Below are 57,671 nucleotides of genomic sequence, written 5' to 3' on the forward strand. Positions count from 1 at the left end.
TCGGTAACACTCTCGATATCAACACCGGCTTTGGCTTGCAGTTCCAGATAACCCAAACGTACATAACTTCCTTTACCACCGATGGAGCCGAACCCAGGGACCGGCGGTTCAAGGTCAAGCGGGTCGGCCGAACCAAAGAAGGCGTTGAAGTTGTCGACCGAGCCGTCGGCCCAGATGACAGGTTCACTACCTTCGCCCAGGGCCTTGCCAGGGGCGATAATGTCGATCACATTGACCAGGTCATCGCGGTAGTCCAGCCCCAGAATAGCAAGTCGGAACCCTTCAATCCAGGCGTTGCCGGCCTGAACGTCGTCTTCGCCAACCAGGGTGGTACCCCAGATTTCGACGAAGAAGGTTTGTTCGTCGGCGAAGCGATCGGTTGCCTGAGGCAGTCCGGCGGGGGCGACCCCGTCAAATCCCTGGGTGCTGTCCTGAGTAAGGTTGAGCACAGGAATGATCTGGAAGTCGACCGCCTTTTCGTTGGTGACCGAGATGTTCACCAAAAGCGGTGTGTCTGCGACCAAGGCGTCCAAGGTGTCTTCGGTGGCGACCAGTTCCACGTCGACAGGGGCACGATCTTGACCGACGCCGAAGTATTCAAACTCGACGACGAGTTGCCCTGCACCATTGTCGAACGACACGCTAACGATGTGACCGCCGGCGGTCACCGCCGCTTCGTTGTTCACCTCAAGCAAGACATTACTGCCTTCAGGGTCGGTGAAGAAGCTGGCAACGTCGATGTCGAAGCGTCGCACAAAGGTCGCACCGGGAACACCATCGGCAATCTCTTGCGCGGTCAGGTCCGATTCATCGACCGTTGCCAGGTCGAAGTCCATGCCGACCAGGACGGGAGCTTCGTTGACATCACCCACGTCGATGGTGAACGACTTTGAGTCGAACAGTTGGTTCATTCCAGGCGTTGGGCCGCCGTTGTCGGTCACTTTGATTTCGAGCGTATAAACCTCAGCGTTCTCGAAGTCGATCGTGGTGTTGTCCTCGATGGTGATGTTGCCGTTGCTATCGATGGCAAACACGCCGTTGGGATCACCACCGACAATTTGGAAGGTGAACGAATCGCCCGTATCGGGATCACTGACCGCGACGGTACCCACGGCGGTTCCATCCACGGCATCTTCGGCGATGCTGAATGGGCCAGGGTTGTTGTCAATGACAGGGGCTTCGTTGACGTCGTTGATGTTCACCGTGATCGTCATCGGCGTCATGTTCATCGCTTCATCGATGGCGAACACCGTGAAGACGATTTCGGAGTTGGACTCGAAGTTGAGGGCTGCGTTATTGTCGATGCGGATATCGCCTGTAATTTCGTCGATCACGAAAGTATTCGATGGATCGTCGATGTCATAGGTAACGTCTTCACCCTCATCGTCGCTTGCGGAAACGGACTGCACGATCGTGTTGTCGGCTACCGTGTTTTCATCGAGCGAGAAATCGTAGTCGACTTCGTCGAAGGTGGCCGGTGGGTTCTGGAAGACGCGGATCGTCAGCTCGAACGGATCGAACAAGAGGTCCCCATCCGATTCCAGACCTGGCTGATCGGCGTAATTAAACGTCAGCGTGAAGAAGCGTTCCTGATTCGAGAAACCTGCGTCGGGAACGTTCTGGATCAGCGAGATGGTGCCATCGGGGCTAAGCGAGAAGTAGTCAGAGCCGGTGCCACCCATGGCGACCTGCGAGTACACAATCGCGTCACCCTCTGGATCAACCGCGGTCAAGACTTCCGAGATGTTGCCCAGATCGATCGGTGTTGCAACATAATCGTCGTCGACATCCGCAAACGAGATCTCAAAGGGATCGGTCGGCGTGTCGTAGATCGGCAGTTCGTTGAGGGGGTTGATGGCGATCTCGATGTCGCCGGTGACAGTGCTGTTCGCTTCGCTTTGACCGTCATTGGCAGTGATCGTCAGCGTGATGCTGTCGGGATCGATGCCTTCGACGTCGAGTAGCTGAGCCATGTCTACGACGATTTCACCGTTGACGATGTCGAACGCACCGGTGACATCGACCGAAGTCCCGGATACGACAGCCGCATCGATCGTGTAGGTGAGATTTGACGCGGCATCGACATCTTCAAACGCCCCGCTAAGGTCATAAACCACGTCGCCGGATGAGGCACCAAGCGAGCCGGTTTTGGTTTCGACGAATTCATTGACATTCACACCGACCGGGGCAGTGAACGTCGGACTATTGTTTTCGTCGGTCACCGTGATGGTGATCGTTTTGGTGCTGAAACGTCCCTCGCTGTCGGTGACGACCAGGTCGATATCAAAGACACCGCCGGTCGCACCAAGTGCGTTCACATTGTCGAACGTGAGGCCCGCTGCATTGGCGACGACCAACTCGTAGACGTCGTCGTTCAGGTCGGCAGTGCCCATGTCATCGACCAGGGCCAACTCGAACAGGTCGACCAAATCCTGGCCCGAATTCGCGTCGCTTACTTCCAGCGAGAAAGTGAATTGGTCGTTTTCTACGTCGGTTGCTGTCAGAATGACTGCAGGCGTGAGGCTGGCCCCATCGATGATGCTGCCAGCGACGTTTTCTTCAATGGTGAATGCCGCGTCGGTTGGCGTTGTGAAGACAGGGGCTTCGTTGTCGGCCACGGTCAAATTAAGGGTGAAAGGTCCCTTGTTGAGCACGTCATCGGTAAGCAGCGTGTTATCGTCATCGAACGTGAACGTAATGGAAAACGTACCCTCGCCGTCTACGCCAAGATCTGACGAGGTAAGCTCTTTCAAAAGCGTAATCGTGCCATCGGCGTTCAACTGGAAGAAGTCCTCGTCATCCTGAGCAATGGAGTAGGTGAGCATGTCACCTTCCGGATCGATCAGGCCGATATCGAGACTGAATCCTGAGACATCGCTCGGGTCGTCGACATCCAGCAGCGAAATCGTGGGCAGCGAAACGGTACCGCCGGGAATCACTGGCAGTTCGTTCAGGTTGATAACTTCGATGTCGATGTCCTGCTGAGCAGACAACATCCCGGTGCCGTCGTCGGTAGCGACGATGGTCAGTGTGTAGCTATTGAGCGTAGGATCCTCGAAGTTCAGCTTCGTCGAGTCGGCAACGACGATGTTGTCTCCGTCGATGGCAAACGCCCCATTCCCATTTCCACCGTCGATGGTGAAAGTGAGCGTGTCCAAATCTTCGTCGGTGAAGTAGTCGGTCAGGTCGGCCACAATGGAACCATCGGTGGTTACGGCCGTCGCTGCGGAGGCGTTTTCATTGATCTGCAGCGTAGGAGCCACAACGACCACCGGGGCATCGTTCACGTCGGTGACGTTGATGGTCAGGGTAAAGCTGTCAGTCAACTGCGTACCGACTTCCCCCAGGCCGTTGCCGTCGAGGTTATCGGTAACTTGGATGTTCAGCTCGAAGGAAGTCGTGCCCCCTTCAAAGTTAAGTGCGGCCTGATCACTGACAGTGACTTCGCCGGTGGCACTATTAATTTCAAAGACAGTCTGGCCTGAACCACCGGTAATTTCAAACAAAAACGGAGGATCGTCTTCGTCCACGTCGGTTGCGGTTACCGTCGCAACGAGTGTTCCATTGGCAGTGTTTTCCGCGACATCAACCGTAGCATCACTGGTAATGACCGGTGCTTCATTGACATCGATCAAATTCACGGTGACCATCTGGGGCACCGAGTTTACGCCCCCGACTTCGCCGTTGCCATCACCGTCGAGTTTATCAGTGGCGGTGATTTCGAGGGTGTAGGAGCTCGTGGTTTCATAGTCAAGCAAGGCCCCTGCCTTAACGGTAACGATCCCGGAGGTGGCATCGATATCGAACAGCGCCGCGCCGTTGCCGCCGGTGATCGAGTAGGTCAGGTTCGTCCCTTGATCGTCGGCATCCTCATCGGTTGCAACAATCGGACCACCGGTTAGCTCTACGCCGTCCGCCGAGTTTTCTTCAATGGTTAGCGTGTACGAGTCTTCGTCGAAGACGGGCGCTTCGTTGACATCGCTCAGGTTGATCGTGATGTTCTGGGTGGTCACCAGTCCTGCACCACCGAGGCCATCTCCCTTGCTGTCGGTGACCTGAATTTCAACGGTGAAGGTACTCTTCGTTTCGAAGTCTAGATTCGAAGAATCGGCAACCGTGATCTTCCCGGTGCTGGCATCAATGGCGAACGTGCCTTCGTAGCCTGCGTCGATGCCGGTGATGGCATAGGTCAGGATATCGGTCGCGCCATCATTCGAATCAGCCGTTACGTCGCCAACATCAGCGTCCGTCGCTAAGTTTTCTTCGATTGTGAAGATGCTCTGCTCGATGCTCGGCGGGGTGTTGCGGAAGACGGTAAACGGAGTGGGCGTCGAGCTGTTGCCGGCCGCATCGGTCGCCACGAAGGTGAAATCATTTTCGCCGAGGTCCAACGCGATGTTGTCACCTACCTCGAAAGTGAAGTCGCCGGACCCGTCGGCGGTCGTCGTCCCAACGACGACCGAATTGTTATCGAGAATCTCTACGGTCGCCAAGCCTTCGGTCGTTCCGCTGAAGGTCGCTTGAACTTGATCGGTAAGATTGTTGTTTCCGGTCTTGTTATCTAATTCGACGGCTCCGACATCCGCCGGAGCGATGGTATCGATCACGATCGACAAGGCAGTCGATGCGACGCTGGTGTTGCCTGCGATATCGGTGGCCGTGGTGGTGATATCGTGCGCACCTTCGGACAGGCCGGTCGCCGGTGTGAGCGTAGCCACGCCAGAAGCATCGGCCACGACCGATCCTAAGACACCATCATTACTCGACGAGAAGGTCACGGTGGAACCAACTTCTGCCGTGACCGTGAAAGTTGGCGTGGTGACGTTGGTCAGATCGTCGACATCGGAATCGCCTGAGTCATCTGCGGCGGCCATATCAACGCCGGTTGGTGCGATCGGTGCTGTGTCGTCAAACTCGAAGACCAACTCAAACGGCGTCACGCTGACGTTACCCAGTTCGTCCTCGGTGGTGATTTCCAGCGTGTAGCTACCGGAATTAAGCACCGTGCCGGTACCGAGCAGGTCATCCAGGTCATCAATATCAAGTGTGAACGTGATCTCGCTGTCGGTCTGAGTCAGGCTCGAAATGCTAGGCGGGCTTACCGTGTTGGCCAGATCAATGCTGCCGCCGGTGCCATTTTGAATGGAAACTTGTGCCGAAACGATGGTGCTGAAATCGGTGATCGTCCCGCTGATGCCGGTCGTGTCGCTGGTAATATTGTCGCTCGTCGAGCTGCCGGTATCGACAACCACAGCCGCTTCGACCGCAGGAGCTTCATTGTCGCCGATCAAGTCGAGAATGACCGGAGCGTTGCCCATGTTCGATTCAACGTAACCAACCTCGTAACCATCGACCTGGCCGTTCAGGTTGGCGTCGTAGGCAACGTTGTACTGCGACTCGTTAAAGTTGATGCCGTAGACCGATTGGAAGTAGGCGGCTGTGTTATGATTGCCAGCACCGCGTGCTTGCAGCTCAGCGGCAACGGCTCGCATGTACTCGTTTTCAGAAACGCCACCGTCCGCATCCGTGGAGCCGAAGAGCATCACTTCGGCTAAGAATCCACCAGAGCCCGAAGTGCCCCCCACTTCGATCGTAAAGTTCGACCCGCCGGATACCTCAAACATTACGACACTGTCCAGGCTTCCATTGGCATCGGCCATGGTCTGCATCAGCGGCACATGATTGGCCGGATTGTTGCGGTCGGTGTCCTGAATGAACACGAGCGGAATCGCTGGGTCCAGGTTGCCGCCGGTGCCTTGGATTCGAAGGGCAACGATAGCAGTGCCGGAAGCAGGGTCGACTTCCAGCTGCAGATCTCGCTTTTCGCCCGGCGATCCGATTTCAAGGTTGTCTACGAAGTCGAGAGTGTTCGCAGCGAGCAGGTCGCGAATCTCAAGACTTTCCAGCCGCATGTTGCGAGAACCGCGAACAGCTTTACGCGGATTTTTGGAAGCGGAGGAGTGATTACGAACAAGAGTAGTGTTTTTCATACTTTGCACCAACGGCCAATCAAAGTTCCCGGGGAATGGTCGGTTTGCAGTCTAAGTGGAGAGTGGGGCATACGAAGACTAGGAAGAGGGGGGTAAGCCTAGCCTTGAAACTCCGTGTTCTGAACAGACAGTCCACCTGGATTAGAGAGGACTGCCCGGATCAGGTAGTTCCATTAAAATCAGGGGTTGTATCAATTTCAATCAATTACTAGGAATCTAATTGCCCATTCTTGGTATTTTACCTAGGCGGCGCATTATTTCTGACCTATGCGACCAACTAGCTTTCAGGCGAATCGCCTTCTGAACCGGTAAATTCTTCTGTAACCCACTATATAGCCAGTGGTTACGGCACAGAACTTCTAAGCCAAGCAGACTACAGACACAAACCAGGATACGTAAGAGGCCTGGGAGAAATGCACAGACAAGCGATTTTACAGGCTAATCACCATCCAAGAACGGCTTGATCGCTTTCGCTACACCCCTGCAGGCCCAACGGCTTAGACAGGTCGCATTAATTACGCGGTTTGCCTAACCAGCAAGGACGAGTATTCGCACCCCAAAAGAGCTGGCAACAAGATGGGTGATTTGCGTCGACTTTTCCAGCCCCAAAGAAGTAAACCTAGTGATATCCGGCACTTCCGTCAAACTTTTGATGGCCGGGAAACCGAATCCAATACAGACAACGCATCTGTTCGTTTCCGCACGGAAATTACGAACAACACAATCGATCGTTGCCAACGGAATTCACGAAACGTTGTACTTCACCCGATACCCAAGCGTTTTGTCTTGGGGAAATGAGTACAAGGAATGGGAAACATGCTCCGTCGCCTGACGACTGTCACACTGGCAATTGGAGGCCTGATTGCAGGCCTCAACACAACCCCGCTGCCAGCTCAGGATTTCCTCGACACCGAGGTCCAGCATTCCGAGCAAGACGTTGCCCCAACTCTCTTTGCGGAGTCGACCGCAAATGAAGAGGCTGCAACGCAGGCCGTGGAAATGCAACTTGCCAACTGCGACGCCTGCCAGTCAGACACCTGTGCAACGTGTTGCGATCCGTGTGGATCAGGCGGTTGGTTTGTCGACGGTTGGCTCGAGCAGGGCTATACCGCAAATACCGACCACCCCGGCGGTAATTTCAATGGCCCTATGGGTTTCAATGATCGAGCCGATGATTATCAGCTGAATCAGCTCTATCTGACGATGGGAAAGCAGATTAGCGAAGACTGCTGCAGCTGGGATTTTGGCGGCCGGGTCGACCTGCTATATGGTACGGACTACTTCTGGGTCGAATCAAACGGCCTGGAACGCGAACGAGATGGCTCCCGAAAATGGAATGGCCAAGGGCCACGCGATAACGATACGCGAGCGCTCAATGGCCTGGCATTACCGCAGGTCTATGCCGAAGCGTTCATCCCGGTTGGTTCCGGCGTGAAAGCCAAGTTCGGGCACTTTTACTCGCTGCTAGGTTACGAAGCGGTCCCGGCTCCTGAGAACTTCTTCTATTCGCATAGCTACAGCTTTGTTTACGGTAACCCCAAGACACACACTGGCTTTGTGACCTCGTACAGTCCTACGACCTGCTTCACAGTGCAAGCCGGTATGACCAATGGCTGGGACAACTTCGAGAACATCAACGGTTCGTATGGCTTTCTACTGGGCAGCAGTTGGTCCAATGGTGTTTCCGGCCTATCGTACGCAATGCATACCGGCAGCGAAGATCCCACCGGCAGCCAAAACCGTTATTCCCACACGATGGCTTACACTCGCAAGCTGAGCAACCGCTGGGACTATGCGTTGGTTCACGACTTTGGCGTGCAAAACGATGCGTTTCTCGATGCGGCATTTGATGCGGAAGACGCCTACTTCTATAGCTTCACCAACTACCTTTACTACCACTGGAGCGACCAGCTGTCGCTAGGTGCTCGTGCCGAGTGGTTCTGTGATGAAGACAACTGGCGTATTCAGCAGGTCCCTGTCGAGACGCTATTCACGGGCCATAACTATTACAACATCACCTTGGGTGCCAATTGGAAGCCATGCGAGCATGTCATGGTTCGCCCAGAAGCTCGGTACGACTGGTCCGATCTTAATCCGGCCGGTACGACGGGCGTGTTCAACGACTTCATGAAAGACGACATGTATACCTTCTCGGTCGACATCATTCTGTTCTTCTAAAAGGCCTAATACAAAGCACTGAGCAAAGGAGACTGGTTGCTATCAACGAGGGGACACCAGCACTGCTGGCACCATAATCGCGCAAATCGATTTAATTCCTATCAACTGGGTGGGTCGGAAATACCGATAGGACTGATACGATTTGCAAAATCGCCCCTCACAGGTTTGCGCGGCCTTAAAGCCGGCATTGGCAACCATGAAAAGCAATCAAATTACCAATATCGTCGCCAGTTCAATCTTGCTCGCAGCTGTTCTGGCTTCCCCAGTGCTTGCACAGTCCCGCACGATGGCGTCTGCGCCACGTGTAGCGGCAAACCAGGTTGAGCAAGTCTCGGCGCTGATGCCGGCATCCTCTGTCACCTTGGAAATGGACGACGCGATGGTAGCGTCTTCTAGCTCCTGCTGCGGCGACGCTGGCTGCGTGGAGTGTGCCGGGGTTTGCTCTGCACCATGCTGGAACGAGTGCGACCAGTGGTTCGTCAACGGATGGTTGGAACAAGGTTTCACTGGCAACCCCAACGCTGATGGCGGATTGATTGGCCCAGCGGGTACCAATGGCCCACTGATTTTCAACGATCAGGCCAACGAGTACATGCTCAATCAGCTGTATCTGTCTTTCGGACGAGAAGTAAGCCAGGATGCCTGCACGTGGGACATTGGCGGCCGTGTCGATGTGCTTTATGGTACCGACTACTACTTCATCCAATCGACCGGACTCGAAACCTACGACGATAACTCGCAGAAGTGGAACAGCGGCAACGGTCCCCGCGATGGGGGCGATGCAGCCTTGTATGGTCTCGCGCTTCCTCAATTTTATGTCGAAGCGAACGTCCCCTGGGGAAATGGTCTGAACCTAAAAGCGGGTCACTTCTATACGATCATGGGTTACGAGTCGGTCATGGCTCCTGAAAACTTCTTCTACTCGCACTCTTATATGATGCAGTACGGAGAACCTTTCACGCATACCGGCATTCTCGGTAGCTACCCCACCTCGTCTTGCATGACCTGGTACGGCGGTATCACTCGTGGCTGGAATACCTTTGAACAGCCCAACGGCCAAGTCGGGTTCCTGGGCGGATTCCGCTGGGAGAGCCCCAATGAAGCCACCAAGCTGAGCTTCACGCTGCATACCGGCAGCGAAGATCCGACCGGCGAAAACAACCGCACAACCTACAGCCTGGTCTTCCAACAGCGCATCAACCAGTGCTGGACTTACGTCATGGAACACAATCTGGGTACCGAAGAATACGCACGCCTGACCACCACCAGCGAATTGGCAACGGCGAATTGGTACGGGATATCCAACTATCTCTACTACACCGTGAATCCCTGTTTAGATCTGGGGGCCCGCTTAGAGTGGTTTGATGACCGCGACAATGCACGCGTCTTTGGCCTGGCCAACGACAACATCGCCAGCGGCGGCAACTACTATGAATTCACCTTGGGTGCCAATTACCATCCGGCATCCTGGTTCATCTTACGACCCGAAGCACGTTGGGATTACAGCGACCTGTCCGCTCCAGGCATCAACGGGGCCTACGACAACGGTACGTCTAAGAATCAATTCACGATCGGCTTCGACCTGATCACGATGTTCTAAACGAGATCGAACCCAACTTGCCGTGCCGCCATGCCAAGAGATGGGCGGCACGATGCTTGGATAGACGAAGAGCGACTCTCCGATGAGATTCTACCTAGTCGTCTTCGCTGCCGAAAAGCTGATCGACAGCCGATATATAGAAGTTCTCCTCAAACGTGTCCTGATCCCAGTCGATCAGACGCTCGCCAGGCTGAATGGTCGCACTCATCAGCCCTTCCTCAGAATGCCCGAAGCCGGCAACGTGTCCTAGCTCGTGCATCAGTACCGACAGCAAGTCGATTTTGCCTGCAGCCGCTGAGGTGCTGTTCGCAAGTAATTGGCCATTCTCGCTGTGAGCGCTAAACTCGGACGAATCGAGCGGGGTCGAATCGACGAACCAGCCCCAACCGGCCGCGTCATGATCGAGGTAAATCGAATTCCCGATCGTCGATGCCAACTGACTGCCTGGTAAGTCGACGATGCGAATGGTCACAACGTTCGTGTTGTTCCCGATACTGGTCGCCACAACCGCCGGCGGCAGGGCAGTGGTCACGGTGGCAATGTCTTCTCCGAGAAGAGAATCAACACTGCTTCCCACATGGACCTGGGAAGTGAGGATCGAGTCGCTCATCGCTGCTTTAAGCAATAACGGCGACCAATCGTACGTGCGACTCACACCATCGTGCGAACCGCCGACAGCACTGCGGAAGTAAGAGAATCCGCTTCCATGGGTATCGCCTGACAAATCGAAATCAATGAACACGTCGGAGTTGCTATGCTCCAGGGCTTTGAGATACGCACTGAAGTCGGCGATGCCGACGCGACCGTCGTCGTTCAAGTCGTAAACCATCGGCAGCAATCGGGCAGGAAGATTGATGTCGGTCGTCGGGCTATCGACCACGCCAACTCCATCAACAGTCAGCGAGGCATTGGTTATCGACGTCAGGAAGTCATTGAAGTCGGTACCCAGAGTCTCACCCAACTGCGGTGCATCCAGGCCATTGGCAACTGCCCCAAATCGAACTCGTCCCAAGCGAATACGCTCTCCTTCGTTCAAGCTCACCGAAGAGGATGTCACTTGGATCGTCGCGGTGCCGTTAGCGTTGTTCACGCCGGTCCCTGTGGACACAGTGAATGCGGAATCGATAACAATCGAGTTCGCCTGAAAGATCGACGAATCAAAATTCAGCGTGACAGAAGCCGCCGTGATTGCATCACCACCGGTTCCAACAGGGGTGACCCAAAGTTCCACCCAAAACGAATCCCACTCACCAATAATCTCGTCACTTTGCGGTCGGCTATCCACAACGCCGTTGCTGTCGGCATCGGTCAAATCCCGCACGGCGGTAATCATGATATTGGAAACATCGCGAACATCGACCGTTACCGTGGCGGTCGATTCCATACCTTCATCATCAATCGTGTAGGTGAACGTATCGGACCCCGTGAAGCCGGCCGCGGGCGTGTACTGCACGTTGTCACCCACCACCACAACGGTTCCCCCGGCAGCCGTAGCACTCGATGCCAGTGTGATTAGAACCGTAGAATCGGCTTCAGCAACGCCACCCTTGTCGTCGTTCTTAAGAACCGGCAGAAGCGTTGCCGTATCGCGATCGGCGATAAATATATCGTCGAATGCATCCGGCTCGTCATTAACCGGTGCAACGTTCAAGATCACCGTGGCGGATGTCCCGTAGAGACCTAGCTCATTCGCAATATCGTATTGAAACGAAACGGTTCCGCTGAAATCCGCCGGAGGTGTAAACTCGATTTCGCCTGTCGTGTGATTGACACTCAGTTCACCCACAGCCGGCTGCGACAACAAACGCAACGTGGATGGATCGAATGTGCTTCCTGAGCCCGAATCATTTGTCGACGGACTGAAGGTGACGGACTCGTCTTCGTTCAAATCAATGGAATCGGTGTTCAGTACTGGCTGAGTCCCCACGATGATTTTAATCGCTTCGTAGTCGATCGCGCTGGCAATGATTTCTCCATCCAAGTCATTGGATACCGCGACAACGATATTGTAGACACCCGGTGCAAGTCCCGAGCTTGTATTGATCTGAAGTAACCCGCTTGTGCTGTCCACCGAATAGACAAGGCCTGCCGGAGCTCGATAAGGAATGTACTCGCTGGACTTGCTTGGATCGAAATCGTCTTCGTCGTAGTAGACCAGCTCGTCCCCATCCAAGTTCGTGGCGCTTAGCTGAAACGTATAGCTACCTTCCGGTGTCATCGTGACATCGGGAATGAACGACAGGTAGGGGTTGGTCGTGCTGCTATCGGGAGCATACGTGACGTCGAACGAACGGTTGAGCGTGTTGCCTTGCCCGTCGGATACCGTGACGGTAATAGTTTCGGTTCCGGACGCCCCTTCGGGAATCTTCAACCGCAGGACGCCATTTTCCAAATCGACAAAGGTCGATACTTCGTCCATCACGACTTGCCAGTACGGTGTGGTGCCACCATTGGTATGCGTTCCGCTGATTGACTCGCGGACAACCTCGCCTTCGGTCAGAAAACCAAAAACGGTGTGCTGAAAATCTAAGTGCGGGGCCAGCCCTTCCATGATGAAGAACTGCGAATTGTTGGTATCGTCAAACGATTTGGCGAACGACAAAATCCCTGTGCCGTTGTGCCGTAGATTAGTGTTGTACTCGTCGTCAAAGTTGGGCAATGACGATCCGCCGGTACCGTTTCCATTGGGGTCGCCACCTTGAATCACAAAACTTTCATAAACCCGATGGAACGTGAGACCGTCGTAGAAGCCGCTCTCGGCCAGGTCAATGATCCGAGAGGTGGCGAGTCTCGCTTCCTCTTCGAACAAGTAGAACTCCATTGTCCCGTATCGGCTCGAATAAATCCGCAGGCTTTTGTTCCCTTGCATGACCGAAGCGATGACCGTGCCGGACGAGGAAGTCACGGTGTACGTTAATGGGTCACCGGTGGGGGAGTAACCATCCAAGGGGATATGATACGACTGACCTGCGATCAGGTCGGTTTGATCTGGGATCTCTTCCAAATAAAGGGGCTCGCCCTGCGGGATCGTCACGCCGGTGTAGCTGAGAAGTTCTTCGATTTCGAGCACACCGACAACACGCGTTCCGTCTCCAAAGACCCACGTGGGCAACTGCGAAATGTTGTTATCGACCCCGACTTGATTGAGGGTATGATTCGGATTGGTGACTTCGACGAACGGCAAGTTGAGGTAGCCTTCGCCAAACAAGGCTTTCTGCTGGGTACAGTGAGGACACCAATCGGCGCCAAAGAAGATCGCCCCGCTATCGGCAATCGCTTTGGCCAAAGCTTTGAAATCGACGTTTTCGTAGGTGACATCACCGATGGTGAGTGATTCGCCCTCAAGGGCCAACGCTTCGTTGCCCATCCCCGCATCGAGAAGCTGGCGAGCCTCTAAATGTTGCCCCTGGACTTTCCACTGGCCCCCGGGGCGTTTAGCTGCATAGCATGGCTTTGGCCGGAGAATACGCGTCAGGACCACTGCCAAAACCGAAACAGCCAGCAACATTCCGAGCACGATGGCAACAGCTGCAAAGGTAGTGGGATCGACGATGGCCATGGAATCTAAGTTAGGCATGAGGAAATTAAGAGGGGAAAGCACTTAGTCCGACGGGTGTTTGGACGGCTAAGATAGTCAAAACAGGGAAAAACAACCCCGAACCTATATGGTACATACGGGGTTATCCCATTTCCAATGAAGTTCCGTTGATAACCCCCTAAAATAGACATTCCCTTAACCCCTTGGACGCTAAGCAGGCGTCTTTCGTTCCAGGATAGCGCATAAAAAACGCAGAACAGCCAAGCCGTTCCGCGTTTGTCTTTGATGTTAAGCGAGACTATTCACCAGCGGGACGCTGTGCCGATGGAATCACTCGCTTTTGAATGTCCGTTTCGAGCGCTCCGAAGGCGGCTTCGTGACGCTGTACGGCCATGTGCAGAGCCCCCAGCATTCGCTTGGCGGTGTAATAGTTGAGAATGATTCGCTGCTGGACTTTGATCTTTTCCTGCGACTGAACCATCGGCTGAGTATTCAAACCGAAGTCAATGATCAGTTCCTCTGGCGTACCGGTCACACGGCAGAAATTGGCGTAACAGGCAATCGCACCTGATTCGTCCAATTCGACTTGCTTCGGAGCTGGTGGGGTAGCTTGACCTTGGTTTTCAGGGGCGTCCGACATGTAGATTGTCTCCTTAGAATTTAGTGTAGACCTTAGCGGTATTGGGCTAGTTTAGTCATGGCCCCCGGTTCTACGAGATGGCCTCTGCATAGTTTGTCACATCAAAGAGTGGCTTCAACCTACCCTAACCATCAAAACCGAAACAACTGGAAGAAAGGCCGATACTTTACACAGGTTAGCGATTACAGGTAGAAATGGAACGTTCGCGAAACGTATCTCCACAGGCGACTTCCCATCGGTTCCCATTGAACCCAGACTTTCGCCCGGCCCCGCATCCCCAGTTTCAATTCTTCCTCGACACCGGCCAAAGGAACTTGGGCAGGGAAGGTCGCGTTTTGAGCACGCATCCGTCCTGTCTCTTGGTCGGTGACGGCCGGCAGATCGCCTCCTTGCTGCGTGCTAAGAGCCGGCGGAATGAACTCGACCTCTTTGCTTCCCATCACGACGATGCGTCCTTTGAACGTGCGCCCAGGAAACGCATCCAGCTTGATCGCGACTTCCTGGTCCGGATTCACTAGCTCGATCTGATCCTGGTCGATATAGAGCACGGCTTCCATTTCGTCCGCGTTTCCAATTTGGCAAACGACGTCGCTCATGGAAAGACTCGCCCCTTGGTTCCGCGCATCGAAGATCGAACCGGACCATTCCGCGAGCATGCCGTTGTCACTACCGCGACTTTTCTTGTCCGGCACTGGGAACACAGTCCCATCAATCGGGGCTGGCACGTCAATTAATGCAACCTGCTGACGCTTCTTTTCGAGTTGCTCGTGGATCGACTTTAACTGCTGAATGACTTCGAGATAGGTTTGCTCCACCTCGCCACCTTGCTCGGCCCGCAATCGCTGATTGTTAAGAGCATCGGAAAGCAATTGCAGCCGTTCTTCTTCGTTTTCTAGCTCGGAAAGCTCTAAGAGCAAATCGAGGTTCGTGACCCGTGCCAACTTGGTACCGCGGGTAACCTGTTGACCAGGCTTCACCAGCATGTTTTCCAATTGACCTGGCACCACCACGAAAACGCTCTCAGCGTTTTTCGGCTGTACTTCTACCGGGCACTTTACCCACTGGGGGACGGGAATATAGACGATCCCCGCGATCACCGTCGCCACGACCGAGGCGGTAATCAAAACATTTTTCCGCTTCACCTGTGACATTCTCCCAGGGACATACAAGAACTTGCACAACTGGTATATGGGCATCACCACCAAACCGTAAACACCCGCCAAGGCGATCATCTGCCCGATGACCTTCAAGCCGTACGGCTCGAAGACCTGATTCAAAAAGAGCATGATCGAGGCGGTCACGAAGAGGCGATAAATGTTGGACGCAACCGTATAGAGACCAAAAAAGAACTGATTTCGTTCCGGCAAAAAAGGATCGTCGGGAAGTTCCATTCCCAGGAAGTATTTCGACATGAAGCGATGCAGCACGCTGCTCGCCTTTTGACGCATGTTCGGAACTTCCATGATGTCCGAGAGGATGTAATAACCGTCGTAGCGGAGCAGGGGGTTACCATTGAAGATCACCGTACTCACCGAACTGACAAACATCACCTGCAGCGCCAAGTGATTCAGCAAACCGGGTTCGCTAAACCACCAGACGAACGTGGCAATGGATGCCAAGAAGACTTCGACATACATTCCCGCCGCACCGATCGCCGCTCGATGCCACTTGTTGGGCAGCATCCACGAATCGGACACGTTGCAATAGAGACACGGCGTCATGACCAGAAACATGACACCCATTTCATGACATTCGCCACCATAGCGTTTACAGGACAGGCCGTGGCCGAATTCGTGCATGACCTTCGTGACACCTAAAACGGCCCCCAGAAGAAGCCAATTCGAGGGACCGAAGAATTCCTGAAACGATGGCAACCGACTACGGAAAACGTCGTTCTGAACCGTCACCAGCGTCACAGCGGCTGCACACAACAGCAGCACCATGATCATCGCCGGAAACGTGAAGAGCCAACGCGTGTATGGATTGAGCGTCGTCAACAAGCGATCGGGGTCAAACCCCTTGAAGCGGACGGCCAGGATGTTGGACATCAACTGGACGGTCTCTTTCCACTTCCTCTCGTCACGGCGAACTTTCAGCTGCCGTCCCTGATCCATCGCCGTGGTGATTACCAACCCACTGCGATGCAACGTTCCGATGAACTGCTGCAAGTCGGTGAAACTGATCTTCTGCGGGGCGAACTCTTTCTCGAACTTCTCTTTGATGTCCTGCAGTGAAGTCTTGCCATCCAGCATGTTCAGGATGGCGTATTCCTCTTCCTGAAAGCGAAAGTAGTTCAGCCCAATCGGTTCCTTCACCACCCAATAACCGCGACCCTGATAGGTATGCTGCCGGGCGGTGAGGTCTGGACGTGCACGTAGCGGCAGTGGACGACTGCTACTGGCAACCAAACTGTCTTGAAGACTGACCAAAGCTAAATCTCAGGGCGGGGAAGGGGGGAGTCGTAATCGCTTATAACGCGTACGCTTACTTACGATTACCTTCGAAATGAGCACTTAGTGTCGAGGGACGATCCAGGTGCAACGTCACATTAGCAACGTCGCCTGGTAAAAGCATCCACGCGTTGGCCGATGGCTGGTTCTGGACTTCCGCCGAGAAATCGAAATTCCCCGTCGCGTCGATTTCCGGACTGGCAAACACCACGGTCCCTTCCAACTTGACCAGACCACCAGGCGTTTCTGCTTCGACAGTGACCGGCTTGCCGATCACCATGCCCGGCACGTACTTATCAGCATCCAGCGATCCGTCAACCTTCAGACGTTTCAGTCCCACGACTCGCATTAATGGATCGCCAGGGCGAACCCATTCCCCTTCGTGGCGATATTTCTGCACGACGACGCCATCAATCGGTGTGGTCGTCTTGCACTTCTCGATGATCATATCGGCCGCTTCCATTTCAGCTTCCGCTTCTCCTGCGGTCATGCCGGCGACCTTGAAATTCATGTCGGCCTGTTCGGCTTGCAGTAGGGCCTTTTCCCACTGAAGCTTGGCTTTGCGAATGGTGATCTCGGCGATCGCACCTTTGACCCCTTTATTGGCGGCCTCCAGTTGTTCAAACTCGGCCTTCGAGACCTCGGCTGCTTTTGCAGCGTATTTGATATCGACCTGGTTGATCGCTTGTTCGGTGGCCTTGTCCCATTTCAGCTTCGCAATCTCGCGCTGCTTGACCGGCAGAGAATCATCGATCTGAGCGATCTGAGTTCCCACGGTGACGTAGTCGCCGCGTTCGACAGGAATGCTCACCAGAGCCCCGGTTTCTTGGGCCGGAACATTGACTTCGTCGATCAACGACACCAGGCAGCGTTCGACGACAACCTGGGCCGGCGTCGCGGAAGTTTGAGCGGAAACGTGTCCGGCAATCAGTAGCAAAGTGGCGACCGAAAGAATCACAGACTTGGACATGGGTTTCTTACCTCGTGCGATGATGGATCCTGCACACTCATTGCAGGCCGATAAAGCATTGAAATGAAATGCATCGAGCTCGATGCTGGGGTTAAAACAAAATCCGCGATTCGACGAACTCAAACAGTTCATGGAACCAAGTGTATCCCAGCGGAGCCGTTCCGCAGTGGACCTTGGCGGTTGCGGTCGCCCCCGCTCGCAGATGATGAATGTCTTGCTTGTCGATAGCCACTTTCAACTTCACGATTTGCCCCTCTTCCTCGTCAGGCTGAGCCAATCGCTGAATCTCAGTGACAGTACCGGTGAGCTGCCGACCAGGATCACTGGCCATGATGTAGGTCACCTCAAGTGCTTCGGAATCTTGCTGATGCTCTAAGGCGTATTGAATGTGCTGAATTCGTTTTTCCGGCATGCGGATTTCCAGTATCCAATCCTGGGTCGGATCGATCACCGTCATCAGCACCTGGCCCGGCTGAACGGGACGCTGCATCAGATTGTCTCGCACGTCCCACGTCACAATCTCGCCGGCAATTGGACTGGCGACATCCAAACGCGACATTTTCTCTTCAATCAACGCCACTTGTTCGTTCAGATGTTCGTACTTCTGACGGGCCTGACCGAGGTCGATGGTCAATTGCGTTGCATCAGAGGCGTTTCGCATCGTTTCGGGACGACGCTTGCGAAACTCGAGCGACTGCAGCGTCGATAAGGTCTTTTCACGATCACCGGTAAATTGTTTGTACTGCCGTTCGAGCTCAGTATTCCTCAGGCGAGCTACCATTTGGCCCTGGTCAACGTGGTCGCCGTGGTCGACCGGGACTTCGATCACTTCCCCTTCGACGTTCACGAACACTTCGCGCTGCACGACTGGAGTTAGTGTTGCCGCGCCAGCGACTTTGAACGGAGCAGGGATCAAAAACAAGGCAGCAATAACCGCCGCTACGCCGGCGATCGCCAAAACGGTTTTGGGTAGGTTTCGTGCGGTGACTAAGACCTTCGACTTGCCCAGCAAACGCCAAACCGGCGTGAGCGGGATCGAGTTGTAGTCGATCGAATTGGCCAGGGCTCGGCTGCTGTGCTCGGAGATCAGCTCGACCCCCTTCGAGAATTCCTCTTGCTGCGAGCTGTCTTCAATCTGCTCAACGACCAATGCTCCGAGGATCTCGCCCTGGAATTGGCGTTCTTCTTCTCCCTCTTCCCGCTTCATGTTGTCGGTCGCATGTTCGGGGCGACGCAGCGGAATGACGGCAATGGTTTTCGTGTGCGATTCATCGACATAGTCGTGGACCGCCGTTTCCAATTGCGGAGACAGATCATCGGTCTGTCCACTGAACCAGAAGGGTTCGCCTGTTTCAATAACGCGGGATGCCAGCTTCCCAAGTAATTGCACCTGGGTCGACCGTGCGTCGAACACGTCTTGTCCGCTCACGGCTTCCACCTTCCAGCGGCCACGACGCAAGACCACCGAAACACGGTCGCAGCCGATCAACCGCCGACCTTCATTCGCAATCGTGTAAGCTGTTTGGCGAAGATCCAGATTTTCGTGTACCGCCCGGCTGAACAGTTCGATCTTCGACCAAAGCGATTGCCGGTCAGAGAAGTCGCGTAGCTTGCGAGACTTAAACCAGTCGGTCGCCAGCCCGCACATTTGCTCCAGAAAACGGAGATAACCGCGCTGGCTGTTTGGAGCCGAGTTCGGTCGCTGGAAGATCTCGATGACCCCTTCGACCTTGTCTTCGACTTGGATCGGCGCGACCACCAGAAGCTGGTTGGTCGGATTGCCAGCCGAGTTCTCTTCGGCCCCGCCTGACTGGGGTGCCAAAAGCTGAGCTTCGGCACCTTTGAACACGCTTTCGATCAAACGCAGGTGACGAATGCCTTCGTCGCTCTTCGGATCGACCAAGGCTCGGGCAAGATTGATTTGGTAGATAAGCTGTGGCCGGCGCTGTTCGTCGTAGATCCAGGCAGCTCCTCCCACAGCAGCCAAGGCGGAAACCACCTTCGGCAAGACTTCTTTGAAATAATCCTCTGGAGGGACATCCCGCTTGGAAAGTTGGGCAATCTCCTGAATCAGACCTCGAATCTGCTTTTTCGTGCTTTCGAGGGTCTCGGGATTCACGGACGAGGGCTCTGTGGACATGCCGGGACTATTCATAATGGGAATTTAAGGTTTGAGGCCGATCGTTTCGCGATCGCAAAATCCTACGTCTCACCATAACAAGGGAGGTGAGAATCGAAAATCTCGAAAGCCGAAAAGGTGTCAACCAGGAATGCCGCAAGGCAGGATATATGGGTTACAAGGATCGTGTCGCCGAAGAACTCTACACGCCCCGCGGGTCGTTTGTTCGTTTTGTGATAAGAAGTTACAGTAAGAATTCTTACAAGCTGTGCTGCCAATTGGATAATAAAACGCAACATTTGACGGAACATAGGGTGACTTCGTTCCATCATGTCTCCAAATCGCATCACTCTGGCTAGTCTGGCGAATCCAGGTAGGGATCTTGTCCCATTTCGCGATGCATCTTCTTGCGCTGTTTTTCGTGATACAGCAATACCTTGCGATCACTGAAGTGTTTCTTCTCGATCTTTCGCTGCGATTTGCGGAAGAGCTTCGAGTATCCCGGCAGTTCTGCTAGCCGGTTTTCACCGTAGGCGATTAGCTTTTTGTACCGCGTCGGCCCTAAGCCAACCAGCAAACAATCGTCGTCTAAAGCCATAAATTGACGCGTGCTGCCAGGGTCTCCCTGACGGCCACAACGACCCACGAGCTGACGATCGATACGCGCCGAGTCGTGCATCTCGGTGCAGATGACATGTAGTCCGCCTAAAGCGTGAACACCTTCACCTAACTTAATGTCGGTACCACGCCCCGCCATGTTCGTCGCGACGGTTACTTTACCTGGGTGCCCGGCCCGAGAAACAATATCCGCTTCCGCAGCAACCTGATGGGCATTCAGCACTTCGTGCTCGATGCCTGCTTGCTCTAATAGACCAGAAAGATGCTCGCTTTTTTCAATGGTCCGGGTACCGACCAGAATAGGTCGACCTTGCGAGTGAATCTCGCGAATCTCATCGACAATCGCCGTCCACTTGGCCTCACCATTTCCGAATACGCGATCTGGCCATAGTTTTCGCTGCGGGATGCGGTTGGTCGGACACTTGATTACGTTCAGCTTGTAAATTTTCTTGAATTCCCCTTTGGAACTCGATGCCGTACCGGTCATTCCGCCCAGGTGCCGGTACCGTAAGAAAAGATCCTGAACGGTGATTCGGGCAGCTTGCCCGGTGGCGACGGTTACTTCCACTCCTTCTTTAGCTTCGATCGCCTGATGAATACCATTGCTCCACTTTCGACCTTCGGCGATACGTCCGGTCGACTCGTCGACGATGACGACCTCGCCTTCTCGGATGACATAATGTTGTCCGCTGTGGAAATCGCGTTTCACCTTGATCGCGCGTTCGATGTAGTCGTACAGATCGACCAGACCCACGGCATCTAACAGCTTTGGCTTAGGAATCTGCCGAACTAGCAAACGTCCAGAAACGCTCAATTCCACCGACTTTTTGTCGTGATCGTATTCGAAATGATGATCTTCCTCGAATTCCTCTTCGCTCTTGGCTGCCCAGCGATGGCAAGCCACGGCCACTTTTTCGGCCTCGCCTGGGATCGCACTGATCACCAACGGGGTTCGAGCATCATCGATCAAAACACTGTCTGCTTCATCCACAAGCGAAAAGTAATGCTCGCGCTGGACTGGCTCTTCGCCTTTCTCGGACTTGCCCGCTAGCATCGCCCCCAACACGCCTAGCCCTTGCTCTCGTGTTTGGCGGATGAGAAGCCGGTCTCTTAGGAAATCGAAGCCGAATTCCTTGGAGGTCCCATAGGTAATGTCGCACGAATAAGCTTTTCGCCGCTCTGGCGAGGACATTTGGGATTCGATCACTCCCACGCTCATTCCCAGCATCTTGTAGATGGGCATCATCAGCTCGGCATCACGAGCGGCCAAGTAATCGTTCACCGTGGCCACGTGCACTCCTTTACCAGGCAATGCGTAGAGATAGGTGGGCAAAGTGGCGGTCAGCGTTTTCCCTTCGCCCGTCTCCATCTCGGCGATGGCACCGTTGAACATGATCATCCCGCCGATTAACTGCACCTCGTAATGGCGCATGCCCATCGTGCGTGCGCCGGCAATGCGGACCAGAGCGAACGCCTCGGGCAACAATTTATGTAGCGCCTCGCCACTTTTGGCCCGGTGACGCAGGCCCAGACTGTGTTTGCGAAGGTCACGTTCCGAGAGATCTTTTAGTTGCTCTTCAAAGCGGTCGATCAACGGCAACTTCGCCACGAAGCGTGCGAGCCCTGATCGCGTTACCTGCGAAAAGGCCGACCCCAACGGATTAGCGCGAAACTTGCGGGGAGCTCCTCGCTGAGGAGCTTCCGACTTCTTCGATTCTTCCGCCTGCGGTGCTTCCAAGGTCTGTTGATTTGTATCCAAACTAATATGGTCCCCGGAGGAGTGCTGCCACTAAGTTAGGTGGGTGGGACATTCTAACCGTTACCCACCTTAGATTTTAGTATGAAAGACAAGTCTTTCCGTTCCCAATATTCCGTAGAGTGTTTCCTAAGATTTGCAGGGCCTGGGTCAAGCAACGTCCGCTACAACCAATTGCCCTGGATTATCCGTCAAACTCGTCGCAGAACACCCATCTTTACATCCGGCCTCCGTTCTGGATGGAGAATTCCGTTTATACGGGTTGCACGTTGCTTTTTGTTTAACCGGCACATGCCTGAAGGCCGACATTCCTAATACGTCCGGAATAATCGTACGCGGACCGATTCGAGCGCAGGGCAAGGGTCCTGACCATAGAAACCATTCCGCCCGATCAACTTGGTCTCTTCGGAAACCATGTTTGTCGTTGGCTATTCGATTTTGGATGTCCATCAGACGCAAGCGGTAGCTCTTGTAACTCCTTCCGTTATTCGGAACGAGGCAGGGCCTTGGGAGCGACAGCATTAGTTTGCGAGCACACAACATGAAGCTTAACTACTCCACCCTAGCTTTCTCGATCGTCGCCGTGGTACTCGGCAGCGGTCGATCTTATGCCCAAGAGGGTTATGCTCCGATGGGATCGCCATATCCCGCCGGTGCTCCTGCTCCCTACAATCCCGCCGGAATGCCTCCTGCAGGAATGCAACCTGGGTACCCACCTCAGGCCATGATGGGCGCCCCTGGCCCCATGGGTGCACCAGGCCAAATGCCCGGGCCGATGGGCCCGATGCCTGGTCCGGGTCCCGGTCCTATGATGGGAGGCCCAGCTCCTTATGCTCATATGGCTGCCGCCAATGCCCACGGTCAAATGAACCCTGGCATGCAGTACGGCGGCCCAGCCGATGGTTCGATGTACGAACCCGCTGGCGATTACGTTCAGTACGAAAACGTTACCGGCGCTGCCTGCGATGACGGCTGTGCTCTTCCGCCACGAGCTTACGGAAGCTTCGATACGTTGGTGGTTTGGCGTCAAGGTGGCAACTACCCGCCGATCTTGACGACGAGCGATCCGGCTGACCTGGGTGTCCTGGGTGCGGCCAGCACTCGCGTGTTATTCGGTGACGGATACGAAACGGGCGATGCCGGCCTCGGTGGCCGTATCACGCTTGGTCTCTGGCTGGACGACTACCAAAACTGGAGTGTCGGCGGCCGCTTCCTGGCTTTGGAAGAAGAAGGCGCGAACTACTCGACCAATTCCAATGAGTTCTCGACGTTGGCCTTTCCGTTCTTCAACACCAACACCGGCATGCAAGACTCGGTCGTGGTGGCCCTTCCAGGTACCGGTACCAACGCCGCAGACAATACGACGGTAAGCCTCAACAACGAGAACACCGTCTATATGGGCGACTTCTTTGTCACCAAGCATATCTACACCAATCACGGCAACCGCTGGGACTTTGTAACCGGTTACAGCTATGCCAAAGTTGAAGATCGATTTGGAATCAACGCTCAGTACACGGTCCAAGACCTTGCACCTCCGGGCGGCTTAGCGACCGGCGACATGGTTGCTTTGAGCGACAACTTCTCGGCCACCAACGAGTTCCATGGCGGCCAGTTTGGCTTGATCGCTGAGTTCCAAGACGGCCCCTTCAGCTGGCGTGCATTGGGTAAGATCAGCGTTGGTGGTATGAAGCAAGAGGCGACAATCTCTGGCCAATCGACCGTCAACGGTGCTTTCAGAAACAATGCCGGCATCTACACCAACTCGGCCAACGAGGGAAGTTACACTCGCGATCAGTTCGCTTACATTCCAGAAGTGAATGTCGACATGATCTACGCTTACAACTGCAACCTCGACTTCAAGATCGGTGCTAACTTCGTCTACTTCAGCGACGTGGTAACCGGGGCGACGATGATCAACACGAACGTTCAGCCAGGTGCTTTACCCACCGATCCTCAGTTCAGCTTCATTGAACAGGACTTCTGGATTGTGGGAATGACCTTGGGTATGGAATACCACTACTAAGCTAGACCAAAGCTTAGCTGCCAAGAAATGCAAAGAGCCGGCCTGTAAAGGACCGGCTCTTTTTTTGTTGGTGTGTATCTCAAGCTTACATGTTCGCGAACGCAGCATCGACAGCGGCGAGGTTGGTCATGACGCTCGAAGCGGCACCGTTGATACGAATGATCATACCTTCACTCGTGTTGGCGACGACCATGTAACCGGGCGTCGAGGTCGAGAAGGCCTGAACGACAAATTGCGGCTCTTCAACCCCTTCAACACTCACCTCAAAGGCAATCTGCGAATCGCCGGTAGTTGGATCCAGGTAAGCGTACTCAGGTCGAATTTGAACGAGTCGATCCCAACCGAGGTCAACCGTATACCATTCTAGCGTCGCTACGCCACCACTCTTCGAGAAGGCGAGCACAATGCTGTCTTCCGTATTAGAGGCGATCGAATCGGCCATACTGGTGTACTGATAATCGCGGCCGCGATAACCGAAGTTCAAGCCGGTAAATGTGCCCGGTTCACCACCGCCGACTTGGATGTCGCTGATCGTGTTACCAGACAGAGTGAAGTCACCGGCAGAGGTCAGCCCCTTGCGGGTAAAGCGAGGATCGGTGATACGAACCGAGTAAGTTCCTTCGTCGAAGCCGGCGAAACCGTAGGCACCATATGCGTCGGTAACCGTGGTCTCGACAACCGCACCGCCGCTATCCAAAAGCTCGATCGTTACGCCGCCAACTCGAGTTTCAGGGCTGGCATTTGTGTCGGCATTTTCGTCGACATTGCCATCATTGTCGGAATCGAAGTACACCACTCCAGAGAGCAAACTGTTAAACAGCGTCTTGAAGATGATGGTCCCTTCGGTGACTTGGTTGTTGCCGTCACTAACCCGGTAGGTGATCGTTTCTTCCAGACCTGGAATGTCCGACACGTAGGTGAATTCACCGGTCGGATTAAGCATATCGTCCAGAACTGGCGTAAAGGTCCCTTGCAGGTCCGATTCGGTCAGGTCGTTGCCCGCCTCATCGAAGAAGCCAATGAACGTTGGCACGTCCGAAGGTTCGCCCGGCGTGACATTGTCCATGATGTCGATCACATCGGTCTCAATACCTTCTTCGACTTCAACTTGGAAGGGATCTTCCAGAAGGAGAACACCTTGATCAATTTCGGTGATCGAGACAAAGACACCGGCCTCGGTCGTCCCGGTGTTATTCGTCATACCGGAATCGATGATCGTGTACGAGAAGGTTTCCGAGATGCCACCTACCCCGGTTGGCACCTGGTACAACAGTACCTGATGCGAAGTGATCCCCGCATCGACGATTTCCTGCACGCTTTGCGCGTCGGTTTCAATCGTCACCGATCCCTGAGTCGGTTGAGTGACCTCATCGATATCGAACCGATCTCTCAGCCCGGGCACGAGATTCTGCATGGAGTCCAGGTCATTGGCCAGGACATCGAGGACGTAGTACTTAATGCCGTCGATTTCAACAACCGGTGGATCGTTATCCCCGGGAGGTATCGCGTCAGCCTCGAGGTAGTCTTCCACGACTTCATAGGAATCGAAGTTCGCTCCGGAAACTGGCTCGGCTTCAACGACTAGCGTGACCCTGCCTCCTTCAAAGCGAACGATTTCGCCCGGCCCCGAATCGGCGAAGAAGGTGGCGTTCACATTCGAGTCGTTATCGATCGTGCCATCACGCAGTCTATCGTTGAATGAGCTGACGACATCCAAAGGATCGTTGCTTAGGGGATAATCCTGAACGACCACGTCGAAATCCATCCCGGTGGCAGGCGTTTCAGCAACCGTGCGGAACGTAATCGTGGCGAGTTTACGCCCGAGAAGTGCATCGGTCTCGCCCACTGCGTTTAGCTCGCTAAAACCACCAATATACCTCAGGTAGCCCGCTTCGACTAAATCGCTATCTTGTGCGTAAAGAGAACCGTAGGGTGTTATGTTGCTAGGGGTATCGCCGGTCAAAGGACTAAAATCCTGACCCAACACGATATCCGTAGAGATGTTATCGATGGTCAATCGCGACGAGTCAAACGCGATGTCGACAAAAGCCACATTGATGAACGATTCTACATCCGAAGCGTCCTCAATCCAGATTTCCAGATCGAAGGTCTCGTTCAGATCGACGGTCGTGCTTCCACCTTCGTCAGTATTGCCGGCCCCGGTCACGATCCGTAGATTCACGTCGGCGCGGTACGTGGCATCGGCGACTTCCCCTTCCAGCGTCAAAGCATCCAGCGCGGAAAGCAAGTCGCGGTTGGTTAGTCGGCCGTCATTGTCAACGTCCAGGTAAAGGGTTTGCTCCCCTTCCAGCAGGCTTCGAGCAGCCAACTGCTGAGATTTGCTCGACTTCAAACTCGAGAGCAGTGTGTCGACATCCAATTGGTCGAACACGCCATCGGCGTTCACGTCGTGCGACATGTAGTCGTTATGGACAACAGAAAACGCATCCCCTGCCAGCATGGCTCGGCTCTCTAACGGTTCCATGCGACGAATCGCTCGCTGCCGTTTGGCTCGCTTGGTCGTTTTGTTGGGGACGCGGTGCTGGCGGCTCTTGTTCTTTTTCATGGCGACCTACGGCAACCTATATTTTCGATTAGGCAAGTAGCAAAATGAGTAAGTTAGGAAATTAGGGCGATTCGATCGGCGTCATCCAGACTAATTGGGCAAATTTGCCTTTGCAAACTTTTTCTTATCCTCGTTAGATCCCTAAATGGGAGTAAAACCCCCACGATCCGCATAATTTTCCATTTACCTAGCCACTTGGTCGCTAATCGCAGGGCAGAAGTTCCTTGCGACTTGAAGAAAAGATTCCAAAAATCCTGGTTTTGCGTTCTCTGCCGGAACTATTGGGGTGTGAACTCGTCCAAAGCTATGGCTTGTCGTGAGATCTCCGGGGTTACAACCCATACAACCCCTAAAGTCAGAACTGCTAATGGTTTTACGCAATTGCGTTGGCTAGTCTCGCAATTACTCTAATACCTAGGCATTCCTGCTCGCGACACGCTTGTCGTCGCAAGTCACCCTACTTTCCCAACATGTCTCGGAATTCTTCGAGGCATGAAGCAAGTACGCAACCGCCATGAAAAAAGCACGTTCCCGCTCGGCTTCCCCGAATTCGCTTCGCCGCCACTGGAATCATGTATCGCGGCTCGAGCAACTCGAGGGACGCGAAATGCTCAACGCGACCAACGAACTCATTTCGCTGCGACTGGCCGCTACGGATCTGCATGGAAACGCGATCACCCAGATCGAACAGGGCGAAAGTTTCCTGATCAAAGCCTACATGGACGATCGCCGAGACGAGTTGGATCTGAGCGAGAATGGCATAGCGTGGGGCGTCTATGCCGCCTACTTCAACATTACCTTTGATTCAGAAGGCTTCGAATTTGACCCGACCTACGGTGACGGAGGTGTCAAATATGGACCGAATATGAGTCCCGTCGATGAAATTCCCCCCATCCCGGATACTTCATATGATGGCTATATCGAAGGTCTGGCGGTGCAAAATGTGTCCGGTGGGTACATAGACGAGATCGAAGCTCTTTCGTTTCGGATGATTGCCCAGACGCCAAACGTTTACGACATGGCCGAAGCGTTTACTCCGCATTTTCATTTCGACCAAATTGATCTGGTTGAAGATCCCAACGTGGTTCCCGATCTATGGGAACCCTATTACATCGATGGTGTGCCTCAAGTGGAACGCTTGACCGGTCAAGCGTTTTATAACGCAGTCGATCTGGCGGACGAGTCCTTCTTGCTCCATCTATATGATTCACAACGCATCACCTCGGATAGCGAGGTTTACTTCGAGGGAGTCGACCTGGAAGTGATCGCGGCCTCGAGTGCTGCCGACTATCAATTGCGTTACGTGACCAAACCAACGCTGACTTCCAATGGCGAGGTAAATAATCTCCCTACGAATGTGGAAGTCATCGACGAATGGAACCACATCTACGTCGAGGTATATGCCCAAGCGCCAGCCGGGAGTGCCATTCAGGCAGGCATCGTGGAAATTAGCTACGATGCAGCCGATTTCGGTTTCGTTCGGGCAATTGGACGCGTCGAAGATCCTGCTAACCTGAGGTACTCGGTTACCTCCACCGATGTCGACGAAGAGAATGGCACCGTTCGCGTAGGATTCAGTTCGCTATCGACGAACCTTGGAGACGATCGCTACGCACTCGTCGGTCGCATCCAATTGAAATCGAACATGGAACTTCCGGTCGATTACACCAATGGTCCTTTGACCTTCACGCCGTCTTCGGAGATTACCCTTTCTGATACCAACGCCACGGTGATCGATGACGCGACGATGGTATTGTCCGTTATTAACGGAACCGCGACTGCCAGCCACAGTTTTGAAGTTTGGCCGGTAATCTACGACGTCGGTGCCAACGGTGAAGATCGCAAAGTCGGAATTTCCGATTTTGCCGGCTTCATCGGCCAGTACGGCAGGTTTGTGAATAACGACCCACTGATCCGCAAGTTCGATTTCAATAACAATGGGAAAGTCGATCTGGCAGACTTTAGTCTGTTCATTCAGAACTACGGCGAATCGGACGATTCCGTGACGTTCCGCGACTATCCAACCGGCTACCCAGGCACCATTGGTGGTGTTCCGCTGATGGCGAGCTCCTTCGTCCTTGAAGGGGAACAGGTAGACGCCCGCTCGACGCCGCAAACGACCACCTCTCCCACGATGGTCACTACGGAAGACAAGCCGTCAACGATCTCGGGCCAGTCTCTGAGCAATACCCTCCCATTGACCCAATCGGCTTCCACTGGTTCTTCTTCCGACGATGCAAGTCAAGACAACCAAGTTGTTACGCCGGAAGAGGAAACCACGGACGCGGCAATTTCCTCGCTTGATGACCAAACCGATTTAATTATCATGTCGAGCCAAAACTCGGAATCATCATTCGCTTTGGACGACGATGAACCAGAATTCGCAGATCATGCCGATGAAGTGCTGGCCATCTGGGAGGATGAGAACAACTTGTAGTCGGAGCGTGTGCACTCGCTCCGAAATCCATGATGCCGTATTTAGGCATCTCCCGTACCGTTGCTGGCGATATTCGCTGGATTAATTCATGTTTCGATTCTCTTCTTATCGACGCTCCAATGATCGCGGAGTGAAAAAACGGGCTGCCGGTTCAGTGCGTCGTCGACAGAGAATCGAGAAACTTGAATCACGCCTGGCGCTCTCTTCGGTCCCCTTGAACGCTCAACCGCTGGATACCGGCGAGTTCATGCTCGGGGATGTCACGGTGACGGTTGTTTTCTTTGAATCAGATGGCACCGTCGACTCCAACACCGAGAACTGGAACACCACGCATGCCAATCAGGTGAAGCAGCGTATCGAAGAAGGACTCCAGTGGTGGGTCGATATGCTGGCCCTCCAGTCGAGCGTGCATGAACTGAATTTCGAGATCGACTACACCCACGCTAATACCCCGATCCAAGTGGGTATAGAACCAATTTCGCGCATCGCGACCGACTTAGACATCTGGGCTGGCGAATTCCTCGATTTTGTTGGTGCCGAGCGATCGGACATAATCGACAACGACATACGTTTGTTCAATCACAGCCAGCGAGTTGCCAACGATACAAACTGGGCATTCACCCTCTTTGTTATCAATGCTCAAAACGATTCCGACGGATGGTTTGCCCCCGGAAGCGTGCAAGGCGGGTTCTCGATCGCCGGTGGCTCGTTCCTGGCAATTCCATCTGGGCGTCCTGCCAGCACGATCGCCCACGAGGTGGCCCACCAATTCTGGGCGATGGACGAATACGACGGCTCAGGCCACTACGAAGATATCCGCGGCTATTACGGCACTCAGAACACCAATGCCCACGATGGGAATCCTTCGCCAGAAACGATTGTCACAAGCCTGATGGGGCACTCTCAGCCCTTAAAAGATGCCTACGCCGCCTACATTAGCAGTATCGAGACGTTCGAATCGATTGGCTGGAAGGACTCGGACGGCGATGGACTATTCGACGTCTTTGACGTTCCGATCTCGTTTTCGGCCAGCAGCCAATACGATCCGACCACAAACCGCATACAGGTCCGCGGTAACGCTTCGATCGGCGTACTTCCCAATCAGAATTCATGGGGACTGCAAAACTCGGTCACCATCAATCGCCTAAGCCATATCGAATACCGCATCGCTGGCGGCGCGTGGCAAACCGGCCCGACCATCGATGACTACTCAAACGACTTTGACTTCCTGATAGAACTCCCGGATTCCCATCAATACGACATCGAAGTTCGCGTGGTTGACGAAACAGGCCTCATCCATTCGCAGTCACTTCACGCTTCGACAGCCCATATCGATTCGACGGATGTGCATGGCTTTACCGGCTACCTTACCTACGATGAAAACGGTGACGGCCAATATAACGCCGGCGAGCAAGGCCTGGCTGGCTGGACGGTGGAAGTCGTGGACATGGCCGGTAATCCTCAAGAAACACAAACCATCATCGAGCCTGATGATTTCGACCATGGCGAGATCTTTTACGACTCCGTTGGCGGAATCACGCTGATCGCCGAAGGCTCGGAAATTGCTCCGGGTTTTGCTGATGTATCGGTCCGCAATAGCTCTCTTTCCAGCACCGGCGGACGAGGGTTTTATAATTACTCTGACAGTTCCTGGAGCAATGTCTGGTCTGAGAAACGTCAGCTGAAGATGACCTTCGATGCACCAGTCAGCCGTGTTTCGATTGACGCGATCGCGGAAGTTGACGGCGATATTGGAATACTAGAACTATACGATTCCGAGCACAATTTGCTGGGGCGTTATACGACCAGTCCCATGGATGGCGGCACGTCTGAAACCATGGTTGTAGAGCTCGCCTCGGCCGAAGCAAGCTACGCAATTGCTCGCGGACACCTGACCGACACGAATGATCAACGTCGCAATCTACGTTACGTAGGCCTCGACAATCTTCAGGTTGGTCGGCCTCACACAGCAGAGACCGACGAATTCGGAGCGTTCACGCTTCCATTTGACTTCGACGGAAACTACCGCTTGCAGGCAACAGCCCCGGAAGGGACAACCTCGTACTTCAGCTCACTGCCGGCAACCGATGTCACGTTGACCCCTCAAGCCGGCACGAACCGGGTTGCCTGGTCTGCTTCGATCGCCGACGACTCGTGGCACAACCCGCTGACGTTTGTCGACGTGAATCATGACGGTGAGATCGACCAGATCGATTTTGACCTGCTATTGAGCGAACTGCGCAACCCGCAGTTTACTTCCGGTGCATCTACAGCAAGCCGAGTGCTCGAACCGAATCATATGCCCGGCGACCCATTCTTAGACACCAACGCCGATGGCCGCTTCGACAAGCTCGATCTCTTACTATTGCTTGACACGATGACCACCCTGGCGGAAACAGGACCAACGATCAACCCAGAGCCGGTCCCGTCATTTGCGTTCTACGCGACACTGGACTCCGCCAGCTTCCAAAATGACGACCCACAGGTGCCGATGACTGAGACTCCCAATTCCAACGCTTTGGAAGGGGAACCCATTTCTCAGCAGTTCGCGTCGTCTCACAACGAGGAAGAGCAGGGGAGTGGCAAGGAAACTTCTTATGAAGTTCCTCTTGAGCTAGGTTCATTCCAGGAAGTCGTCCTGGCGTCGCAAGATTCTGCCATCATTGATTCTGTTGATGACATTTGCGATCTCTCAAAGCCGAACAAGCCCCTCGACGATCAAGCGGTCGACGCCGTTCTATCGGACCTGGAAGCCTCTCTCGAGCTGCTTTAATCTCTCGGCCAACTAGATGCCAGGCATGATAGCCCAGGATCACCACTGGCATGAGGAAGGCCGCAGGCTATTTCCTACATAAGTACGTTTCTGTGAGTCGTCCATGTTTACAAAGACTTGCGGCATCATACCTAACGAATTGATTGCCAGCGGCAAGGTCTCGCTTGATTCGACGATTATTGTTCTAAGCTACGCGCAGAAAAACGCCCACGGAGTTTTAACCCGTGGGCGATGGTCGTTTAGATTTCAACGCTTTCGAGCAACTAACCTTCGCTACTCGAATCGCTGATCAAGGAGAGCAATTCGTCTAGATCGTCTGAGTCGGCATCTTCCTCGGCATCTTCACGGAACTGCTTGCCGTCCCAACTCGAGCTGAGATCGTCCGCCATTTCACCAATCAGCTGATCGAATTGATCGTCGTAGCTGACCGATTCCAGGGCGATCGCTTCGTCAGAGAAGGTCGCGTCGATCACACTCGAGTCGACTTCGTTGCTTTGAGCATAGCCCATCAACTCGCGAGCTGATCGCATCTGAAGTTCGGAGTAGCTTGGTGCAATGGCATCGAAGCTTGATGAGCCTGCCATCAACGATTCACTTACCACAGGTGCCGACTTCACGGCTGGAGCTGCCGATGGGCTAGGCGCGGTGAACTCGTACGAGCTTCCGTCACCCGAGGTGTCGCTGTTGACGGAAACTGGTTCACTAAAGATCGACTGCGAAATACCCTCTTCCGAGATCGGTTCTGGGTTGCTGTTTGACAATTTGAACAGAATGTCTTGAAGCTCTAGCAAGTCAGTCAAGGTGATACGGCGGTCGTTATTGACGTCCAGCTTAGCAGGTACATCATCCGGATCGACGGTGTCTGGATGCCACTGAGGCAGGAAGTCACCCTTCGCGATGCCGTTCATTGGATCTGCGGCCGCGTAAGTATAAACACGGTCTCTCAGTTCGTTGAGCAACAGCACATAGTCCAAACCAGTGATGGCGTTGTCGTCAATCGAAATGGCACCTGCCTTAACGCTGTTGTGCCATGGGTTCACGCTTGGATCACCGATGGTGACCAGGTAGTCTTCAACTTCTCCATCCTCGGCAAGGCCAGTGGGGGTCAGCCCGCCGGTACTGCTCAAGCGGAAGCGAATGAAGGTATCGCCTGTGAGCACCCCCTCAGGCAGACTGTCCAGAGTAATCAACTGCCCTAAACCACCAGGCGAACTCAGTGGATCTACCGCATCTTTAGTTAGAGGTATACTGACGAGGATCTGTTCGCCGTCCTCGGACACAACACCTTCTTCGAATACGCCATCCTGATTGTAGTCAATCCAAGCATCCAGGAAGCCAAATGAAGTGGCTCCGGTGGGTGCCTTGGAGGTGATATAGATCTGGTTGTCAATACCATCACGCAAGGTGAAGTTGAGGAAGCCACCCGGGTTGTTCGGGTCTTCAGTACGGATGAGGATACCATCGTCCGTCGAGCCGTCGGCACTCGCATCCGCCGATGGTTGACCGTCGATTTCAGCATCGACTCCGTCACCCAGATAGAAGTTCTCGATCAGGGTATGGCGGGCACCGTCAGATTCCAACAGCGTGCCGTACTTATCAGGAGCATCACCGAAGTCGACCAGACCGCCTACCTGGATCAGGAAGCGAGTTTCTCCGACCAGGGTGCCCGTTCCGTCATCAACTTGGTTGTTGAATGCGATTGGGTTATCAGCGATGTCGCGGATAATGCTGAGATCTAGATCGTCGTCATCGGGTTTACTGTCTAGCGTGACCTTATAAAGCACGCCCTCTTGGAACACGCCAGAAACGGGGATGAGACGAATAATGTTGTTCGTCGCGTCGTAGTCGAACGTGTAATCAATATTGAGTTTCAGCTCTTGGGTTGGAGCCCCACCCACAATTTCAAGTTTAACCGAGCCCGCTGTCACCGTGGAGTCGTCGATACCGGTACCTTGGACCTGATCCGAGATGTCACCTTGATCCAGCAGTTGGATCGAGATGTTGGTCAGCGGCCCGCCAATCCATTGAACCACGTCCGGAGTTTCGTCCAGATCGCGATCGGCCGCATCGTTGTCTTGCGGATCGATCAGGTAGCCGGTCGGGCCGGTGAAGTCGGCTCGATCGTAAGCACCAATGTCGCGGAAGGTCACACCACCAACACCGCCGCTGGAAACCACGTTCGGGTCATCCACGCGAAGCTGGCCGGTAATATCTCGTTCAGGAGCCAACAGCGGAGTGCTGTCGATACCCAGCGGATTGACCACCTGGCTAACCTCAGCACGTTCCTGAATGGCATCTACAGCCGCGTCAATCGCCTGGCTGCCTTGATCAAGATAGAAGTTCTTATTATCGGCATCGACGAACAATGGATCGCCGGCCCCCAGCACAATGGCCAGGCTGCCGTTACCACCCCCATTGGTGTTCTTGTCATTGTCTTGATACAGCGTTCGCGAAATGACAGTGGTCGCTGCGGAAGTCCCGTCCACCGAGATACCGATATCGAAGTTCGCGATAATGTTGTTCATCAGCGTTGGGCCCGCCCATTCTTCAACCGTCACACCCACGTCACCATTATTGGTTCCATAAAGTGTGTTGTTGATGATTCGACCGAACGGAACAGCACCGGCCGGGTTCGTAATGGGGTCGCCGCTATACAGGATGGCCCCTGCTTGGCTGTCGAAGACCACATTGTTCTTGACGGTGACACCCGTGGCCAATCGCTGCGTGTTGGCAGACGCCGGGACGTTGATCGGAGCACCCTGGTGAGGGCGATTATTCCCCGCACCTGCGTCGGTAGGGGTCATTCGGTTACCAGCGTCAATCAATACCCCGTAGTTGTTCGAGTACGAGATCATATTCGAGTTGATAATGATCTGCCCCTGGTCGCGGTGACGATTTGAGTCACCAACCAGGTCGAAGCCAGCGAGTTGATCGTGACGCATGATATCGACGGCCGTCGCACGGGCTGAAGACTCGCCGTTCACCCCAGAAGTGTTGTCTACGAAGAAGGTCGAGGTCGTAACGACAGTATCAAAATCATACGCAGCCGAAATCGTCAGAGAGTAATCCCCTTCGTAGGTCCTGGCCTGACGGCCAGCATCATTCTTGGCGACCTTCGATGGGTCGTAGCCCAGGGGTGCCGAAGCTTGATCTCCGTTGGACGGCAGTGGAAGCGTGTTGGCGGCGACTGAAACGAAATAGGTACCTGCTTCGATGACGTCAAAGGTAAACGAGCCATTGCCGGACGGAATGGTCATCAGCTCGGTGAACGTTCCGTTCGTTTCCTGCAGGTACAGTCTCAGAGCGGCGTTGATGCCGTTGGCATCGGCAAACGAGGTACCGAGTGTCAACTCCAGATCTTGACCAGCATCCATCGTGAACTTGAAGATATCAACGTCCGCAAATCCATCCATCTTCTCGGCTGGATCGTTGTCGCCGATCGTACCGCTAATCGAGAAGTCATACCGCTGATTTAAAGCAAGGTCGTCTCCTTCAAGCCCAATATCCAAGGCTTCCCGGAACGCGTCGTTCGACTGAATATCGTATTCCAGACGTACTTCATCGGAAGTGGTTTTCGGCGAGAGATCGACTCGGTTGCTCGTGGTGACACCACTACGGGCATTCACTTGAGCAAAAACACCCAAACCACCGCTGGTGGTGCTAATCAACGACCGGGCAATTTGCCCTGCGTGGTCGTTGATCGCATCCATCAACTTCACAGCGATCTCAGCTTCGGTATCCGTGTTGTAGAAACCAATGCTGTAGACGTTGTTATTCGAGTCATAACTGGTTCGAGTGCTTGTCCCTGCCGATCCTCGTGCTTGACGCTCCGTGATCGAATCTAAGTCAAAGAATTCAAAAGTGACCCAGTCGGTACCGTCACCAACCCGGATGCGGTCATTGTTACCAATCACCGCCCCGGAAGCGGTCAGCACGGTATAGCTGGCGTTGAGACGATCGTTCGTATCGAAGGTGAACGACGACAACAGAAGCAGACGGCCAGGCGCTAACGGGTCAGGAATTCCGTAATCAGTACCGCGGCGAATCTCGAGCTGGTATTCACCTGTCAAGATTTCAAAGCTACGCAACTGCTGGTTGTGCGTAAAGTTGGTGTTGGTCGTGGCCCCGGTCACCATTTCGCCACGTTCGGCAAAACCGATGATGATATCGTCGATCAGCACGCCACGGTTCTGGTTGTCCTGGCCACGCATATTGTCGTTAGTGTCTTGGGCTTCTGCACCACCGACCTTAGTACTGGCGTAACCAAAATCGTCCCCTTGCAACGATCCGTCATGACCCAGTCCGCTATCGTTTACATCGAATGTGTAACCGTTACCGTAGATGAACTCCTCGAAACGGTTGAACATGAAGTAACCTTGGTCGAATGCCTGTTCCGCCATGGTTTCATTCATTGCGTCTTGTGTCGCTTCCGCTAAGTCAACGGCACTTGTCTGGCTATTGTAGGCAATTTCAACATTGGTTCCGTCTACGCCGGCATCACCCGAGACGGTCATCCCCCAAGCGGCATCCGCCTGAGTAAGATCGTCGATACCTTGGATATTGAACGCGGCATTCGACTCAATAAAGATCTGGACGCCAAGCAAGCTCTGACCATTGATCGCATTACGCGTCAACGTGGCTATCTCGCTTGGCGAATTGGTGATCGAGAAGACAATCGGAACGTTGGTTCCGGTCACATCGTCGGCATCCAGGACATATTCAAATGTCACAGCAGAACCACCAGCGGTTGGCTGGAGCGTGAAGATATTATTTCCCGCTGCTGCCAGTGGATTGAACGCGTCTGCGATACGGGCACCGCTATCGAACGTGAAGGTTTGCCCTTTATTGAACTCAAAGGTCGTCGAACCACCGTTGATTGGATCGGTGACGATGAACGTGCCACCATCAGCAACCTGAGAACCCCGTAGAACACGAAGCTCTTCCGTGTTCAAGTTGGTGCCAGTGCTCAAGTGCTGACCGCCCAAGTTGATTGAACCACCCGTCGAGAAGTCGAACCGTAAACGCAGGTTGTCTTGTCCTGCGAAGTCTGACAAGTCGACTCGGGCTTGTCGCCAGCCGGTGTTGTCGAATAGGGGCTGCACACCTTCTGTACCAGCTTGCCCGTCGGCACGCAGACCTTCAGGAACGGCCGCGTCACTCGCCCAGTCACCCAACGTGTCGAATTCGTCGTCCCCGTTGGGGGCCAAGTCGTCTTCACGATAAGTGTTGTTGGTCGCCAACAATTGCCAATCACCGTCGTCACCGGCAATGAAGACACGCAAGGCATCCGTAGTTGGGTTGTCGGGATCTGGACCATAGTTGTAGTCATTCCCGTCGGTCTGCAAGTCGTAGTTGAAGTACAGCGTGGGCAGATCGCCGGCGTTGTAGCCGTACAGGCTGAACGTATTGGAAATGACCGTTCCATGGGCATCGCCAGGGAAGTCGTAGTTATTCGTGGTGGCATTACCGTCCGCATTTTCTTCAACAAACGTCTTGTCGGTATTACCGAAGTACAGACTGTTTCCACCGTTGGAAGCATCCCGTGAGTTATCGACCGGAATATTGATTCCGTGTCCGGCTTCGTTTTCAGCGATATCGTTGATGTTCCAGAGGTTTTCATTCAACGTACCGAACTGCAGACCGGTGACATCATCCAAACCGGTCGAGATATTCGATTTGTTTCCGTGGAAGACGAATTGATCGGAACCGGTTCCATCGAAAGCGTAGATATCGCCATCTTCAGAGACACCGAACAGTACGTCCGAGTACTTAGTATTGCCTTCTTCGCCTCGGGAAGGACCAGCCGAGAGGCTTGCAAAACTCACACCGTTTCCGCCTGCATCTTCAATTGTGGTGATAAAGTCGGCGGCAATTTCACCGGTTTTGGCGTCATACTCGAAGTCCCCATTAGGCGTCAGGTTGAACAACCCCCCCGTATCTGTGACGGCGTATACATTGTCATCAACCCACCCCAAACCGGTAACATAGCCACCGCTGGCTTCACCACCCACGGTAAACGGAGCTTCAAAAGCCGTATCGGTATCGATTTCAACGCTCAGGTCTCCAAACGTCACAACATTGCCGGCGCTCGTCGCACTGGCATTGCCACCGCTGATCGCCGCTGCGGTAATCGAAGCACTCACCTGAGCACTGCTGAAACCGGCCCCGATCTGGACGATTTGATTCGTACCGGCAACCCCTTGCGATGCTGCGGAGACCGGCGGATTCAACAGTCCGTCGAAAGCATTGGCAACCTGGTTGTAAGCTACTGAGACGGGAGTGCCAGTAGTTCCTTCCAGGAAGTTGAAGCGACTACCAGAGGCACTGACCGTCAGTGTGGTATCGCTGGCCGTTCTCGCGCTGTCCACCGCGGCTTGAATCGCCCCGGTGACCTCACTGCTGCTCCACGTTTCCTCGACGTTCACAATGATGTTATTCAGGCTCGTGGTTTGACCATACGAGCCATCGAGGGAAATTCCGCCTAGGGCTCCACTCGCCGAAGAGCTTGTTTCTCCCTCAAGCGTAATACGGCCTGGTACGGTCGCATCGGCCGTTACACCCACACCTGTGAACGCGACATTAATGGCAGCCGTTAAATCGGCAGAGATCTGAGCCGCCGTTGTGGTGCTGTCGTAGCTGATACGCACCTGGTTTCCAGTGATAGAAACCGGTCCGTTGTCGGTATTGTCGAATACGAACGTGCGAGTTTGTCCACCACCGGATATGGTGATCGAGCTGCGCTGCGTATTGTCAGCCCCCGTATTGGCAACGAAGGCTGGGTCAAAATTCGCTACGTTGATGACATTGCCAGTCTGGAAGACAATGTTATTGGCGACCGAGCCTTCGACTTCAAATGTCATTCCATCCTGGATGAACTTGCCCCCACCGGGGTTCAACCCCAAGTTGAATTCGTTACCGAAATCAAGTTCAAAGATTGTGGGAGGATTGCCGACGCCGAAACCATCGAGATCGACCTCGAACAACATGCCATCCTGAAGCGATGCCGTGGTCCCATTGGTAGCCGCAGTGGTAACTATCGCATTGGTACCAGCAGAGGTACCGTAGTCGAACCAGGTATTGATTCTACGCGTCAAAAATCCTGCGACATTCGTAGCAGTTGGGTTGCTCAACAAGCCAGTATCGATCTTACTGACGAAATCAGTCGGGGCACCGATCGGATCGCCGTCGCCGTCGGATTCGCTGGCATCCATAAAGAATAGGATGTTGGCGTATGGAGTATCAGATTGATCCGTAAAAGATTCAGTTGGCGAGACGTCACCACGGTTACCTACCGCGTACAGACTGAGACCATCAGCGGAAGAATTGTTGTGGAACGTCGTCCCTTCAAATAGATACCCATAACCGGTACCACTAGCTTCGTTGGCGTTAGCCGGGTTCGCAACCACAACGCCATTTTGGGCAGCGTTAAGCTTATAGGTTGTGATCGTTGTGGGCGTGATCACCGTGGACGTAGCGTCTCCGGTATCAATTTGAATAAAGTTACCAGAGTTGCCATCTTCCTGACGTCCCGTTACATCGACGTCGTAAGCGTACAACGTTCCGTCCGGGGCCATGATCAGATCGCGAAAAGCTTCATTATTGGTTCGACCCACGCGTGATTCGACAGCACCCGTGAAAGGGTCGATCATGTAGAGATCGGTATGAGCACCTGCAGCTTGGCTTAGGAAGACAACGAAGTCACCGAGCACATACGGATTGACGTTCGCATTGGTAATAATGCTCGTATATTCTGGCGGCGCGGCCGAAGTAGAAGCAGGGCCACCGATGTGATCTTCCACGATTCGATGGACCGAGTTGATCGGTTCGAGACGCACCATTGTGTTGGTTGCGTTGGTCTGGAAGAACTGATTCATCTGAATCGGAGATCGCTCTTGCGAGCTGACAGCGACGTAGTAGGTCACTGGAGTCTCAGGCGTACCAGCGGGCAGCATGATCGTGCCGAGGTACGGATCGCCGTTGTTGCTAGAACCTCGCGAGAGGTCCGTCAGACCTTCATTACCCGGCGTTTCCGGATGATAGAGGTCGTCGTTCACCGCACCGCTATCGCTGATGAAGATCAATTCACCGGAGGAACTGTAGACCGAGACGATGGTGTTCGCATTGTTTAAGCCAGCAGCGTAATCGAGGTCGATAATCAGCGATCCCCATTCGCCTGGGGCGCTGGTGCCGGGGATCGATTGAATGCCGTCGAAGTTAAACTGTACTTCATACCAATCGACGTCCGATCCACTGAAATCGGCGTTTCCAGCTACGCTGATCGCGGCTCGATCCGAATTCAGAACGTTGCCCAAATTCTGGGCCGACCCGATCGTACCATTGCCGCCGGAGGTCTCAGCCGACTCACCCAAAACGGGCGAATGGCCTGGCTGACCATAGATGGCAATACCATTTTCAGCGTAACGGATATCGGCAAACTGAATTGACGTGCCAGCAAGTTCGTCGACTTCACGCAAGCGGACGTTGAGTTGGTACACACCGTTAGTGTTACCGGCCTGTACATTTCCGTTAACCGACGTGAGATCGTCGGCGTTGGCGCGGACACGAATGTGATAGGTTCGAGCCGTTCCCGGTTGACCAGGCAGCACGACTCGCATGCCAGCATCGCGTGGATTGATCGACCATAAATCGTCTTCGTAGAAACCAGACTTCTGAAGTGGATTGGTAACCTTCAACATCGAATTCTGGCCGTATAAGCTATTACCAGATTCATCGAAGGAATTGGTCGAGGCTGCTAGAACGTTGCCGTTGCCGTCGACCAGTTCGACGACCGCATCCAGGTAGTAACTTGTTTTGTCTAGATCGAACCAAACTTCAGTCCCCGGTTCGGCAACAAAGCTGTAGACGTCGACGTCGGCCGTGTTGCTCAAGTAACCATTGACCTCGAAGCCCAGACGTCGGATGTCGTCACCGCCGTACTCGTCAGGAGCGAGTCGCCCCAGGGACTGAGCCGTCTGCGGTGCGCCGTTGACGCCTCGACCGGTCAGATTGTTCGCTTCAGCTTCGACGATCACCTGCACGTTGCGATCATTGGCAAACTGATCAATGATCAGGCCAGCCCATTCACCCGGCATCGGATTGGTGATGTCGCCGTCGTTATTGGTATCGGTCTGAGGCGTTCCGTACTGCGTAAAACCAGCACCCACCGTGTCATCACGCCAGTCGGTGAAGACCACAGGGAACCCAGCCTGACCGACCACGTGCAGCATACCACCGATACGATCATCGATATCTAGCTGACTGCCGGTGGCCACAAACCCCGCATCGTCACCGTTGAGCTTCACCACCAAGCTCTCGGTGGCGGAACTTTCCAGGCGGATACCGCCGTAGGCGTGAAAATTGGTCGAGTAAATCGTGCTGAACAGGGCGTGAACGATATCGGTATCGTCCCAGACGCTTTGCGTGGTGAGCGTACCGCCACGAACAACCATGGCGTTGAGTTGGTTGTCGGTGAGCAGGTTGCGGCGAATAAGCGCACCCTGGTTGTCACCCAAGCCACGTTGTCGGTCGAGGTCGCCGGTCGAACGGCCCCAGTCGACGATCAATTCGTGGCTAAGCGAGCTGGTATCGACGTTCAAGACGCTGGCTTCGTTGAAGCGGAAGTTATTTCCCACGATGATCGGCTGCGAATCGCGGACAAAGACAACCGCATTGGCGTTGCTCATATGGCCGTTGCGTGTATCACCACCAACACCTGCGCCTTTGCCATCCTCGTTGTACTCGAAGGTCGTGTTCGTAATACGAACCGTAGCCTGATGGATTTCGACCACGTTGAAGTGGGCTTGGCCGCCATTGATGTTCGATTCGCCACCGCCATAGGCCAGCACGGCATTGTCGATGCTACCGCTAGAGACGTGGGCAAAGTAGATACCGCTCCAGTCCCCTTCGCTTGGAGTAGAAGCAGCGCCATCGTTGTTGGTATCAAAAGTACCGCCAAAGCCGAAGCGATCGTCACGAAGCGACGTGAAGACAACCGGTCGGCCGGGCGCACCTTCAGCGATGAAGTTCGCACCCATCTCGACTTCGATACGACCAGCGTTGAATTTCACCACGACGTTCGGATCGACGATCAAGCTCGAATCGAAGCGAGCATCTATGATCGCGCCAACCACGATACCACCTGTACCAGAGAAGAAACCACTACCTACGGTTGCCTGGTAGTCGCCACTTAAGCTCACGGTGTCATCGGTTGCCGTGGCATCCAATTCCAACATGAAGGGCCCCGATATTTCCACCGCTTGTTCGTCACGGAACCGGTTAACCAGGAAGGCGATTTGTTCGGCCAGAGCAGCTTCGGTAAAGACTCCCTGAGGAATATCGTCACCTACTCCTGGCGTTTCACTCATCATCATCGTTTCGATGTTGATCTGGTAGATAACGCCGTCGGCTGTCGGCGTTGACACGGGCAATGTGTCCACGAATTGGATCGTCAGAGTGCGATCAACGAATTCGTTCGCCCCGGCATCAAACACATCCGAAGTCGCCACAAATTCTAGCGAGGTCCCTACTTCGACATCGGAAAAATTGGTGACCTTAATCTCGTCAGGGTTGTAGATATAGGTCGCGGTATAATCGCCGGATACGCGAATGTTTCCGGCGGTCGCTACCGGATCGATATTCAGAAAGTACGGACCGCCTGACGCAGGGTCCACGAGGGCCTGAGCATTGCGGAAACGTTCGATCAAAAATGCGATCTGCTCGGCCAGGGCTTCCTCGGTGAAAATACCGACGGGAATTTCTTCTTCAAGCACCGTTGGCATTTCGCTGGGAGTCATCGAGGAAAGATCGATCTGGTAGACGGCTCCAACGTCGTCGTTTGTTGAGGAAACGGGCGTCCCATTGACGAATTCGATCGTCAGAGTGCGTTCGACAAAGTCACCCGTATTCGGATCAACCGTATCCGAAGTTGCTACGATCACGAGTTGCGAACCGACCGTCACGCCGGAAAGGTGCGGAACCTTGATCTCGAGCTCGCCGGTCGTGGTTGGTCCCCCTGGCGTCGAGCTAATATGAAGTGCTTCCTGAATCACGTATACGATGTCGGTATCGTCGAAGCGTGCCGCGACGGTCAACTCTTCCAGCGGGGCACCTGCTGACGAGAGAATCCGCACGAGCATACCGTTGGTCGAGTTCTGGACGATCCGATTGCCGAAGATATCGGGACCGATCCGACTAACGTCCGGCGTGAACGATGCAGGTGCACCGTTGTAAACCGTATAGTTCGATTCTTCGAAGCTGTTCGGATCGGCCGACAAGGCGGCTCCCGAGCTGAGACGAATAATGTTGTAGTTGATCGTCGGGCGCGACTCTTCCATGTAGATCGGTGCCAACGAAACGTCAGCACCATCGACTTCGGTGATACCACCGGCATAGCGGAATTCAGCACCGATCACCGAATTCAGGAAGATACCGGCATCTTCATAAGTTCCCCGCAACTGCTCGCGGTCGACTTCCTGATTGAAGAGGATGCCACCCCAGTTACCAGGGCCGGCATCGGCATCGGTATAGCTGTCGTGACCAACCTTCTCGGCATCAGGATCATTGAGGAGAGTCGTTTCACGGTACGAGGTCAACGTAACGCGGCGATTGACTCGGTCGTCATCTTGGGTAACGGTACCGTTGGTTTCGGTATTGGGCTGATAGCGTTCAGGAACACCGAGAATTTGCAGTGCAGCAAAGCTGCGATCATCGATGACCGACGTGCTACCGACTTGAATGCTGGAGTTGGAGAACTTCAGAATCGCTCCTTCGTCGATCATCATAGTCACCCCCTTGGGTAACACGATGTCGGTTCCATCTTTCAACGGAGCATTGTTCAACGGATTGCGACCGATTAGGTACGCAATATTGTCATCCAGCGTGTCCTGTTCGTCGCCAATTCCTCCTAGACCGATCACGCGAATCACATCGCCACGGTCGGCATTTTCAGCCGCCGTGATCGCGGCTCCAATGGTGGAATACGGCTGGCTGATCGAACCGGTTTGAGTCGTTCCGGTAAAAGTAGCGTCGACGAACAAGGTCCGCGGGGTGGTAGTCGACAGTCCAGCGTAAGTTGACGGCTCTGCTCGGAACCAGAAGTTGTAAGCTCCGCCTGCGGTACCATCGAGATCACCATCGATCGCGGCACCTGCGGCAGCACCACTGGTGATTACGATCGCTTGAGTTTGAATGATGCTCGGAGCAAGCGTGATGGGATTGTTGGAAGCTAGATTTCGCAGTTCGATCCTATTACCAGTCGACGAAGCGACGACACTGAAATCTGCGTTATTGATCGCACTTACCAATGCTGCAACCACATCGCTTTGCAGCATCGAAGAGGTAATTGCAACGCGCTGGTTGTTGGAATCATTGAGCGAAGTGTTGAAATCCATCTCAAAGGTCCGCGTCACTTGACCATCACTTAGAATGATCGTTTGGCCATCGCTAAAGCCCGATCCACCGGTGCGGACAACCATCGTATTCAGCTGCGAGACGGTCGCCCCGGTATCACGAATCGAATCGTTCAAGGTCGGAGCAAAGCGAAGCTGAAGGTGGTATTCGCCTTCAGATGTCCCACCAAAACCTGAGTCTTCAATGTTCGGATCGTAAACATCATTGCCACTGGCCGAGACGCCGATGAAGTAAGTCCCCGGCTCAAGGGTGATTTCCAGGAAAGAGTCTTCGCTGAAGTAGTCGTTATTACGTGCAAGCGCCGTGTAAGACCCATCACCGTTGAGGCGGTACAGCGTCAGTGTCGAATCGAGACGGCTCGAATCGGATAATCGCTCGGCAACCACTTCGGCCGACAACTTGCCCGATTCGGTCACGTCGAAACGGTACATGTCGATATCGATCACGTCCGGACGATAGAGATGCTGCAGATGGGTGAGATCAAAGTCACCTGGCAAGAGCGATTCCGGGGCAATGCCAAAATTCAGGCCATCGTCACTGCCCATGATCGTTCCGGGAGGAAGATCGTAGGTGTGCTCCAACCCTAAAGCGTGGCCAATTTCGTGGAATGCCGTAGTTTGCCATTTGGCACCCACTTCGTCATCACCGGGCTGGTCGTGGTCAGCCGTTTCCATAATGACCAGGCCACCGGAAGCAATACCAATTGCCCCGCCTGGGCCGGTGGGAATATTAGCGGCATCAGGCGCACCACGCAAGTCGCCGGTAACCACTCGGATGCTGGAACCCACGTCTCCAGGGACTTCGACAAAATCGATCCCAGCATAGAAACCATAGATTTCGAAGATCTCGCGGGCACGAATCTTCTGCTCTTCGGTAATCTGGTTTTGGAACGGTTCACCAGTTTGGCTGGCCGGGTCGACACCATAATAACCCGGAAAGCTATAGGTGTAGACGGTCACGCCGTACCCATTAGCATCGCCGCCAGGGATATGATTCTCGCCACCAAGCTCAACATCACGATGACCAGGCTCGTCGTTACCACCGGGCAGCGCAATGTCGTATGGATTAACGTTGCTAATCTCACCACGGATAACCAGCGATTGGGTCCGGTCAACAATCAGGCCGGTCGACTTGCTACCCAGCACCATGCTGACGCGATTGCCATTGGTACCGCGAAGCTGGGTTCGATCCGTGCTAAACCCGGTTACCGTATCGGCATTGACCTGGAATGTCGCGGAAGTCTCGGCATTGATGGCATTTCGGATAGCAATGGCCAGGTCGACCGTGGAATCGCCAAGGGCGCTGATATCAATCGGGATATTGCCGGGAGTGAAGTCCAGTGGATCGACCGTCAACTCGAACGTACGAAGATTCCCCAAACCGTCGTCGATCGTGAAGGTGGTGTGATTGACGTCGACTCCATTCTCACCGTCAACGTCAACCGTCGCACCACGGGTGACTCGGAACTCGTGATTGCCATCGAACAAGTTCGCGGGATTAGCGGTCGTTCCGTAGTCCTCGAAACCAGATTCATTCTGCAATTGACCGATAAAGCTCGACAGGTTGGTCGCCGTGTCGAAGCTCGAGTTCTGCTCGGGCGCTTCGGTCACCAAGTCGAGAATCTGAGATCCCTTGCTGGCAATACCACGGACGCCCACTTGCAGCCGAAAGACGGTCGAATAGCCGGCATTCGAATCAGCGGTGCTGATGAGGTCTTCGATCGGTCCATCAAACTGCAACATGGCCAGATCGAGGTCGGCATCGTAGACGACACTGACCGGATAGAAAGCCTGAGAGTCATTCCCCAAGCCGAGATCACTATTTTCAGCCGAACCACTGCCGTCGGCTCGCTGGAACGTCAATTGGTAATAGTCAGGATTGTTCGCCAAACTTGGATCGAGATCGTCGTCGTTGAAATAGACGTAGATCATATCGCTGGCGATTTCAAGTTCGCCGGTGGTCTGGTTCCGTGTAACCGGCTGCGGCACGACGGACATGACCTGAGGCGCCAGGTTTAACTCGAAGTTGCGTGTGAAGGCCTCAGCGGCCTCACCGTCCATGTCTGTCAGGTCGCTGGTGATTTGAATGCGATAAAGGTCGTCGGGCAAAGCCTCGCCAAAGCGGACGATCACCTGGTTAGGCTGGTCGCCGATACCGATGAAACCCTCGAAGTTCGCGTCGGGGCCGGTAATCAGCACGTCATCCGACGTGTCGAAGACACCGTCCAAGCCTGCTCGCGAAATGGCGATCCCTTCACCGAGCGTTGCGGGATCGATCAGATTGAACGCATCCGTGACTTCGGCGAAGTTGAACGTAAGCGAACGCGGTGAGATGCCACGAACGTCGTCCTCTTGCAGAAGCTCACCACTGTTGGGCTGAATCCCTACTAACTGCGGAACAATTCCGTCGGCAGCCAGCAACTCGCGCTTTTCCAACGGCTCGTGCTTCATCGAGCGCTGCTTGGTCTGCCGAAGAAGGCGGTTCTTCTTGTTGAGATCACGACGTTGGGCTCGGGTAAGCTTACTCGCATGACGACTGGTCATTTGGCAAACCTTTTATCTTCGTTAAAGCTGGAGGCTCGAGTAGTTAGGTTGGACAGCAACATCCTGTCGCGAATCGGGAGACTAGTCCTGAAACTCACACTTTCTCAGAAGGCAAATGCCTACAGGCGAAAAAGAGAGACATTTGGTAATCCCAAGTCGGATTATAATTACCCAAATTAACACAGCAAATTCTAACGGGGGGCAACTTTCCATTTCGCCCATTTATCTCAAACTGTTCGTTCAATCTGTCCTAGCTCTTGAGATGCAGGCCCAAACTGCTAGGAATCACCGTTAAACCATTTCTGTCATTAAACTTAGGAATAATCATCCACTGCGATGTCTGCCATTATAATGGCGAGAAAACAGGGCTAGTCGAAGTTTTGACGCCCTGACCTGCGTGCTAGTTCCCGCATTTCCCCTAGAATCTTATCAATCGAGCTAATTCTTAAAGGGGTACCATGCCGAGAGAGCGATCTAGCTTGATAGGCAAACCGAAGCTCGTGTTTTTGCGCAAATCCATAAAAAAAGCCCCCCATCTAAGGGAGGCTTTCTCAAGTTGTAAATTGGGCTGAGAATTAGTAGCTCAGAAGTTCACTATCCCACTCAGGGTCAGCGAAGACGTCGTCTTCGGCCTCGCCGGCAGTCGATGCGAACTCAAGCTCGTCGGTATCGCTCCACAGCAGGTCACTCTGATCGCTTCCCAGCGAACTGAATGCCTGTTCGGTCGCGAATTCGTCGTAGACGACTTGAGTTTCGAGAGGTTCCCCTTCGCCCGATTCCGATGCGATCACCAGATCGGAAGCAACCACCTGGAACGCTCCATCGGTTCGCGATGCCGGGGCCGTTGTGGCAACCACTTCCTTCTTCGAGATCGGAGCGGCTACTTCAACAACCGGTACTGCCGAAAGCGTTTGCACCGACTCACCACTGACCGGCTCTTGCTCCAGGGCTTCGCCTTGAAGGTGGTAGGTCGACAGGGTATCGATCATCGCCAGCAAATCGAGTGATGAGAAGTGTCCATCCGCATTGATATCGATGAACATATTGAAGTTCGAGGAACCACTTCCGAAGTTTGGCAGAACGCGCGAACCCGAAGTTCGGAGTTCGTTCAGAATCGCGATGTAATCCAAACTGGTTAGGTTGCCGTCGTTATTGACGTCGACATTCAAGTTCTTGTTATTAAAGGCCAGCGGGTTTGCGGTAGTTGTGGTCGCCAAAGGATCAATCGGAGCAACCAAGGTAACCGTCGCCGTTTCGGTAACACCTGTGGAATCTTGAACCATGTACTCGAAGGTAATGTCTTCGGTCAGGTCCATCACTCCGGCGGCATCAAAGATAATCCGCGTTCCGTCTGGCGAGACATAAATATCCAGCGGTGGAACTTCAACGGGGCTGATATTGGTCACACTGCCTGGCACGATCGTCAACGAGCGGTTGAAGAAACTGCTGTCGTTGGCCAAGACATTAAAGACCTGCCCGTCGGTGTCTTCTTCGTAGGTGAAGACATCATCCACGGCAACCAGTCCACTTTCGGCTTCTTGGGTGATGAAGACTTTGTAATCTTCGATTTCACCAAATGCATCATTAGCCGTCGGAGCAATGTCTAGTGTCGGACCAACGCGGAACCGCATGTTGGCAGCCAACCTTGCAAGATCCGGCAGGACCGAGTCGTCAAAGATGTTTTGTGGAATGGTAAACGTATAGTCATGCTGACCCGGTGTCAGTCGGACATTGGTGAAGATACGTTCATTCGCATCATTGAAGTCACCATCTTTGTTCAGGTCGAGCCAGGCGTTCATGATGACATTGCTATGGGCGACACTGGAAGTGATGGTTACCGTGTTGGCTCCCTTCTTAATGCCGTTGCCGAAGAAGACACCGTCATCTGCGATTGGGCTGTTCCCCAGATATGCACCTTGAGCCACCGGCGTGCTTCCACCTAGTCCACCGTTGCCGCCGTCGGAACCGGCGATTACGCCAAACTCGAGCGGGGCACTCAGCGAGGCCGAACCGTCCTCTTGGATGGTGACAAAGACACGACCTTCCGTCGTAACGACGGCCCCAGGACTTGGAACCGGCAGAACCTCGAAAGTACCGGAATAGGCCGAGCGAAGTACGAATTGACCGGCAGTGTTCGACGTGGCGGTTGGTTCGCAAAGACCAATCACACCATCACCGTTGTAGTCAATAAAGAACTTCGCACCACCAACACCCATTTCGAGCGGATCGCGGAAGCCATCCATGTTCAGGTCTTGGAAGGCCAGGCCGACCATGCCTTGAGTAGTACCACCGGGGACGTCCGCTGCCAGAATCATTTCATCGCCGACGAAAGCAATACCTGCGGCCGCGACAGAAATCGACTCGCCAATGTATCGCTGTTCCAGCGAGGCCAGGTCGTTATCGAGTCCGCTGTAATAGAACGTTGCGTCCGCGGCATCTACCATCGTTTCGGTAATACCCAACAACTGACCTTCGACGGTCACTTCAAATCCATCAAGCGGATCCAGACCAGTTTCGGCAGTAGTTGTCAAAACGCCGGATGGCAGGAAGTCGTGGTAAGCATCATCACCACCCGAGGCCCCAACCCATAGGTCGAGTCCACGGTCGTTGACCGCATTAGCCAGGTTATCTTCCACCGTCGCCCACAAAGCCATTTCGCTGTCCGAAAGACCATCTGTCACAGCCGATTCGCTGGAAAGAATGATAATCAGATCGTGTGCGATCAATTCATTGAAAACGCTGGGATCAATGAAGTTGATGTTGTAGAAGTCGGTACGTTCGTAACCTGTCGCGGCTTGTGTTCCGTTGGTGAACGACCAGTCGACGTTACCATTGCCCACGACGGCGATCGAGTACTGAGACTTGGGAATCACTGACGACGTTCCGGAACCACGCAGGAAGTCGAGAATCACTTCGTCGTAGCCCAGTTGTCCGGGATTGGTCCCATCGAGAATGGCATGGTTCGACGCAAAGAAGTTACCACCTACGGCACCTGCGAAAGAAGTGGTACCTTCCGGCAGAGCGACACCGCACGCGTCTACTGCACCCACGCCACCGGCCCCCTGTTCAACGGTCAAGTTGGCGTTGGTGATGTCGTAAAAGACGTTGCCGATCGCTTCGATGCGGAAACGAACTTGATCCGATGCAACATTCGGGACGGTCAGTTCTTCGCTGCCATCGTTGGACGTGCTATCCACCACGGTTTCCGAGAAGGTCAAGCCGCCGTCGATCGACATCGTGATCCGCACGTTCTGGGCGTTGATCTGACCAGCATTGGTTCCGGCGACATCCCACGTGAAGTTAAACGCGGCACCGCCGGTCAGCGTTTCACCCGGGTTAGGATCAATAAACTGAAATGGTGTCCCGGTGTCGACGACAGTAATCAACATGTCGTCGTTGTTGATCGCCGTGTAAGTGCCGTTGTCATCACGAACGGTTACCCGGAAGTTGAGATCGCGATCGGTCGATGGATACGCTTCGCCGATGGACGTCGTGTTGTTGAGCACGTCGGCATACGCGGGGAAATAACGCGAAGGATCAGCCGTCGGCTCGACGAACTTGAAGATCGCATTTCCGCCAGTATCACCGGCGGCAAGTGGGGCTCCGATGCCACCGTCCATTTGTTCCCAAGTGTACGTCAGTGGGTTTCCTTCCGGATCAGAGCCGATGGCGGTCAGCACAAACGGAGTGTTCGCCGGAATGGTATAATCGGCTCCAGCGTCGACGGTCGGAATCATATTTCCGGTAGTGATTCGAGTACCCACATTCGGAATGGTGTCATCGACGTGGGCGATGATTTCATCAAAGCTGTAGGCGCTGAAATAAGGGACAGAGTTGGCTTGAATATCGTCCGGTCCACAGAGACCGGCGTATCCCATAATCGTGGCGCCACTTCCCGGTTCTACAGCGGAACCGTTATTCGGGCCGCCGCAATATGCCCAAGTGTGAAACGCACCAAACTGATGCCCAATTTCGTGAGAGACGAAGTCGATATAGAAGACATCCGATTCAACGTCATTCAGAACAGTAGCACCCTGTGCTTTAATGGCATCAACGCCCACGCTACCTACAGCAGCTAGGCCATTTAGTGCATTCGCATCGTACCCAAACATGTGGCCGATGTCATAATTGGCAACACCAATCGCCGCGTCAATTGCCGTCTGATTCTCATCAAGGACTGTGTTTAAGTCGTTCTGATCCGCATAGGGGTCGGTTGCAGCATCGGTATAAATAACTAGGTCGTTGTTTGCGACCAATTCGAGACGGATCCCTACTTCAGACTCGTAAACACCGGTAATACGGTTGAGGGCCGTAGTTATCCCCGCCAACCCACCGGCAACCGTTCCACCAAAGTACTGCGTATATTCTGCGCTGGCAGCGATTGCCGTCCGATAAACGCGCAGTTCTGTTCCGGAGCTTCGAGCAAAGGTCTCAACATCGAATGCTCTAGCTGAAAGATCCGTAGTGTCCGTTCCATGCTGGTGATCCTGCACATCAATCGGCAGGTCTAAATCCGTGGCAATCGCATCACTGCGGAAGTAAGACGTGTAGTAATCATCTTCCAGGTGATAGTAAGGATCGACGTTAAACGAACCTTCCAGGCTCAAGACCTGGGCATGGAAACCAAGCGGCGTGATGTCCATGCGAAGATTGCCGAAATCGTTGTCCAGCGAATAGCCGACAAAGGTCTGGATGTCGGTATATTTGGCGGCCAATTCCGGGGCCAGCAAGTTGGTCCTGTAGACAGCAAAGCTCTCGAAGGTCCCGTCCGGACGTGGTAGCTCAACCACAATGCCGCTTTGGCCAGAGAACTCATCGGGAGCGGTGCCTAGTAGCCCACGCATTGCGTCTACATCTAAGGCAAGTCCTTCAAAACTAGTGGCAACTTCTTTTGCTTCCTTCCCCGACTCGCTGGCTGGAATCGCTTCGAGAGATTCCCATAAGTCGGCGGAGAGCATCGACCGGGTTTCTAGATGTTCTAGTTGACTTCGATGCACGTCATTAGGGCGACGCTTTGAGGATCTACGGTTGCCGCGGCACTTCATGGAATCACTCCCCTTACGCAGGATGAATCTCAGGTTGTTTCTGGTGAAATGGGCGATCAAGGCGGTCTATATATTGATCGAGCAGGCACGATGAGTATCCGTGCCAGATCAAAAAGTGATCGCAAACAAGCCCAGAATCGAGCCTTACGACAACTTCGTTGGTTAGCCTTGCCCCGCCATTTAGGTAGTTCGACGGAATATACTTAGACTGACGATAGTTACGAATGTTCCGATTTTCTACCCATTTCCCCAGAAATAGACAAAAACGAATCCCCCCGGCAGGATGGTCTCTGCCAGAGAATTCGTCTTAAGTGTCCATTGTGCGCAAAAAAATAAGGTCGACGTGTTCGTCGACCCTATTAATGATTCTTCTAAGTCCTGAACGAGACCACCTTACCAGGTGTACTCGAAACCGACCGTTGGACCGTGATAAAGAGCGTTTCCATTGTCATTGATCGACGCTTGTCGGCCTGCCAATGCGGTTCCCAGAGGCAAAGCACCCCCGGTCTCGAAGTTGAACGAGTCGCTACCCAGGGCAATACCGTCGATGTAAACAATCTGGTAACCGGCTCGCAAGGTTCCGCGAGGAACAATCTTGAAGGTACTCAGGAAGCCTGCTTCGAGCACCATCGAGGCACGTCGCGAAGAAGCTGTTTCCTGAATGATTGTTGCGGCATCGTTCAGTGCGATCGTCGAATCGTAGGTGGCACGGTTACCGTACACACCGATTTCGCCGAACATCGACAAGGTCCAGCGAGTGGTCAGCCGCAGGGCCGAATCCGCACCGAACTGGGCACCGAACAGGTCGTTGTCGGCGTCGATGCTGTAAGCCAGGTTGCCGCTGCCACCTTGCGTGTCGAAGACAGCGTCGTCGTCCACACGGACATAGCGGAAACCAACCCACCACGAGCTTTGCCACCAGCAGTTGGCCGAGGTGAAGAAGCGTCGCATGTTCAACTCGAACGAATCCATGCGATTCGAGGTCGAGAACATCTGCAGAGTGCTTCCTTGGCCCGTCTCAGCGTAACCGCCAACCGGATCCACACCGAAGCCCGAGAAGGCCGATACCAGGTCGCCGTTGCCATAGACAGCCTGTGACGATGCCCAGTTTCCAATGCCGAGGTAGCTGAATTCTATGTAGCTACCAGGCATGAAGGTGCGATTGAGCGACATCCGAACACCACCTTGGTTGGTGAAATCGTAGTTGTCGGTGTTCAGCACTGGGTTGTTGGCAGCACCCTGCGAAGTCAAGTTCGTCGATGTGTTGCCAGGCTCGAACGTGAAGAAGGTCGCATCGACCACCACGTCAGCCCAACGCGGAGCACAACGTCCGCCGTAGGGTGTCATGTCCCAGGCATTGCCAATCCCGCGGCTGAAGCCACAGTAGATGTGACCGCCGGTCAAGCCGCAACAGCCGCCGCATCCGGCACCGCCACAGGCTTCGCAGCCACCGTTGCCCAGGTGCTTGCCCAAGTGACCACCGCCACCTCCGCCCATGCACTGCTGACATCCAGCACCGCTACAGCCTTGGCATCCGGGGCCGCCATGACCACCGAGGTGACCGGCCGGCATAACATTCGGGTCCATCATCGGACCACCAGGTGCCCCCATGGGCATCCCGTAACCGGCTTGCATTACAGGCCCGGGAGCATAGCCCCCGGCCATGCCCGGCATCATCATCTGGCCATAGGGATCCATGGCAACGTAGGGGTTCGCCCCCGGCGGCATCTGCGGTTGCATCTGCGGCCCAAGTTGTTCATCGGACTGAGGCTTATCGTGCCAATCGCCGTTGGCAAAACTTACCACGGCAGACGAATCTTGGCCGATCGTCTTTTGACCGATCTGCTTGGCATAGGTTGTCTTTTCAGCGTTCGCCGGTGCGGCAAATAACACTGCGGACAACATTAAGGCAGTCCACAAGGTAGTGGCTCTCATGGGTTCCTCTTTCGCAATCGAAAGGCAAACTGGATGGCCCAGTGGTCGACAACGGTTGGTGAATTGGCAATCTGAAGGTCGCCCCAAGGGCAAACCTCGAGTGCGACTCAGGTTGAATCTTCGATACCTTCAACACAACCAATCGGCACGGAAACGCAGGAAGAACCAACACTTTCACTACGAGCCGCAGATATTTTGCAAATTAACAGACCGGAACCCTCGCTAGCGTGCCAAATCGGGCTTGCACTGAGAGAAACGGTCTTAATTCACACCGTTTCCGCTGCTGGGCGCTCTCGCCGCTTTTGCCAAGTCAGCACGTTGAGAGTGAGCGACATCCCCAAGGCCACTATTCCAACGGCCGCAGTCGCATAGGTCACCATGACAGGGTCTGAGTCCCAGCCGGTGCAGCCGTCGAGGCAGTACTTAATAAACGAGCCGGGCAGGGGACCTTCACCCAACGCACGCTTCACCTGCCAATGCCAATCGGTGAAGGGACAGTAGCCCCAGCCAAAGAACGGACTGAGCACTGTCCACGAGGCGAGCGTCAATACGATCAGAAGTAAATGAGCCTTCCGTGTTCTCTCAAAAGCCCAGCCTAGGGCATTAAACGCGGTGAGGGCGACATGAAAGATCAGCAAGAAGTAGTCCAGAAAGATAAGCATTGCCACGGATCTCGCACCGTCCTAACAAGTTGAGCGAGTTTTCTCTGACTTGTTAGTACGACGATGCTGGCCCATCGTTCGGTTTTGCCTCTTGCCGAAAAGGGTACTACTGGCCGTATACCAGACTGGGCATTCGTTGCTATTTTTCTAGTTGAAATCCATTCTTCGGAAAACCACATCCCGCCCCTTAGCAACCCACCCTTTATGACTATTTGCCAGTAGCCTATCTTTCCAGATCAAGGCCTCGCTTGACAACTAAGTGATTTACCACGCCATTAATGCCTATGTATAAACGCGCAATAAACGCCCGCCCTGCCATCGCAAAGTTTTATTTATTTGTTATTTTTGCTATTTACTGCTAAAACGCGTGCCTCTTCACTTTCTCTTCTGTTCAGTTTAGGAGCACGCAAATGCGCGGGAAAAATGGTTTCACGCTTGTCGAGCTATTGGTAGTGATCGCAATCATTGGTGTCCTTATTGCCTTACTCCTTCCGGCAGTTCAACAGGCACGGGAATCGGCTCGTCGAATGAGCTGCAACAACAACCTGAAGAACTTGGCCTTGGGTTTTCATAACCATCACGACATTTTTGGCCAGTTTCCAGCTGGGGGAGATGACGGTGCCGCCAACCAGGAAATGTGGGGCTGGGGTGCTCATATCCTCCCGTTTATCGAACAGACATCTCTGTACGACCAATTACGCGTCTCAGAGCAAGATTTAAGAGTCACTCTCGACGACACAACGCTTCGTAATTTGACGCAGACGAAGCTTGATATCTTTATTTGCCCGTCCGACCCCGGCAAACACTTGATGGATGGCGGCCAGATGAACAGCGGTACCGGCCGGCACTTCAACGGTAATTCCAGCGTAGACAACAACTTCCGCGTGGCGAAATCGAACTATATCGGTGTTTGCGGGATGTTCGACGTTGATCATCGCCGCAACAACGGACTGCTGTTTCGTGGTAGCGAAATTCGCTTCGCAGACATCACCGACGGCACCTCGAATACGTTCATGCTCGGCGAACGCAATTTGCGATGTGCCCAAGGTGCATGGGTCGGTAATCGCAATGTGACCGGCGGCGGCCCCCAGGGTGCTGATTACACCATTGGACGAATCACCATTCCTGTTAATCACACCAGCAACGCATCGCATCAATGCGTGGAGGGTTTTGCCAGCCAGCATCCTGGTGGCTCATTGTTTGCCTACGCCGATGGTTCGGTCCACTTTATTTCCGACACAATCGACTACAACAACGACGGTATCAACGGAAATACCCAAGCTGCGGATACGACTCCGCCAAGCTTCAATTCCAGTAATCTCGGTACTTACCAGCGTTTAGGTACTCGCGATGATGGAGCCCCGATCAGCAACGGCTAGTCCCACAGTCCAAGCGTGGAGGTCAACGGAATTTCATCCAATTGACCTTCACGCTTATCTCTCATCATCGTGGGGGTGACTATCCAGCACCGCTCCGGGCATCCCAACCTTATCTCGCCTTACTCTAATTTTTGGGCACGGTAGCCATGCGACGCTTAGTTTGTTTTTCGCTTTTACTCTTGATCGCTTTCCTAGGCTGCGAAACAGGCCACCACGAAGGCGTGACCGGTCATGTTACCCTGGACGGCCAGCCCCTTGCCAACGCCGAAGTCATCTTCACTCCAGCCGAACGTGGCCGACCGGCCATCGCAATGACCGATGCTTCCGGCGCGTATGAATTGGTGTATACCATCAACGAGAAAGGGGCGCCGGCTGGGAAATATATCGTACGGATCCGTACGGCCACTACCACGCCAGGCGAAGACGGACGCGATGTCCAGAGCCCTGAGACAGTCCCTGCCAAATACAATCGCCACAGCGAACTATCCGTTGTGGTGAAAGAAGGGGAAGCAAACCAGTTCGATTTCGAACTTCAGTCGCAATAGCACGCTCAAGAAACGATAGAAGGGCGTACCTGCAGGCAGGCAGCCCTTCTCGTCCAATCGCTCTCAGTAGTGAGTTGTTTAGGGGATCCAGTAAACGGCCCCCAGCACGGCACCAGCCTGGAGGGCGGCACCACGGGCACTTAGCGGCACCGGTGGAATCAGGTGCGGAGCACAGTTGCCAGGTCGGTAGTAACCCAGTGCGTAACGGCATTCGGTCGGCGGGTACATGCCCATCTGGTAAGGCAGCAGTGCAGCACTTCCGAAGAAGTGAGCCCCCGACAGAACAACCTGCGAGATCGGCCCGGTCGTGTGGCCATAGCGTTCCAACGCTCGATCTTCAAAGTACAGCGGCTTGTGGCACAAGGCCGAAGCGGTCCAGTTGACTTCCAGCGGAGCCCAGTGGCGGCCCATGAACGGCTGGTCGGTCCATCCACATTCGTACGGCAAGTTCCAGTAGGCGGTCAGGAAGCACTTCTCGTCGCTGCCCAGGTCTTGGATACGAATCCGCTTGATTTCATTTCCGTCGTCGATCAGCACGCGGCGATCACGAATATCGAGCATACGGCCATCGGCAACGACATCACCTTGAATATTATGCCATTGGCGAGCCGGGGCACTTTGCATCGCTTGAGCCTGCATCGACTCGGCCACGGATGGATCGTCTTCATCCGGAGCGTACGGCGAAGAGATATCGAGCGAAATATTGCGAATGTTGAAACGGCCGAGTTCATTGCGAATTTCGCGGCAGTTGTCCGACTCTTCACAGCAGTTACGATCTTGGTAGACCTGCTCGCAATCGGGATCCGAGTTGTTCGGAATTTCTGGCTGCGTACGGAACAGCGGCGGCGGCAGATTATTGTTGGAACGCGGTGGCGTTTGCTGCGTCATCGGCTGCATGGGGGCCGCTTCAGTCATCGGCTCTACCGCCATCGGCGATTCCATAGGAGCCGCTTCCATGGGCATCGGCTCGGTAGGAGTCGGCTGCATCGGCGTAGGCTCGGTCGGTGCAGGTTGCATCGGCGGCGTCGAGGGATCTTCCAGCATGGGCGATTGGCTTGCCGGCGGTTCTGCGACCGGTGGCTGGCTGGGAGAACTATCAGGACGACGACTTGGCGGAGCCGAAAACCGGCTTGGCGGTTGCGACTGCTGTGCGGTGTACTGGACAACTTGGTCGCCGAAGGGATCGTTGAACGGGTCTGCCGGGGGGAGCGTCGAGACGTTTTGAACGACCGAATGACCGTCTGCGGCGGCCAACTGCACGTGCGAAGCAGGCTGAACCTTACTGGCTGGCTGCTTCGCCGGGGTGCTGACTTGGGTAGAGGGGCGCCACTTGAGGTGGCTTTGCGACGCCGTCGTTTTTTCGATCGGTGTCGCTTGGATAGCCGAAGTGGGCAGGGCACGCGGCGTCTGGGCTTCAGCCACAGCAGCGAACCCGCCCAGTGCTACGCCACCTTGAACCATCAAGGTAGCGAGCAACTTAAAGCTATTCGTTTTCG

At 54.1% G+C, this 57,671-nt stretch carries 21 protein-coding genes (2 of these 21 running past the window's edge); 7 read left to right on the plus strand and 14 right to left on the minus strand.

All coding sequences use genetic code 11. The features are described from left to right. Window positions 1–5,990, minus strand: the 5' portion of a protein-coding gene (locus tag HOV93_RS10730) for a cadherin domain-containing protein (protein WP_207396497.1). Its footprint begins 2,656 nt before the window's first position; the window shows 5,990 of its 8,646 coding nt (coding positions 1–5,990); the start codon lies at window positions 5,988–5,990; its stop codon lies off the left edge, out of view. An 816-nt stretch (window positions 5,991–6,806) separates the two neighbouring features. On the opposite strand from HOV93_RS10730, the gene HOV93_RS10735 reads away from it, so the two are divergent. Both HOV93_RS10735 and HOV93_RS10740 read left to right on the plus strand, forming a co-directional pair. Further along, on the plus strand, window positions 6,807–8,168 hold the full coding sequence (locus HOV93_RS10735; RefSeq protein WP_207396498.1) for an outer membrane beta-barrel protein: 1,362 nt from the start codon (window positions 6,807–6,809) through the stop codon (window positions 8,166–8,168). A 196-nt stretch (window positions 8,169–8,364) separates the two neighbouring features. Further along, a complete protein-coding gene (locus HOV93_RS10740) occupies window positions 8,365–9,768 on the plus strand; it encodes a porin (protein ID WP_207396499.1) in 1,404 nt (467 codons plus the stop codon). A 94-nt stretch (window positions 9,769–9,862) separates the two neighbouring features. Here the strand turns inward: HOV93_RS10740 and HOV93_RS10745 are convergent, their stop codons facing one another. The 6 genes from HOV93_RS10745 to HOV93_RS10770 all read right to left on the minus strand — a co-directional run bounded on the left by HOV93_RS10745 (window position 9,863) and on the right by HOV93_RS10770 (window position 21,862). Next, window positions 9,863–13,345, minus strand: coding sequence for a peptidylprolyl isomerase (locus HOV93_RS10745; RefSeq protein ID WP_207396500.1), 3,483 nt, complete (start codon window positions 13,343–13,345; stop codon window positions 9,863–9,865). Window positions 13,346–13,604: 259 nt separating this feature from the next. Continuing rightward, window positions 13,605–13,946 carry a DUF3467 domain-containing protein gene (locus HOV93_RS10750; protein ID WP_207396501.1) on the minus strand — a complete coding sequence of 114 codons (342 nt, stop codon included), beginning with the start codon at window positions 13,944–13,946 and terminating at the stop codon, window positions 13,605–13,607. Window positions 13,947–14,128: 182 nt separating this feature from the next. After that, entirely contained in the window at window positions 14,129–16,375 is a 2,247-nt protein-coding gene (locus HOV93_RS10755) for an efflux RND transporter periplasmic adaptor subunit (RefSeq protein WP_207396502.1), read from the minus strand. Between the two features lie 55 nt (window positions 16,376–16,430). Then, a complete protein-coding gene (locus HOV93_RS10760) occupies window positions 16,431–17,366 on the minus strand; it encodes an efflux RND transporter periplasmic adaptor subunit (RefSeq protein WP_207396503.1) in 936 nt (311 codons plus the stop codon). Between the two features lie 91 nt (window positions 17,367–17,457). Next, entirely contained in the window at window positions 17,458–19,506 is a 2,049-nt protein-coding gene (locus HOV93_RS10765) for an HlyD family efflux transporter periplasmic adaptor subunit (protein WP_207396504.1), read from the minus strand. Between the two features lie 334 nt (window positions 19,507–19,840). Continuing rightward, on the minus strand, window positions 19,841–21,862 hold the full coding sequence (locus tag HOV93_RS10770) for a preprotein translocase subunit SecA (RefSeq protein ID WP_235990152.1): 2,022 nt from the start codon (window positions 21,860–21,862) through the stop codon (window positions 19,841–19,843). 538 nt (window positions 21,863–22,400) lie between these two features. Here HOV93_RS10770 and HOV93_RS10775 point away from each other — a divergent pair. Then, the gene (locus HOV93_RS10775) at window positions 22,401–23,882 is read left to right on the plus strand and encodes a BBP7 family outer membrane beta-barrel protein (protein ID WP_207396505.1); all 1,482 of its coding nucleotides are present in this window, start codon (window positions 22,401–22,403) and stop codon (window positions 23,880–23,882) included. An 85-nt stretch (window positions 23,883–23,967) separates the two neighbouring features. On the opposite strand, the gene HOV93_RS10780 is transcribed toward HOV93_RS10775, so the two are convergent. Next, complete coding sequence (locus HOV93_RS10780; protein WP_207396506.1) at window positions 23,968–26,448, minus strand: SdrD B-like domain-containing protein; 2,481 nt, start codon at window positions 26,446–26,448, stop codon at window positions 23,968–23,970. Between the two features lie 514 nt (window positions 26,449–26,962). On the opposite strand from HOV93_RS10780, the gene HOV93_RS10785 reads away from it, so the two are divergent. After that, window positions 26,963–28,885, plus strand: a complete 1,923-nt coding sequence (locus tag HOV93_RS10785; RefSeq protein WP_207396507.1) for a hypothetical protein — start codon at window positions 26,963–26,965, stop codon at window positions 28,883–28,885. Window positions 28,886–28,973: 88 nt separating this feature from the next. After that, window positions 28,974–31,658 carry a dockerin type I domain-containing protein gene (locus tag HOV93_RS10790; protein WP_207396508.1) on the plus strand — a complete coding sequence of 895 codons (2,685 nt, stop codon included), beginning with the start codon at window positions 28,974–28,976 and terminating at the stop codon, window positions 31,656–31,658. Between the two features lie 263 nt (window positions 31,659–31,921). Here the strand turns inward: HOV93_RS10790 and HOV93_RS10795 are convergent, their stop codons facing one another. The 4 genes from HOV93_RS10795 to HOV93_RS10810 all read right to left on the minus strand — a co-directional run bounded on the left by HOV93_RS10795 (window position 31,922) and on the right by HOV93_RS10810 (window position 54,251). Beyond that, window positions 31,922–46,609, minus strand: a complete 14,688-nt coding sequence (locus HOV93_RS10795; RefSeq protein ID WP_207396509.1) for a GEVED domain-containing protein — start codon at window positions 46,607–46,609, stop codon at window positions 31,922–31,924. Between the two features lie 575 nt (window positions 46,610–47,184). Continuing rightward, window positions 47,185–51,567 (minus strand): reprolysin-like metallopeptidase, encoded by a 4,383-nt coding sequence (locus HOV93_RS10800; protein WP_207396510.1) that lies wholly within the window; start codon window positions 51,565–51,567, stop codon window positions 47,185–47,187. Between the two features lie 480 nt (window positions 51,568–52,047). Beyond that, window positions 52,048–53,589 (minus strand): hypothetical protein, encoded by a 1,542-nt coding sequence (locus tag HOV93_RS10805; RefSeq protein WP_207396511.1) that lies wholly within the window; start codon window positions 53,587–53,589, stop codon window positions 52,048–52,050. 266 nt (window positions 53,590–53,855) lie between these two features. After that, window positions 53,856–54,251 (minus strand): DUF2784 domain-containing protein, encoded by a 396-nt coding sequence (locus tag HOV93_RS10810; RefSeq protein WP_207396512.1) that lies wholly within the window; start codon window positions 54,249–54,251, stop codon window positions 53,856–53,858. 410 nt (window positions 54,252–54,661) lie between these two features. Between HOV93_RS10810 and HOV93_RS10815 the strand changes: the two genes are divergently transcribed. Beyond that, a complete protein-coding gene (locus HOV93_RS10815; protein ID WP_207396513.1) occupies window positions 54,662–55,630 on the plus strand; it encodes a DUF1559 domain-containing protein in 969 nt (322 codons plus the stop codon). A 146-nt stretch (window positions 55,631–55,776) separates the two neighbouring features. Then, window positions 55,777–56,175: a carboxypeptidase-like regulatory domain-containing protein gene (locus HOV93_RS10820; protein ID WP_207396514.1), complete on the plus strand. Its 399-nt coding sequence runs from the start codon at window positions 55,777–55,779 to the stop codon at window positions 56,173–56,175. Between the two features lie 78 nt (window positions 56,176–56,253). Here HOV93_RS10820 and HOV93_RS10825 read toward each other — a convergent pair whose 3' ends face one another. Together HOV93_RS10825 and guaB are read right to left on the minus strand one after the other, a co-directional pair. After that, window positions 56,254–57,651: a hypothetical protein gene (locus HOV93_RS10825; protein WP_207396515.1), complete on the minus strand. Its 1,398-nt coding sequence runs from the start codon at window positions 57,649–57,651 to the stop codon at window positions 56,254–56,256. A gap of 7 nt (window positions 57,652–57,658) precedes the next feature. Continuing rightward, a protein-coding gene (gene guaB / locus HOV93_RS10830; protein WP_207396582.1) for an IMP dehydrogenase crosses the window boundary here: on the minus strand, window positions 57,659–57,671 show its 3' end. The gene runs 1,460 nt beyond the window's last position; 13 of the gene's 1,473 nt are visible here — the last part of the coding sequence; its start codon lies off the right edge, out of view; it ends in the stop codon at window positions 57,659–57,661.

The organism is Bremerella alba (genome assembly GCF_013618625.1).
Classification (GTDB): domain Bacteria; phylum Planctomycetota; class Planctomycetia; order Pirellulales; family Pirellulaceae; genus Bremerella; species Bremerella alba.

What these genes read in the sequence shown, in the direction of transcription:
- HOV93_RS10790 (WP_207396508.1), top strand. Translation starts at nt 28,974, where the DNA reads ATGTTTCGATTCTCTTCTTATCGACGCTCCAATGATCGCGGAGTGAAA.
- HOV93_RS10775 (WP_207396505.1), top strand. Translation starts at nt 22,401, where the DNA reads ATGAAGCTTAACTACTCCACCCTAGCTTTCTCGATCGTCGCCGTGGTA.
- HOV93_RS10750 (WP_207396501.1), bottom strand. Translation starts at nt 13,946, where the DNA reads ATGTCGGACGCCCCTGAAAACCAAGGTCAAGCTACCCCACCAGCTCCG.
- HOV93_RS10815 (WP_207396513.1), top strand. Translation starts at nt 54,662, where the DNA reads ATGCGCGGGAAAAATGGTTTCACGCTTGTCGAGCTATTGGTAGTGATC.
- HOV93_RS10780 (WP_207396506.1), bottom strand. Translation starts at nt 26,448, where the DNA reads ATGAAAAAGAACAAGAGCCGCCAGCACCGCGTCCCCAACAAAACGACC.
- HOV93_RS10805 (WP_207396511.1), bottom strand. Translation starts at nt 53,589, where the DNA reads ATGAGAGCCACTACCTTGTGGACTGCCTTAATGTTGTCCGCAGTGTTA.
- HOV93_RS10820 (WP_207396514.1), top strand. Translation starts at nt 55,777, where the DNA reads ATGCGACGCTTAGTTTGTTTTTCGCTTTTACTCTTGATCGCTTTCCTA.
- HOV93_RS10740 (WP_207396499.1), top strand. Translation starts at nt 8,365, where the DNA reads ATGAAAAGCAATCAAATTACCAATATCGTCGCCAGTTCAATCTTGCTC.
- HOV93_RS10735 (WP_207396498.1), top strand. Translation starts at nt 6,807, where the DNA reads ATGCTCCGTCGCCTGACGACTGTCACACTGGCAATTGGAGGCCTGATT.
- HOV93_RS10785 (WP_207396507.1), top strand. Translation starts at nt 26,963, where the DNA reads ATGAAAAAAGCACGTTCCCGCTCGGCTTCCCCGAATTCGCTTCGCCGC.
- HOV93_RS10800 (WP_207396510.1), bottom strand. Translation starts at nt 51,567, where the DNA reads ATGCTCTCCGCCGACTTATGGGAATCTCTCGAAGCGATTCCAGCCAGC.
- HOV93_RS10745 (WP_207396500.1), bottom strand. Translation starts at nt 13,345, where the DNA reads ATGCCTAACTTAGATTCCATGGCCATCGTCGATCCCACTACCTTTGCA.
- HOV93_RS10810 (WP_207396512.1), bottom strand. Translation starts at nt 54,251, where the DNA reads ATGCTTATCTTTCTGGACTACTTCTTGCTGATCTTTCATGTCGCCCTC.
- HOV93_RS10760 (WP_207396503.1), bottom strand. Translation starts at nt 17,366, where the DNA reads ATGTCCAAGTCTGTGATTCTTTCGGTCGCCACTTTGCTACTGATTGCC.
- HOV93_RS10795 (WP_207396509.1), bottom strand. Translation starts at nt 46,609, where the DNA reads ATGACCAGTCGTCATGCGAGTAAGCTTACCCGAGCCCAACGTCGTGAT.
- HOV93_RS10765 (WP_207396504.1), bottom strand. Translation starts at nt 19,506, where the DNA reads ATGTCCACAGAGCCCTCGTCCGTGAATCCCGAGACCCTCGAAAGCACG.